Here is a 57,671-nt window from a genome sequence, read left to right as displayed (position 1 = left end):
GAGAGCAACATGGCAAACATTTGGAAATGATTTATGGGACAAGCTGATCAATCACCGGCCAGAACTGTATAAAGATATGACGAAAACACAGTTGACTGCTTTTGATGCAACGTTGAAAACGTTCACAAGATGGATTGATGAGAAATATGAGACTGGACATCATCAAGTTGTTAAGGAAATGATTGATGAGAATGGAGAACGTCTGAAGGAACTTGTAGGGATAAGATAAAATATAGTGAAAAGAATACAAATGATAGACATCGTACCACTGTAACAGAATGATCTGTGGTATGATGTCTATTTGTTTTGTTAACAATTAGCGATTATTCATTTTTCTAATGTTATATAGAGTAGCATTGATCTCGCCGCCAACTATGAGGATAAGTCCACTTAAGAAAAACCATAGCATTAAGATGATAACTCCCCCTAAACTTCCATATGTGGCTGTATAGTTATTGAAATTAGCAATATAGACCGAGAAACCGAAAGAAATGAATTGCCACCCGATCGTTGCGGTAAGAGCACCATAGAGAACATGTCGAAATCGTAATTTTTTATTTGGTGCGAGATTATAGAGTACCATTAATACAATGGTCATAATAACAACACCGACAATCCATCGAAGACGATTTAAAACAATAAAAGTCTCGTTTGGAAGAGGGAAAATTTGATTGATACCTTGTAATATAACATTCCCAAAAACGGGAAGAAGTAAGGTGACAAAAAATACAGTAACTAGCCCTAATGTCATGAAAATTGACATTAACCTCACTTTTATAAATGATCGAGTTTCATCAATGTTATGTGCTTTATTAAGTGCGCGTATTAGTGCATTCATTCCGTTAGAAGCTGTCCAAATTGTTGCGATAATACCAAACGAAAGTAATCCACCCTTAGGTTCTGCGATTACTTCAAGAACTGTAACAGTAAATAACTCAGCTAGCTCAGGTGGAGCATAATCGTGAACAAAGTGATAAATTTGTTCGATATCCAGAGGTAAATAAGGCAGTAAGGCTAACATAAAGATGAGCAGAGGAAAAATTGATAACATAAAGTAAAAGGCTAACGTTGCTGCAGAGTCTTGAATTGGATCTTTTTTGAGTTGCTCATAAAACTCTTTAATAAAAAGATACAGCATAAATACACCACCTTTATTCGACTAATTATTAGTAAATGCCCAGTTATTATGTAAATAAACTTAAATGTACCATAAAGTAGTGGGAATATATGGATCACTAACTCCACGGTTATCTGCTTTGTAGTAGTAATCATCGTTTGGTATACTATTGTCGTTAAAGGACAGGTGGTCATGTGTTTGAATTAATAAAAAGAAGTATACGTGATTATAAATTTTCCTATATGAAATATCTTTTCTTTGCCCTTTTGTATATGCTTGTTACAAGTTTTCTTTTCGTACCGCTCATTTCGTTTATTTTTAATCGAATGTTAAAGATCATTGGGACAGGTTCACTTTTAAATGCAGATGTATACAAACTTGGATTAAGCATACCTGGTTTAATTGGGATACTTGGAATCGGTTTTATTGCAGTGGTTATTTTATTAGTAAAGTTAGGTGTTATTTTAATTATTGCCCAGCAAAGGTATTTTTCCAGAAATATCCTTTTATCAGATGCGCTAGTAACAACAGTGATACAGTTACCTAAATTACTTGGCTTTGGTTTTTTTCAATATATTTTTCTAACATTATTTATTATCCCTTTTATTGATTTCTCTGTTTTTCCAGCTTTATTAGATTTTAATTTCACTATTTTTTTAACGAATCAAGTTTATGAATCGTCATATACTTTCATGTTTGCCCTTTTAGTATTACTTATCCTGGTGACGATCCTTTTCATAAGGTGGATATTTACTATTCACTATATTTTTATTGAGGAGAAATCAATTTTTGAGGCAATGAAATGGAGTTGGAAATTAACCAAAGGCAATAAACTACTGATTATTATTAACTTATGCTTCTTAAATGTTGTAATCAGTGTTGCCTGGTTTGTAACTGTTACTCTTTTTTCAATGCTGTCAACAATGAGTGATACGATTGTTAGTACAATGATTGAGGAATATCTTATAACGTTTTCTAGTTATTTTGCATTTCTCCTTTCTTTATTTTTAATACCAATTAACATCATTATCATTACGAGGCTTTTTTATACATTTCAGATCCAACAAGGGATCGTCATCGAAGATCAGTTAGTGATACATAGAAGTGATCAATTAACCAAACTTGAGAACAAATTGAGTGCATTTGTAACAAACCGAAAAACACTTTTTAATTTTGTAATTTTAATCATTGTCTTTCTATTGTTAATTGGAAACAGTTCATTAAATCAAAATATTGTTTATTTAAAATGGAATGTACAAGTAGCTGCTCATCGTGGTGATTTACATAGCGCGCCTGAAAACTCGATAAGCAGTATAAAAGCTGCACTCGAAAAAGGGGTTGATGCGGTTGAAATTGATGTGATGTTAACAAGTGACGGGGTAGTTGTTCTAAATCATGATCACACTCTGCAAAGAGTTGCCGGTGTTCCTGCTCGAGTGAGAGACATGACGTATAAGGAAGTGGCAAAACTTGATATTAGTTCTCCTTTTTCTGATGAATTTATTGGGGAATATATCCCGACATTGGAAGAGGTTCTAAATATCATTAAAGAAGAGAATGTCTTATTGATTGTAGACTTGAAACCCGTTGATGATCCAAATGGTGAACTTGCAATAAAAGTAGTCGATTTAATCGAGAAATATGAAATGGAAGAACATATATATATTCAAGCTTTTGAATATGATTTGCTGCAGGAGGTTCGAAAAAGAAATAATACGATTAAAATTGGGCAAATCTTATATCTATCAGCTGGGAATTTATCAGAGTTGGATGTAGACTTTTATACGATAAGGCAAACAATGCTTTCTGAACGTTTTATTAATAATGCACGAAAGCAAAATCGTGAGGTCTGGGTATGGACTGTTAATCTTGAACGAAATATTAAAGAAGTATTAAAGTATGATATTCACGGTATTATTTATTATTACTGACTATCCTGAAAAAGTTCAAAGTGTGATTGGTATCGATTTCACCCAACAATAAGTTGAAATAGAATATTTGTGAGTTTGGAAAGTTGGCCACCTCATATGAACAGATGAGGTGGTCTTGTCTTTTTCTGGTGTCAGTCACCAAAAAAAATGCATATAGGACGGCAATTGTTAATAGACTACTTATAGTAGGGTCTAAAATTTTCAGTGATCAATCCGACATCCTATAGTCAAAATCCAACACTCCTGTCAATTTTTTTGTTGGGACTTGCGATCCACTTTAAACAGGGGAGGGTGTATATGAGATTTACTGTACAGTATATACCTATAAGTGAAATCAAAGCCGATTCATCATTAAAGATAACGGATCATATTAAGAAACTTCAAGGTTTGATGTGGGACTGCATGAACATTTTGGTTGTTAAAAAAAACAGGAAAGATGGTAGCTATAGCATACTAAGCGGCCTCGAGCGATTTGAGTATCTTCGGAAATATACGAAACATGTTTATGCTCCGTGTATTGTTGATGATAGCTTTTCTACAGGGCTTAAATCGTGGCTAAACCGAATTCGCAATAAGCAGCCCCTTGATGATTTTCCGATGGCGCCAAAAAGCTGGTCAATCTTCCGTTCTTTTTTAAAAAAAGAACCTCGTTTTAAAAACTTATCTCGAGTACAACAATTAAAAGTTCTCATTCTTGCAATTCGATACAAGCGGACAGTGATATCATCAATGCAAACGATGGTAAATCAAATGATAAGAAATAAAAAGTAATAAAATTGGTGATTTTAATAAAAAAGTGCCTGTAAAAGGTACTTTTTTTATAATTTGGCACACCTTATAATTTAAAAGGTACACAAAAGATAAGTACCATTGGGAGGATATAGCAGCAATGACAAAGCATAAAGCATTATTTTTAGATTTAGATGGAACAATTATCTTGCCTGATGATACAATTCAGGAATCAACGAAAGAAGCGATTAAGCAAGTGCAACAGCAAGGGATAGAAGTATTTCTGGCAACAGGTCGCCCTATTCATGAAATAAAAGATATCGGTGAAGAATTACACGTTTATTCTTTTATAGGCTACAATGGTGCTTATGCAGTACATAAAGGGAATGATATTTTTATTGAACCGATGAAGCCTGAAATGATCCAATTCTTTTTAGATCTGGCAAATGAACAAGAAAACGAAATTGTCTTATATACAAACGACAAAAATGTATTTACTGCATTAAACTCTCAAATTACAGAAGGATTTATTAAAAAATTTCATCTGAAACAAAACGTGCATTTTAATTCGGTTTATATAAATCGTATTTTAGGTGTTACTCTTCTTAACCTTCGTAAGAATGAACCTGCTCTGTATGAAGAGTATGGGAATATTCACTTATCTCCAGTCAATGTAGATGGATTTCGTGATCATGCATTCGATGTTATTCGAGATAATATTAATAAAGGTTTTGCGGTTCAACAAGTATTAGATAAACTTGACATTTCTAAGGAGCAAGCGATAGCCTTTGGTGATGGAATTAATGACAAAGAGATGCTTGCTTCGGTTGGTGATGGATTTGCAATGGGGAATGCCAATCATTCTTTATTTGAATATGCAAAGCATAAAACAACCGACGTAACGAACTCTGGAGTTTTTGAAGGGTTAAAATCATTAGGACTGGTTAGGTAAGAAATACGACCAAGTTTATTTGTGAAAACCACCGCACATGGACAAATGCGGTGGTTTTGTCTTTTAACGGTGACAGACACCGAATTCCTTTGTTGCCTTGATCATTGTTTCAATAACGTTCAGTGGAACATCATAAGGAATCTCTGGGGCTTGTGAAGATAAGATATAGCCCGATTTTGCCGCTGCTTTTTCGATAGATTTACGTACTTCCAGTCTCATTTTTGTAGGATTCCAATAGAGCATTTCAATATTGTTCAAGTTACCCATTATCGCAATCTTTCCTTGTACTTTTTTCATGCAATTAGCTAAATCATCCTTATAATCTAATGTGACACAAACAGCACCTGTTGTTGCTACTAAATCGATAATCCCTTCAACACTACCAACAGCCTCATAAACAACGGGTACCGAGATTTCTTTAATTGTTTCTTTAATAATTGGCAAAGCATACTTTGCAAATAGTTCCCTTGAGATGACGGACTGTGAGGCCATTCCATCGGCAATAACGATAATATGTGCTCCTGCTTCAACTTGATGCTTAGCCCATGAAACAGCAAAATTTTTACATTTATGTAACAGCAAATCTAAGTATTTTTCCCTTGATTGCTCATCATCGAGCAGTAATTTCATCCACTCTCCTGTACCCATTAACATACTTGGTAAACTAAAAGGAGCAATAAGTGCTCCGATAACAGGTGTGTGGCTACCAACTTCTTTACTAAGGATCGATATCGCCTTTAAAGTCTCACGAGTTTCCAAAGAATTTGTTGGGTCTGGAACTTTTAAATCTTTAATTTCTGAAAATGTTCTAATTGCAATTTTCCCCATTGTTGGTGACCCATTTGGATAATAATTTAATGGAATCCCCCAGGGAACTAAATCTTCGACAACATGTGGAACCCCAATTACAGCATCATGCTCCCACATGTCTAGCAGTTTCATTTGCCCCTGTGCTAATAACTGTCCGCTTTTTTGATAGTCGGGTAATTGTTTCCCTAATACGATGGATCCGTGTGATAACGATAAGGGAATAACTGGTATACGGTCGATTTGTTGAAATGTTACAGCCCCTACAACTCGTTCGATAGAATTCATTGAAAATTACCCCTCTCTTTTTAGCAATCCAAGCATTTCTTTTGCAACACGCGTTGCTTCGATAGCATTATGTGCCATTTGGTCCGCACCAACTTCATCAGCCAATCGAGGTTCAAAATTAAAAGGGGCGCCACCGACAAGAATTTTTACATGGGATAATCCCTTTTTATTTAGAAGCTGCCGTAATTCTTTTACTTCTTTTGCAGTATGAATAATTAAGGCTGATACACAAACTAATCGTGCTCCCGACTTCTTTACCGTATCAACAAACTGTTCATTACTTACTGATAAGCCAAGATCAATTACATCAAAGCCGCCAAGCTTTAAAAATGTAACGACAATTTTCCGGCCTAACGCATGGTAATCACCAAATGCATTTCCGATTACAATCGTTTCTGTTTTTGTTACATTATTTGATGTGAGTAATGGTAATAAGAGATCTAAACTCTCCTCGATAATTCTTCCATTTAAATAAATTTCCGACAGGGGTACATCTCTTTCAATCTGCTCTTTCCCAATTTTCTCTACGGCAAATTCAACAATTTGGGTTAGAATAAGCTCAGGAGAAAAACCTAATTCATGTGCTTGGTGAATAATATTTATACATGTTGCGCGCTTTTCATTGCGAAAGTTTTTGTAGTACTCAAATTGTAAATCCCGGAAATCTCTTGCATCAATCGAATCTTGTTTTAGATTTAGAGATTGACTGATGGTTTGAATTAATGCTTCTGTTTGAGTGGCTTGCTTAGCCAAAGTCTTCTTTATATTTGAAATTGAAACTTTGTTATATTCCAGCATGCTTAACGCCTTACTTAATAAATCATAGGTCGTTTGTAAAAGTTCATCTAAAACAATTGATTCCGTTACAATGGTTTCAATTTCTGCTTTCATCATGTCGAATCCTGATTTACCATTATTTAAATCGTTAACAGATTCATTTAATGTTTCGTGTGTTTGAGAAAGCAGCTGGCTCATTTCGTTGGATTGTTGTGTAATTTGTTTGGTAGACCCCGACATTTCAGCCGCAGCATCTGCAGTTGTATCTGAGAGCTTTTGTACTTCTTTGGAAATGACTTTAAAAGTTAGTCCTTTATCTCCAATTCTGGATGCTTCAATATTCGAGTTAATCGATAGTACTCGGGTATGTCTAGCAATGTTTGTTAGAATGTCTAGTGCCTTTTGAAAGCCGCCAACTATTTCTTCGTTACTTTGTTTTATTTCTGTCATTCGTGTTGTAGCATGTTCAGATAAATCTTTTACTCGTAAGAGATTTTCAATATTGCGAAAAATTAAGTCTATTTGTTTCTCAATTTCTTGTTTTGTATCTTCAGCTAACAACGTAATTGACGTATCTTTTTTCATGTAGGACTGAACGATTTTTTTCCCTCTTTGTATATAATCAATTAGTGTATAGGATGTTGTTTCTAGATCCTCACAATAATTGATTTGGGATAGATGCACAGTTAGTTGGTCATTTAATTCTTTTAATACGAAATCTAATAATTGTGTATTCTCAACTGTGTTCAATGAAAAAACACCACCTTTACCATAATAATAGTACAAAAGTAGTGTCCTTTTTTTTAGTGAATATGGCACAAATCGTACAATTTATAAAAATAGTTAGATAGAAAAATAGGAATATCCTTTCTATCTGGTAAGTATCCTTCATTGACAGATTGCTAGTTTTTAATTTAAGATAAAGATTATAATACGATTAATCTCCTAAAGGGGAGTAGCTTTTACAGCAAAGTCGTCATTTCGGAGATTATACTCCCGGCTTTGTTGGCAACCACACGTTGTTAGCAAGACCTTTACCGGATATGGTAAAGGTCTTATTTGATTAACCTTTACCAAATATTGGTAAAGGTTTTTTTTGTTAGTAACTACATTCTATTAAAACCACTTATTGTCTTTCTTTCAATGAGTATCGTTATTCGAGAAGGAGGTTACTTATGAAATATTACAATTCATTAGCTCAGAGTGTTAAATATAGTACAGTAGGTTCAACTATACGACTGAATGAGAAAGGTGAAAAATTAGACCTCATTGGCAAGGGGAGGAGTGCTTTTGTGTTTCGGATTCGAGGAACGACTAAAGTGTTAAAAGTATTTTTTCCTTCTTATATTAATATCGCAAAAGAAGAGGCCGAAGTATATATAAGTTTAATTGATAACCCATATTTTCCGGTATTATACGAATACGGTCCAAATTATTTGGTGATAGATTATATTGAAGGAAACACTTTGTTTCATTGCCTTTTAAAGGGAGTTACCATTAAAAGTTACCACATAAGGGAGATAGATCATGCCCTGCAACTGGCAAGGGACAACGGTTTAAACCCTTCAGATATCCATTTGCGTAATATTATATTAACACCTGCCGGAAGTATTAAGATAATTGATGTTGCGCGTTTTAGGCAAAAGAAAATTTGTTCGCAATGGAATGATTTAAAGACGGTTTTTTATCGGTATTATAAGCATCAGTGGTTTCCTAAAAAGGTACCTGCTTTTTTGTTGAATCTAGCAGCCTTTCTATATAAGAAGAACGTTCTTCATCGCTTCCTATTTTATTGAAAACCAATATAGATATAGACTAAAAATGCAATGCAGAGGAGAGAATAAGTTGTTTAAATGGCGCAATGTTTATAATGGAATTTTAATGGGGATTAGTGATTTGATTCCGGGAGTTAGTGGAGGAACCATTGCTCTTATATTAGGAATTTATCAGTCATTTATTGCATCGATTAACGGGATTTTTACAAAAGAATGGAAAAAACATATCCCATTTCTCTTACCGCTAGGGATTGGAATTGTGATCACTTTAGTTTCCCTAAGTCGTGTAATTGAATGGATGCTAATCGAATATCATCAGCCTACCTATTTCTTTTTTCTTGGTCTAATTCTTGGAATTATTCCAATGCTTCTTAAAGATATTAATTATTCACAAAGCTTTGCGAAGTTTCATTACTTTCTTCTTGTTTTGGCGGCAATAGTCGTAGCTGCAACCGTATTTATAAAAGGGGATGATGTTACCGGAGTTATGAATGAACTGACATGGAACGAGTATATTTTATTATTTTTTGGAGGTTGGTTAGCTAGTTCAGCAATGATTTTACCTGGAATAAGCGGCTCATTTATGTTGCTATTGTTAGGAATATATCCGACTGTAATTAACGCCCTATCTACGATTAACATTCAAGTGCTTCTCATAGTAGGATCGGGAATTGTAATTGGATTAGTATTAACAAGTAGATTCATAACTTTTTTATTAAACCATTTTCGAGTGGGAACTTATGCTGTAATGATTGGTTTTATTGCTGGGTCGATGGTTGTTATTTTTCCTGGAATTGATTCAGACATCTCGTTATTGTTGGCAAGTGTACTTGCTGGTTTAGTAGGTTTTTGTAGTGCATATCTACTTAGTGCGATAGAAAAAAAATAAGGGGGATGTCATTATGAGACATCCCCTATTCCTACTAGTTATGATAGACTCCACTTGGAAGCTTTTTTGATTGAGTCGAATAGATTCGAAACAAAAGGAGGGCAATGATCGATAAGATAATTCCTGAAATATAGGGTAAGCCTACAGCAATGGTAAAGAGTACTCCGCCTAATGGCGGACCAATAATTCTTCCAAGTGAATCAAAGGAAGAAAGTAGCCCAGTCACACTGCCATGACCAGTAGTTGCTTTTTTTGTAATGAGTGAAGAAACACTCGGACGGATAAGGCCGTTACCAATCCCGAAAATGGTTAGATAAATAGCGGCAGTAGTAAAGTCTTCAGTAAGTAAAATCAGCCCGAATCCTATTGCTGATATGACAATTCCGATTTGAATGACTGTACCTTCGCCATATTTTTTTGTTAGTCTTCCAACTAACCCGCCTTGTACTAATGCTCCTGCAAATCCCATTATCATAAAGATATATCCTAACTCTACGGTGCCAAGGCCAGCTTTTTCGGCAGCGAAGTAAGCAAAAGTTGCTTCCAGTCCTGCCAATGATAGTGAGACAAATAATTGTAAAACATACAATATAGAAAGCGGGCGTTGCAACGCTTGGTGTAAGGAACTTTTTTTCTGTGCAGGTTCGATTCTTTTTTCGGGAGTTAAAGATTCTTTTAATAGAAACAGTACGAGAAAAAAGGTTAACAGAGATGTAAATCCAGCCATATAAAATGGCATATTTAAACTTATTTCTGAAAAAATACCACCAATAGCTGGTCCAAAAATAAATCCTAACCCAATTGAAGCACCAATGATCCCCATTCCTTTACCGCGGTTTTCCTCAGATGTTATATCAGCTACATAGGCCATAACCGTTGGCATATTCGCAGAAGATAAGAATCCTCCGATAATCCTTGCAGCAAAAAGCATCCAAAGCTGCGTAGATAAGGCAAATAAGAAAAAAGATAGCGAAAGACCAAAAATCCCAATCATCATTACTGGTTTTCTTCCGACTCGATCAGAAATTCTTCCCCACATAGGAGCAAAAAGAAACTGCATTAATGAATAGACAGCCATTAATAATCCTAATTGTGTCGGTGAAGCTCCTAATTCTTCGGCATAAAAGGGCAGTACCGGAATGATAATTCCAAAACCGACCATGACGAGAAACATAATTGCGAATAAAATAGGCAAAGCTTTTTTTGTTTCCAAGACGATATTCACTCCTGTTACGTACTAACTTTATTCATAAGGGAATTATACCACTAGCACACCTTCAGATAAAAATTTGGAGCATAGTGTGTATTAATTTGTAGTGACATAAATGAAGGATACATATATATTAATCCATATAGCCTATTTTTTACCTAAATGTGGAATTGTAAGGAGGAGAAACATTGAAGCGTGCATTAGTACTAGGGGCTTCGGGATCAATGGGAACGGCACTTACATTTGAACTGGCTAGTAGAGGAATAGAAGTTGTAGCATTTGCAAGAAATGAGCAGAAATTAGAGAATTTGTTTAGTGGAAACGAGCAAATACGAGTGTTTTCTGGTGATGTATTTCATGATGAAGATGTTCTAAATGCATCGAAGGAAACTGAAGTGATTTTTCACGCCGTAAATATTCCTTATCAGGAATGGGAGAAAAAACAGACAAAATTGTTAGCAAATATTTTAAAGGCAGCAAAAAGAAATCAAACAAAGCTAGCTTATGTTGATAATATTTATGCGTATGGAAGAAGTGATGGGAATAGAATATCGGAAGAGTTTCCAAAGAGCCCTCATACGAAAAAGGGAAAAATCCGATTACAACTTGAAAGAACTGCAAAAGAATCGAATGTACCTGTATTCATAGCACATTGTCCTGATTTCTATGGGCCACATATGGGTAATACGCTTTTAAATTTTACATTTCAAACAATCATCCAAAATAAAAGGTCGATGTTTGTTGGAGATCAAAGTATTCCTAGAGAGTACATATATACTCCCGATGGTGCAAAAGCAATCGTTGATTTAGCACTTTCAGAAAAATCGTATGGAGAAAATTGGAATATACCAGGTAGTGGGACAATTACAGGTGAGGAAATTATCCATATTGCAAGAGAATTTACTGGATATCGTAAAAAGGTGTCTTCAGTTAATAAAACAATGGTCCGTTTTATCGGTTTATTTGATGGAATGATGAGAGAATATGTTGAAATGTTTTATTTAAATGAGCAACCAGTGATCTTAAATGGAGAGAAGTATGAACGAGAAATAGGACCGTTACCACGGACTTCTTATAAAGAGGGGATAGAGCAAACGTTAGTTTTTTTGCAAAATGATAAAAGGTAACGTATTGAGACTTTATTTTCATCAACCGAGCGGCAAAAAACAAAGTGAAATATCGATCATTGTACAAAAAGAGGGCAGTTCATTATGAACTGCCTCTTTCAATCATTTATTGTGTTAATTCATGATTCGTTCAATGTCCTTACCGATACGCTCTAAATCTTTATTGGCATGATTACTTAATAGAATCAAGACATCTTTACTTCTTTCGTTACTTCTAATATAACTGGTAAAGCCAGTGGTTGAACCGGATAATTGAACTAGCTTTCCGTTATTTGAAGGAAATACGAGCCAACCATAGCCCCAAGAGCCATAATGTGGTGATAACATTTTATCTTTAGATCCTTTTTTCAGAATTTTGTCTGAATATAAGGCGTTTTGAAGTTTATATAAGTCTTCTACGGTGGAGTATAAACTTCCTGAACCAGCCCTTATTGAAAAATCACGATTTACGATTGTTAGTTGATCTTTTTCATAAGAGTAGCCAATAGCACGTTCCTGAATTGGAAGCGTATTAATATCAAATCCGGAATGATTCATTTCTGACGGAGAAAAAATATGATTGTTAACGTATGACGCATAATGTTCACCAGAAGTCCGTTCAATGATTTGACTTAGCAGGATATAACCAACATTGCTATATCTTTGATTACTGCCTGGCTCATGGATTAACTTTGTTTCAGCTAAGCTTGTCGTTAATTCCCATGGAAGTCCGGCAGTATGAGTTAATAATTGATGAATTGTCATTTGTTTTGCATAAGGTAATTCTGGTAAGTAATTATCAACCGTATCGGATAACTGTAGCAGCCCCTTTTCTTCAAGTTGTAAAATAGCTATTCCAGTGATTCCTTTCGTAATTGAAGCAATAGCAAAGGATGTTTCAGGACGGTTCTGTCGTTTTGTCTGTTCGTCTGCATACCCATATCCTTGGTTTAGTATAACTGTTCCTTCTTTGGCAAGGAAAGCCGTTCCGTTAAAACGCTTTGCCTGTTGTAATCTTATTAAGTAGTCGGTTGCTAATTGCTGCTTTTTAATGTCACCATCTTCAGCTTCTTCATTAGAACTATAGGCTACTTGCGTATTAAGTAATAATATTTCATTTGGAACGGCCAGCCAAATAACTTTATATCCAAGTCGTTCAGTAATTTCACGCAATGGCACCATTGTCCTGCCGTTAATTAAGATTGGTTTAGCATTAAACTGAACAATGTTATCGTTATACTTATAAGATACTTTGTTAAGTGTAATCGCTAGTTTATCACTGTCTTTTGAACAGGAAGCGGTTTGGTTTTTTTGATCCCATTGAAGTTTAAAATTTAAAGAAGTACAAAAACTTCGTAACTCTAAATATGTAGTACCGGATCTTATGATCGGGTGAACATCAAAAGAGAGTTGTTTCTCTTCCAAAAAAACAGCGGGAGTGGTATTTGCTAAAGTTAAATTTCCATTACATAAGAAAACGATTAAAATCACACAAAGTGACATGACTTTTTTCAATTAATTCACCTCTTCGTTCAGAACATCAACTAAACTGATCATATGTTAACAGGAAGGTACTGTCAATGCATATTTTGGTTAAATATAGCAGAATAAGTCGATGTATTTAGGGCGAATAAATTAATTGTGAGAGAAGCGCATATACCTTATTCTCTTCTAAAATTACCCATCACTTCCAACGTTTCGCTCACACTGACAAATGCATTTGGATCAATTTGTTTTATTAAAGGTCTTACAACCGCTAATTCATAACGGGAGATAACTGTATAGAGGATTTCAAGTTTTGACTTTGAATATGCCCCTTCACCATTAATAACCGTTATTCCGCGATATAATTTAGAAAGCATTTCATGTTTGAGCTCTTCACCGCATCTTGTTACAACCATAAGTGTAAGCTTAATATGGCGAGTATGAATTCGATCGATAACAATGCCAGTAACATAAATTGAAGCCATTGTATATAATGCCAAGTCCCATGCAAAGACAAATCCTGAAACAAATACAACGATACTGTTTAATGCGAAAATGAGCCCGCCTAAAGGAATGTCTCGTTTTTTTGTTAATAAAAGACCAATGATATCAAAACCACCGGTAGAACCATAAAATCGAATAATCACTCCTATTGCAATTCCGGCAATCACTCCACCAAAGATTGATGATAAGAGGGCATCATTCGTGATTTGAACAACTGGAATATACAGCATAGAAATCGATGTAACTAACACCGAGAAGAAGCTGTTTGCAATAAATGTCTTCCCCAGTTTTAACCATCCAAGGATAAGAATAGGGATATTTAAAATAATGATCCAAATTCCTGTATTAATAGGTGAGAGCAGACCTAATATCATTGCTACTCCAGTTACCCCACCAGTAAGAACTTCATGCGGAAGAAGAAACATATTAAATGCAAATCCCAGCACAATGGAAGAGAAAAAGATTACTACTATTCGATAAAAATTATTCATCATCTGACACTCCATTCTATAAATGACAATCCTTTAGCATAATGAAGAGGTAATAAATTTGAAAGATGAGCAAGTAGTCACTTTTATTTTTTACAAAACGGATCAAAATAACAAAAAAACGTTATAACTGAAGTCATAACGTTCCTCTTTGATAAAATCCTTTATTAATTAAAAACGATGTTGTGGATAAGTTGTTTGTTTAGTGATGGATTGCAGTTCTTCATATTGTTCATCTGTTAGTTGATTTGTTGAAACTGCACCTATATTTTCTCTTACTTGTTCAATTGAACTTGCTCCAGGAATAACAGTAGCAACAGTAGAGTGATATAGTGGATAACGCAAAGCGATACTATTCATTGTTTGCGATGATGTTAAGAGTTCCTTTATTTTTGTGTTGATTTTTATAAGCTCACTAAAGGTATAATCAAGATATCCATGTTCTCTTACTTTTTCAGTTATTTTATCTTTACTATTTTGTGTAAGTAGCCCTTTTGCTAATGGTCCACGTGCAATAACACTGATATTGTTTTCCATTAAAAGTGGAAAAAGTTCTTCGGGTCGGCGGTCAAGTAAACTATATTGCATCATGACGCTAACAATGTTTGATTTTTTACAATACTCATTAATAACATTTGGACGAATGGATGAAATCCCATAATAACGAATAAGTCCCTCTTTTTTCAACTCTTCGAATGCCAAAATCGTTTCATCAATCGGGTCTTCGATCGTCCCTCCATGCAATTGATATAAGTCAATATAGTCAGTGCGCAATCGACGAAGACTTTCTTTTACCTGTTCTTTTATGTAGTGACGGGAAGGATCCCACACCCAGCCTTCTTTTGAATCATTCCAACGGTTTCCGACCTTTGTTGCAAGGATAACATCGTCACGACGGTGGTTGATTGCTTTGCCAACAATTTCTTCATTAAATCCGTATTCATAAAGATCCGCCGTATCTAAGAAATTAATACCTAAATGTAATGCTTCATCAATGATATCAGCTGCTTTTTTTTCACTGGTTCCAAGCGACATACAGCCAAGGCCGATTTCACTAACATACAAGTCGGAATTTCCTAATTGATTTTTTTTCAAACAGAATCCCCCCAAAAGTGGTATAGCTACGATAATAAATCCAACAGTTAGAATTTTAACATGTTTTGCTTTCTGCAAACAATTGAAAGGAATGGTACATTTTCTAAAAATCATCGATGATATTTATGATAAAATGACTCTGATTTTATATTGAGGAGTAGTAGAATGATATTTGCTAAAGAAAACAATCCAAAATTTCGAACGAAAAAACCGATGTTTAAGCAGCTTACATTTCTGATGAGAATGATATTCTTAATATGTGCTCTTATCATGATGATTGTCATTTTCCTGGGAGTGTATTTTATTAAAGAATATTCGAGTACAGTTGAAGAACAAATCGGTATACGTGCTTTAGCTGTTGCTCAAACTGTTTCAGAAATTCCTAGTATTAGAGATGCGTTTTATTCTGAAGATCCTATTAGTATCATTCAGCCTATTGTTGAAGAAATACGTGTGAAAACTAATTCTGAATTTATTGTTGTAGGAAATAAAGAAGGGATACGTTATTCTCATCCTCTTTCTGAACGACTCGGGCAACAGATGGTAGGGAATGATAATGAACCAGCATTAATGTATGGAGAGTCCTATGTCTCAAAAGCCGTCGGCTCACTTGGGCCTTCAGTTCGAGGTAAAGTACCTATTTATTCAGATGATGGGGAAATTATCGGTATTGTTTCTGTTGGATTATTAATTGATGATATTGATTTTGTCATTTTGCATTATGTGAAAGAAGTTTGGTTTTTAGTTGTTACTTTTATTGTTATTGGCATCGTCGGTGCAATATTAATTTCATTTCATGTGAAAAAATCAATTCTAGGATTAGAGCCTGAAGAAATTGGACAACTTTTCCAGGAAAGAGAAGCGATATTCCAATCGATTCATGAAGGAATTATTGCTATAAATAGGATGGGTGAAGTAACGATGTACAATCATGCTGCAAAAAATATCTTATATTTAGAGGATAAGGATATTGCTGGAAAACATGTAAAGGAGTTTTTACCTAATACAACACTACCTGATGTTCTGGAAACAGGGAGAAGTCAATATAACCAGGAAGTGTGGCATGGGAATGCTCGTTTTGTCGTTAATCGTGTACCTATTTATTACGACAATCAAGTAGTCGGTGCTGTTTCTACTTTTCGCAGTACTGCTGAGATTGAACGATTGGCAGAAGAACTTTCTAAAGTAAAGCAATATTCTGAAGCGTTGAGAGTTCAAACGCATGAGTTTTCAAATAAATTAAATACAATTTCCGGCCTCCTTCAGTTGCAGAAAACGTCAGAAGCGATTGAATTCATTATGAAAGAAAGCAGGGCTCAACAAGGGTGGATTCACTTTCTGATTGAGAGAGTCTCAAATCCTTTTATTAGTGCAGTATTATTGGGGAAATTAAATAGAGGCCATGAATTAGGTGTAACCATGTCAATTGACGAAGATAGTCAATTAACGGATCCTCTATCAGAGAAACAAAGAGAAGGGTTAATTACTATATTAGGTAATTTATTAGAAAATGCGTATGATGCTGTTATAGAGAATACAGGAAAGTCGAAGAAGGAAATAAAGATCTTTTTTACTGATATAGGTGATGAGTTTATTTTTGAAATAGAAGATAGTGGGAAAGGGATACCAAATGAGCATCTTGAGTCAATCTTTGAGGAAGGTTTCTCAACAAAGAAAGGTAAACATCGTGGAATTGGTCTTTCACTCATACAGCAAATAATTAAAGATTTGGATGGGTGTTTAACTTTAGAGGAAAGTGATCTTGGAGGGACTTGTTTTATTGTAAGTATTCCTAAGCTGGTTGAAGGGGGAGAGAAGAATGGTTCAACAGATGGTTAATGTTCTTATTGTTGAAGATGATTTTCGAGTAGCAAACATTAATAAACAATTTATAAATAAAGTTGACGGGTTTAATGTTATTGGTATAACAAGCACGGGGGAAGAAACGTTAGAATTTTTAAAGAGTAATGCCGAGTTACCAGATTTGCTTTTATTAGATGTTTATATCCCTGATGTAACAGGCCTTGATTTATTATGGAATATTCGCCGATTATATCGATCAATGGACATCATTATGGTAACAGCTGCTAAAGAAGTTGAGACAATTGAGGAGGCTCTTCGCGGAGGAATTACTGATTATATTATCAAACCGGTTGATTTTGAGAGACTAAGACTGACGCTTGAGCGATATAGAGAAAGCAGGATGTTATTACGAACGAAGCAGGAAATAAGTCAGTCTGAAGTCGATAGAATAAGAGGGGGCGTTTCAACTACTCATTCTACATTAGAATATGGAGAGCTTCCAAAGGGGATTGACCGTCTCACTTTGGACAAGGTGATCACAATTCTAAAAAAAAATAACGAGCAGGGTTTTACTGCCGTAGAGATGAGTAAGCATATTGGTGCAAGTCGTTCAACTGCACGGCGATATCTTGAATATTTAGTGTCAACCGGCCAGGTAAAAGCAGAGCTAATTTATGGTGATGTTGGGAGACCTGAAAGACGTTATGTATTTGCGTGAACAAAATGAACAAAATGTGCGTTAATAAATAAAAGTAGATTTATTCTCATAATGTTTTCTCATTCCATATTTGGTGTTATCTTTTGAATGAATAAGGACCATACTGATAAAAGTAAATGTTGTATCGTACTAAGAAATCAGAATTACACTGTTTCCCATTTTAATAATTTACTTAAAAAGGAATGATGAATCATGTTATCTGAGAGTGTAGAAAAGCCAGTGAATGAGAGAGCAAAAGGGTATATTGTAAATGAATTGTTAGAAACGAGAGAACTTGAAGGGAATCATAATTTTCATATCGTTTATGAAAAAATAGAAAAGAGAGAAATGCTCGTTGAAGACGCACTCCATACTGCTACGAATTTAGAGAAAAAAACAGATGAATTTATTAAGTTGGTCCAATATGAGGATGATTTGTGCTCAATTAAATGTATCAAAACATATCAGTTAGGAACATCCAAACAATCGATCAATGACATTGTATCAGAATTAAAACGCGATTATAATTTTTAGCTACCAAGGGGCTGTCACTTATTAGACAGTCCTTTTTATTTAGTGGACGTAGTTAACGAATGAGCAAAATGGACAAAATCCGTTTTTTGGACAATATTCGATTTATTTTCATAACCTTTATTCTTTTCTCCCTGGTATGTTAAATTTCTAAATATATTAGAAAACTTCGAAAAAGAGAAACAATTCATTGATTGAAAGCGCTTTACAATATTATCCGATTTTTCTTGAAAATCATTTTTTTCGAAGTTTGACGTGTGATAAGGAAGGGGAGAAAATTATGCTTAGCATCATAGGATTTGCTACAATTTTAACGATTGTTATTTTACTTCTGAAGGGGAAAATCTCTCCAATTATTGGTTTAGTTCTTGTGCCAATTATTGGTGCATTAATTGCCGGTTTTGGAATAACAGACATTGGTGGTTTCTTTAGTGAAGGAATTGATAAAGTAATTAACGTAGTCATTATGTTCATTTTTGCGATTCTCTTTTTTGGTATTATGCAAGATGCTGGATTATTTGATCCAATTATTAACAAAATGATTGCGATTTCAAGAGGGAATATTATCGCTGTAGCGGTTGGAACTGTATTAATCGCAGCGATTGCTCATTTAGATGGATCAGGAGCATCAACGTTTTTGATTACTATACCAGCATTATTACCTCTATATCAGCGTTTAAAGATGAGTCCGTATTTACTTCTTTTATTAGTAGGGACGAGTGCTAGTATATTAAATATGCTCCCTTGGGCAGGACCACTTGGGCGTACGGCGGCAGTATTAGGGCTTGATCCAACTGAGTTATGGAGACCATTAATTCCATTACAAGTAATTGGTCTCGTCCTACTCGTTGGCATGGCCATCATCCTAGGATTACGTGAAAAACGCCGGATTGCCCAACGTTCTGAAATTGAATCAGGATATTTAGAAGCAGCAGCTGCACAGGCAATAACAACAGATGAAAATATTGACACAAAGAAACAAGAAAAGGAAAATTCTTTAGCTCGTCCAAAACTATTGTGGATCAATCTGTTGTTAACGTTAGCCTTAATTGGAATGTTAGTTTGGGGAATTGTCCCTGCTGGATTTGTATTTATGATTGCTTTAAGTATTGCCCTGCCATTAAATTATCCAAAAGTAGAAGATCAAATGGCTCGTATTAAAACACACGCTCCAAATGCATTATTGATGGCAAGTATTATTCTTGCTGCAGGATCTTTTTTAGGTATATTAGGCGGAACAGGAATGCTAGATTCATTGGCTACAGATCTAGTGAAGATATTACCTGCTTTTATCGTTCCTTACTTACACCTTATTATTGGCGTATTTGGTGTGCCATTTGAACTAATCTTAAATACAGATGCTTATTATTTTGCTTTATTACCGATTGTTGAACAAGTAGTTACTGGTTTTGGAGTTGAATCCACTTCGGCAGCTTATGCGATGATTATTGGTAATATTATTGGTACATTTGTAAGTCCGTTCTCACCAGCCCTTTGGTTGGCGCTAGGCTTGGCAGGTCTTGAAATGGGGAAACATATTCGTTACTCGCTTTTCTGGGTATGGGGATTCAGCCTTGTGCTTATGGCTGTAGCTATTTTGATAGGTATTATTTCACTTTAAAGAGAATATATCTAGTTTCTCCTTTGTTATAGGCAGAGGAGAAACTTTTTCGTTTTATTACACTTTCTTATAGAATATATAGGTAAATTTAAAAGGTCTCTTACCGTAGAACCATCTTTTAAATATGATAGAATAGTGGATAAATAATGAAGAGGTGCGTAAAATGAGAAAATTTGAAATGGGCAATGGGATACGATGTTGAACTTTATTGTCTTTCTTGCAGTTGGCTTTACAGGGGGATATATTGGTCATAAGTTGAAGCTTCCTGTTGGAGCAATGTTAGGAGCAATGTTTGCTGTAGCCATTGTAAAATCATTAGGTTTTATAACATTTCAAAGTGGAACGGGTTTGATTTTTTTCCTTCAAGTTTGTTTGGGAGCAATGTTGGGGGTTACTTTCCTCAATTTTAAAAAGGAGTATGTAAAAAAAGTATCACTCGCTCTTTTTTTTATACTATTTGGTCTGGTAGTTATGATTTTTTTCATTGTTCTCCTATTAGCTCTAGTGACAGATTTGAGTTTGCCAATAACGATTTTATCTTCATCACCTGGTGCTATTTATGAAATGGCCATGTTGGCAAAAATGCTTGAAGAAGATGCACCCGCAGTTGTGTTTTTACATTTGGCAAGGGTAGTCATCATCATGACTCTTTTCCCGCTTGTGCTTCATTTTATAATTAGATTTCTAGCAAAACGAAAAAGGAATGAAAAAGCATCATGAAACAATGGCTCATGCTAAGTTGTTTAGCTATTACCGGGGGTATTTTTGGATTTTGGGCAGGGGTCCCCGTAGGTGCATTATTAGGTGCGCTGGTATTTGTGGCAGGCTATCAAGTGTGGACAAAAAAGCTGCCGATAATTCCAGCGAATATGAAAAGAGTGGTTCAAGTAGTGTTAGGGGCCAATATTGGTCTTTCTTTTTCTACTGATACGATTGAAATCATGAAAAGTATATGGATTCCTGCATTAATCATACCACTTCTTCAATTAACATTTGCTATCGGGATAGGTTTTTTTCTAATACGTTTTTTAAAGTTTGACCCTGCTACGGCATTTTGTGCTTCAGTACCAGCAGGAATGAGTGAAATCGCATTTTTGGCTGAAACATACCAAGCTAAATTACCATTAGTAGTAACGATTCATATTTGTCGGGTTTTCTTTCTCGTTATTACAATTCCTTTTGTTGTTTTTCTTCTATGGTAAGTTATCTAGTAATTTGAATGATAATAATCAGGGAATTGCCCTGATCCTTGACTGAAAGGGTATCCGTGATGCATGTAAAGTTCATTATGCTTTTTTTGTTGAGATTTTGTCTTATTAGAGACGTGTTGTTGCGCATTATTCTTAGTAGGATGTAAGCTTTGACTAAAATGCCCTTTGTGTCCAGGATGGCTAATCGGATGTGGATAATATGAATGACCATAAAAAGAAGTATGGTTGTACCATAACGGTTGATGACTGTAGTAAGGCCCATAATGATAATGAATGAATTGGTTTATTCCGTGAAATGGTTGAAAAAACATTGTATCATCCTTTCTTGGAAAGATAAGATATTGTATTTGCTTATTAGAAATAATGAGCCTTTCCATTTTAAAAAATAGGCAGCAGATATATGACAATTTATTCTCGAATATTGGAAACCATCGCATAACAGAAAATGCGTTGGTTTCTTTTTATTTTAAAGTTTAATTTTCTATTGCCCAAGTTTTCTATGGATATCACTTAGAGTGCATTCTTTGAATACTGTAATAGCAATAGATGAGTTTAATGGGGGGGAAGTCATGATTAGAAAAGCAAGCATGGGGGAAATTTCAGTTATCAAAAGTTATGAAACATATGTTCAAAATGAAGCGACTGTTGGTTATGTTAATGAAACAAACCGGTTAGAGGGGATGACTACGCATACGCCCGAAAGTGACTATTATGTTTATATTATTAATGGGTTTATAGTTGGCTGGATACTCCTTGATAAGATCGTTGGTCCCTATACGAATGAACGGTCTGGAATCATATTGGAGCTTTTTGTAGTTCCTCAATATCGGCAAGATGGGATTGGGAAAAAGTTGATGAATTTTTCTGTTGATCATTTTAAGTCATTAGGTCTAAGAAAAGTTCAATTAAATGTTTTTGCGGGAAATGAAGCAAAAGGTTTATATGAGAAACTGGGGTTTACTGATGTTGCTACGTTAATGGAAAAGATAATATAGGGGTGCATGTCACTGAATGTACACTCAAAATTAATGATATTGCTCTATTATAGATACACTAAGATTGATCTTGATCTAATTGTAACGACAAACAAAATGTACAAAAGGAGCAATTATGATGTCAGAAAAACTACAGTATATATTTAAAGAGGTACAGGAGGATATTTATCAAATTGAAACACATGCTCCTGGTCCCTCGGGTTCTCTTCCATTAACAGAGGACATGCTCCTAGGTTCACCGAGTGGAGATTTATTTGGAATGACGCAAAATGTTGGTATGGGATGGAAACCAACAGAACTGAATGGGAAGCAGTTTTTAATATTGAGTACACAAGGGGGAATTCGTGCCGAAGATGGTACACCCATTGCTTTAGGATATCATACGGGACATTGGGAAGTTGGTCTTTTGATGCGGGCGGCAGCGGAGGAAATTAAAGAAAAAGGTGGAGTTCCATTTGCTGGATTTGTGAGTGATCCATGTGACGGGAGATCACAAGGAACGACTGGAATGTTTGATTCCTTTCCATACCGCAACGATGCAGCAATTGTGTTTCGACGACTTATACGCTCCCTTCCAACAAGGAAGGGGGTAATTGGTGTGGCAACATGTGATAAAGGATTACCAGCTACAATGATTGCTCTAGCGGCAATTCATGATCTCCCAACCATCATTGTACCAGGTGGGGTAACACTTCCACCAACAGAAGGGGAAGATGCAGGGAAAATTCAAACCATTGGTGCCCGTTTTGCCCATGGAGAGTTATCGCTTCAGGATGCAGCTGATCTAGGGTGCCGTGCATGTGGGACACCTGGTGGAGGATGTCAATTCCTAGGTACAGCAGCCACCTCGCAAGTTGTAGCTGAAGCACTGGGATTGTCAATTCCGCATTCAGCACTTACTCCTTCTGGTTCATCGATTTGGGAGGAGATGGCTCGGCAATCAGCACGGGCAACAATTAAAATGGAAGAATCGGGGATTAAAACGAAGGACATTATTACAGACGATGCCATTCATAATGCAATGGTCTTACACGCTGCTTTTGGTGGTTCAACAAATCTGTTACTCCATATTCCAGCCATTGCTCACGCCGCGCAATGTACAATTCCAACAGTAGATGACTGGACTCAAGTTAATCGTGAAGTACCTCGAATTGTGAGTGTTCTGCCAAATGGACCAACACATCATCCTACTGTTCGTGCTTTTTTAGCTGGAGGGGTTCCAGAAGCGATGCTCTATTTACGTAAACTTGGTGTATTAAACGAACATGTCCTTACAGTTACTGGTGAAACATTAGGGTCAATCTTGGACTGGTGGGAAGGTTCTGAAAGAAGATATAGAATAAAAAAACGACTCAAAGAGGCAGATGGTATTGATCCGGAGGATGTGATTATGAGTCCTGAATTGGCAAAAAGCCGTGGTATGACTTCAACAGTAACATTCCCAATAGGCAATATTGCCCCAGAAGGATCTGTCATTAAATCCACTGCAATTGACCCGTCAGTTGTTGATGATGACGGTGTGTATCGTCACACTGGGACGGTTAAAGTTTTTACGTCCGAGAAGGATGCGATAAAAGCAATAAAAGGTGGCGAAATTGAAAAAGGAGATATTATGGCCGTTATTGGCAGGGGACCATCCGGAACAGGAATGGAGGAAACGTATCAGTTAACTTCTGCATTAAAACACATTTCATATGGAAAATATGTATCGCTAATTACCGATGCACGTTTTTCCGGTGTGTCAACAGGCGCGTGTATTGGCCATATTGGTCCTGAAGCACTTGCAGGCGGCCCACTGGGGAAACTTCGTACTGGAGATATTGTAGAGATAATTATTGACCGTAATGAGCTTAACGGAACAATTAATTTTATAGGAGAAGGCAATGACAAATTTAGCCCGGAAGCAGGAGCAAAAATACTTTCTGAGCGAAAAACACATCCAGAATTAAGGCCCGATCCGGACTTGCCGGAGGATACGAGATTATGGGCTGCTTTGCAAGCTGTGAGTGGGGGGACCTGGCGAGGAAGTGTGTATGATGTCGATAAGATTATTGAGGTATTAGAAGCGGGAGTTGAGGTGTTGAAGCAAAAGAGAAATCAATAAATGTTTTGTCAAAATTAGCAAGGGGGATGACTAATCCTCTTGCTAATTGCAGAATTTGTGTAGATCAAAAAATCATTTAACTTCACTTGGTTTCCATTCTTCTTTCTTATGTACACTACGTGCATCACCAGAAGGTTGAGCTTGTTTTTTGATGAAAAAAGATAAGAAAACACCAATACCTGATAAAATTGTTGCGACAATAAAAGCGTGATTGACACCATCTATCATTCCCTGAGTAGTTGGCCCAGTTGCTGTTGCGGTCATGATTGTAACTAATAGTGCAGTTCCAATTGCTCCTGCTATTTGCCGCATCGTATTGTTCATGGCCGTTCCATGAGCGATTAACTGCCGAGGTAACACATTTAATCCAGCTGTAGTTACCGGCATCATAACCATTGCAACACCTAGCATTCTTAGCGCATATACGACTGTTAAAAAGGTAAATGATGTTGAAGCTGTAAGGTCGGTAAACAAAAAGGTTGAGACTGTAATTATGCTTAAACCGATAATTGAAAGCCATCTCGCTCCAACTTTATCAAAAATCTTTCCGGTAACGGGTGACATGAGCCCCATAATCATTGCACCAGGAAGAAGCATTAAGCCAGATTCAAAAGCTGTAAAATCATGCATCATTTGTGTGTAGATAGGTAATAGAGTTGCCGCACCGATGAGAGATGCAAAAACAACCATCCCAATCACAGTCGTTAGTGTAAAGACCGGGTTTTTAAACACTCTAAATTCAAGGATGGGCTGTTCAAGTTTTAATTGTCTTGTGATAAACCAAACGAGAGAAACTAAGCCAACAAGTGATGTAAGAACAACTTCATAGCTGCTCCAGCCAACATTCCCTGCAATACTAAATCCATACAATAGCCCACCAAAGCCTAACGTCGAAAAAATAATAGAGGGAATATCTAGTTTAGGAAATGTTTGGTCAGTGACGTTTTTTAACACGTAATAGGCTAATACCAAATCCAATACGACAATCGGGAGAACAACATAAAATAAACTCCGCCATGGCAAATGATCGACAAGCCATCCTGATAAAGCAGGTCCGATTGCAGGTGCAAATGCAATAACGAGTCCAAACATTCCCATTGCCGCACCGCGCTTTTCAATTGGATAGATAACAAATAAAATGGTTTGCATTAGTGGCATTATTATTCCTGCCCCAGAGCCTTGAATCACTCTTCCAAGCATTAAGGTAGCAAAATTTGGAGCAATTGCACAGAGCAAAGTTCCAAATGAAAAGAGACCGACGGCAGTTAAAAATAACGATCTTGTTGTGAATCTGCCTATTAAAAAAGCAGTTATAGGTATCATCACACCATTCACGAGCATAAATACACTTGTTAACCATTGTGCAGTATTTGCATTAATTTCCAGATCAACCATAATATGAGGTAACGCTGTAGCTAAAAGCGTTTGATTTAATATAGCTGCAAAGGCTCCAATCATTAAAACAGTAACGAGAATTTTTCCGTTTTTACTTTCTGCAGGCTCAACATGGTGGTCCACATTATCATTCCTTCAATATATACTTTATTATTTTTTGCAAGGTAATAAATTTAAGTTTACCATAAATAAGGAAAAAATTCAGACCATATGCTTAGGTGAAAACAATTGTGAAGAAGTTCGTCTTGAACAAAGATGGGAGATTAGAAAGAGCTGGATCTAAAAATAAAGGCAACGTACCGTTTTACAAAAACTGATGAATGCTTATAAATAAGCAAAGTGACAGACACCGCCCATTAAGATGCGGTGTATTGTCATTAACAATCTATAAATTACAGCAAACTTTCTGGATCAATCGCTTTCTTATTTTCTTCTGTAAGTAACCCTTTGTCTTGGAGAATTTGTTGGATTGTCTTATTTTGTTCATCAGCTTCTTTTCCAATTTGTGAAGCAAGATCATACCCTAGGCTTGGACTTAATCCTGTTACTAGAGAGAGGCTGGAATTCATCCAGTTTTTACAGATGTTTTCATTAGCCTGAATTCCGCTAATACATTTAATGACTAGTGTTGGTATCGCATTTGAGAGTAAATCAATCGAATCAAGTAATAGATGAGCAATGATTGGCATCATGACATTGATTTCTAGCTGGCCAGCCATACCTGCAGTAGCCATTGCTGTTTCATTACCGATAACTTGACAGCAAACCATATGAGTCATTTCTAATATTGCAGGATTTACTTTCCCAGGCATAATTGTTGAACCAGGTTGGACAGAAGGGAGAGTGATTTCTGCTAATCCTGTTCTTGGTCCGGAACTTAGTAACCGTAGATCACTCGTAATTTTAATTAAATGTACTGCAAGCTCTTTAAGTGCAAGCATCATACGTATTGAAGCATTTCTGTTTTGCATAAATGTAAACATGCTTGCGGGTAGCCGAAAAGGTAACTTCGTACGCTGAGATATTTCAGCAATGACCTTTTGCGGGTAATCAGGATGTGTATTGATCAATGTACCGATTGCATTTCCTCCCAAACCAATTTCATAAAATGAATCCAGGGATTTCTCTATCTCAAAATATAATTCTTGAATTGTACCTGCAAATCCGGAGAACTCCTGGCCTAACCGGATTGGAACAGCATCGTGTAAATGGGTTCGTCCTGTTTTAAGTATGGTCATAAATTCGTCCGATTTTTTTTGAAGTTCTTGCTGCAGTTGTAATAACGCTGGAAGTAGTTTTTCGACGAGATTTTCAGCTGCAGCAATATGTAGTGCAGATGGGAAGGTGTCATTTGTTGATTGTCCCATATTCACGTGATCATGAGGATGAACCCGATAGGATTGCAGGGAGCCAGTTAATATTTCTGACGCACGATTAGCAATTACTTCATTGATATTCATATTTTGTGACGTTCCTGCGCCTGCTTGATATACATCGACGACAAAATGAACATCCCATTTTCCGTTGATCACTTCCTCGGAAGCCTCAACGATTGCTTTGCCAATATCGTTAGGTAGCACCCCTAAGTTCATGTTTGTAATGGCTGCTGCGGATTTAATAATTCCTTGTGCTTTAATAAAGGACCTCGGTAAGCGTCTTCCACTAATTTGAAAGTTATTAACTGCCCGCTGCGTTTCAGGTCCATAATATGCTGTTGCTGGTACCATGACTATTCCTAAAGTATCTTTTTCTTTTCGAAATTGTTCTGAGGATAACATATATTTCTCCTTAGTTTGTATAAATAGGGGAGTCGCTTCAACTTCCTTTGATGTTATTGTTTTCTGTTGTTTTTAAACGTATACACTCACTGGTAAACAGCTTGCGTTGAGATCAAACATAGGAAAAGACACTGCTCTAAGGAGTCAGTGTCTTTTGTAGATAGATTTATTGAAAGCTAGATAACGATTTCGAACTAGGCAACACCTTGTCCTTGTTGTTGCTGTTGTTTCTTTACTCGTTGGATATCTAAACGAAGTAAGATAGAAATAACAAGCGCAACTCCAATTAATGTTGCAAAAACATAGAATACTGGAATGTAGCTTCCTGTTCTTTCTAATATTTGTGTTACAATTATTGGACCGAATACGCCGCCAAGAGACCAAGTTGTTAGTAAGTAACCATGAATGGCGCCAAGCTGTTTTGTTCCAAATAAGTCCCCTACAAAAGCAGGTAGATTTGAGAATCCTCCACCATAACAACTAACTACAAGTAAAATAAGGAACTGGAAGATAATAATGTTTGTAATTAACGGTAATGTTAAAAATGCTACGATTTGAATGACAAAGAAAATCATGAAAACAGTAGGGCGTCCTAAATAATCTGAAGCTGCAGCCCAACCAAGTCTGCCTCCACCATTAAAGATACCCATAATCCCTACCATCGTAGCAGCAGCTACTGCAGATAGACCAACGACTTCTTGGGCCATAGGAGAGGCAACAGAAATCATCATAATCCCTGCAGTTGTATTAATGAGCATCATTGACCATAACATCCAGAAACGTCTTGTTTTTACAGCTTCTTTTGCACTCATTTGAGCCAAATCTTGCTTCACTTCTTTTTTACCAGATGCAATATCTTTGATCATAGCTGCTGGCATCCAGCCTTGTGGTGGTGGTGCAATATAAGAAGCACCGATAATCATCAGGATAAAGTAACATGCACCTAATACATAAAATGTACTCATTATACCGATCGAACTCATTAGTGCATTTGCAACAGGTGCTGTTAGAAGAGCACCGGAACCAAAGCCAAGCACGGCCATTCCTGTAGCTAAACCTCGACGATCCGGAAACCATTTGACAAGTGTTGATACTGGTGAGATGTAACCGATACCTAAACCTAGTCCGCTCAGTAATCCATATGTAAGTAAGAAAAGTGGCAGTGAATCAATCATAACAGCTACCCCGGAACCAGCTTGTCCTAAACCAAACAATACAGCTGCAATCATTGCTGATTTTCGTGGACCACTTCTTTCAACAAAAGTACCGAACAATGCCGCAGAGGAACCTGCAAGACCCATCATAATTGTAAACGCTATCGTAATTTCTGTTGCCGACCATCCCATCGCGTCTCGTAAAGGGTTCGTGTAAACACTATAAGCATAAGCACCACCAATTGATAGGTGAATAAAGATAGCTGATAATGCAATTAACCATCTGTTTTTATTTGTTTTCATAAAAAATCCTCCTTCATGGATTAGTCGAAATATTTATACAAATAAGAATAAATTTTTTTAACTTAAAAATCAAACTAATGCAAAAAGTAAAATAATTCCAAAAATTCTGCTAATTCTTGATTGTGTTTGTATAGGAAACAATTTCATGCTGTTTGTACGTCTGAGAAAGAATTGAAGGTAAAACCTATAAATGCGACAATTTGTTTGTACATTTAAACCACTAATACGTGCAGTTAATGTTAGGAAAATGACAATTCATCTCTATCGAAGACAGGGTTCGCAAATAGTGAGCTATTTTTGTCTAATTATGGTGAAAAATGGGTGTATTTGATATAATTTAAGATAGAAAAAATGGGGGAATGAGAGGTTTTGTTTTATGGCAAAAGCAATGTTGTTCGATTTAGACGGTACATTACTACCTATGGATACCGATTCTTTTGTAAAACATTATTTAAAAGAGTTAGCTCCAAGAGTTTCACATATCATGGATTCAAATGAATTTCTACATGCATTATTAGCTGGAACAAAAGCAATGATCGAAAATATAGACCGTTCTAAAACAAATGAACAAGTATTTGAAGAGACATTTTTCTCAATCGCAAAGGTAAATAAGGATCAACTGTGGCCTACATTGGATCATTTTTATGAACATATATTTCCGGAATTTTCATCATTATGTAACCCTACACCAATTGCGAGACAAGTTGTAGAAGAATCGCTAAGACAGGGGTATCAAGTAGCAATTGCTACAAATCCTGTTTTTCCAAAATCGGCAATATATCACCGCTTAGCATGGGCAGGTGTTGCTGATTTGCCTTTTGATATGGTTACTGTATATGAGGACTGTATGTTTACTAAACCACATCAAGAATATTATAGTGACATATGTCAACGTATAGGAGTAAAACCAAAAGAGTGTATTATGATCGGCAACGATAATCAAGAGGATATGGTTGCTGGAGAAATTGGGATGAAGACATTCTTAGTCGAAGGCAATGTCATTGATCGGGGAACGACTGCATACCGAATTGATGACCACGGAACGTTAGACCAATTATATGAAAAGATGAAAAATAAGATGGGAATTTTTGCGTAACCAGGACAGAGAAACCACATGTATACGGAAACATTGGGCAAAATACAACAAGAATGTTTCATTTAACTATTTATCTAGGAAGGAGAGTATAATGGGAGAATTAATGATAGGGAATCCTGCACCAGATTTTTCATTAACAGCTACAACAAAAGAAAAAATTGCTCTATCTGATTTTTATGGAAAAAAGAATGTGCTTGTAGCATTTTATCCACTTGATTTCACACCTGGATGAATCAAAGAAATCACCTCTTGGAAAGAGGATTATAAGAAATTTGAGCAATTAAACGCGGAAGTATTAGCGATAAGTGTTGATCATATTTATTCTCATCATGTGTTTGCTGCTAGTCTCGGGACATTACCTTATCCGTTATTATCAGATTGGCATCAGCAAACTGTACGGGTTTATGACGTAAGAAACGAAGAAAAAGAAACGGCAATTCGGTCAGTTTTTATAGTAAATAAAGATGGAATTCTAACATTTAAGAATGAAGCGTTTGATGCCAATAAAAAAGAACATTATGCAGAGGTATTTACAGAACTTGAAAAGCTGAATTAGTAGAAAAAAATCCACTGCTACTAAAAAAAGTGCAGTGGATTTCTTTTAGGTTAGCATTATTTAAGCTGCTTTTTTATTTTTTTTAAACGTTGAAAGGAGTTTGTGTTCTGCATTGATGTTAACAAGTCCAATTCCAGAAAGAATTAGAAGAATACCAAAGATCGAACTAAAGTGAAGTGTTTCACCTAAGAAAATCCACCCTGAAAGAACCCCTACCACAGGAACAAGCAGCAATGAAATTGATGCTTTACCACCTTCACCGCGACCTAAAAGATAAAACCAAATGATAAAGGCCAAGGCTGAGGCGATACCACCTGAAAAAACGATGAAGATCATTGCATTAACGCTCCACGAAATTGTTTGTCCTTGCTCGAAGAGTAAGGAATAGAAAAGTAGCCCACATGCACCGATGACCATCTGATATGTTGTAAATTGCCATTTGTTGTGGCTATGAAGTACTTTTTTAACAATAATATTTGAAATAGCCCAAGCTACAGCACCTGATAATACGAATAATTGGGCTACGAGCGCAATACCCTGCAGTTCTAATTGTAATGGATTAATTTCCAGTACAAAAAAGAGCCCAATAATACTAATGAAAAGTGCAACAATCTTAATAGCTGTTAACCGTTCATTAATAAAAAAATGCGCAAATACTGCAAACCATATTGGCATCGTAAATGATAGTAAACTAGTAATTCCCGCGTCAATATATTGGAGTGCTTGTTGATTTAGTGTAAATACATAGGTTGTTTGCAGCAAGCCACAAATGGCATACCACTTCCAGTCCTCTTTTTTGGGGAGGGGGATTTTTTTATAGAAGCAAATAATAAATAAAATGAATGCCCCAAAGAAAAATCGAATGGCAGAAAACATAACAGGAGGAAAATAATCGAGTGCAGATTTCATTATAACCCAATTAAATCCCCAAATTAAACAAAGCAAAATCGTTAACCAAATCATCTCTTTCCCCCTTTCTTATATAATGTCTACATTTTCGGGAAAGGTATTTTAATTACCGTAGACAATTATAAAAATCTATCGTTTTATTTTAAAGATAAATGAGTTCTGGATTCAAGCAATAGTTTAGTTGTATTTATTGGAAATTGATAAAGGCCTCTGACTATTGAATAGTACAGAAGCCTTTATGAGTGGCTTGATTCATTTCTTTCAGTGTACTTATTTCAGATAAATCTAACAATAGTGTATGAAATATAACTTTTATCAATAATTGTTTAGTAGGTTTAGTAGCCGCGAATATATTGTTTAGGTAGCTCTATTTTTTTTCCTAAAACAACAGATGCGTTCAGTGCCCACTGAGGGTCACGAAGCATGCCACGTCCAACAGCAACCATGTCAGCATCCCCATTGCCAATCACTGAATTTGCAAGATAAGGGTTATCTAATTTTCCAACTGCAATGATAGGGATATCAAAAGTCTCTTTAAACTTTCTGGCAAATGGTACTTGGTACCCTGCATGTGTACTAGGGCGACCATGTGGCCCCATATTACCAGCAGCTGAAAGGGGGGCTTCCCCACCGGAACTTACGTGAAAAACGTCCACGCCTGCTTTTTTGTATTCTTTACAAATAGTAATCATATGGTCAACATCATAGCCGTCTCTTACATATTCTTTTGCCGAAACTCGCATTATTAATGGCATCTCAGCTGGCATTTCACTTTTGATTGCTTGAATGACTTCGACTCCAAATTTTGATAGGTCTTTTCCGTACTCATCAGAACGTTGATTAATGAAAGGAGAATGAAATTGATGAATGAGATAGCCGTGTGCACCATGGAGTTCAATCGTATCAAAACCAGCTTTCATTGCTCTTTTTGCTGCTTTTCTAAATTTTTCAACCATGTTTTTTATTTCATCAGTTGTTAATGCTTTTGGTTGATTAAAAGTATCATCAAATGGTGTAGTCGTTGATGATACAGGAACTTTAGCGTCCTGAGCTTTGCGACCGGCATGAGCAATTTGGATCCCTGTTTTGGCTCCATAGTTATGACATGAATCTACAATGCGAGCAAAGGCAGGTATATGATCATCAGACCATAAACCAAGATCAAAGTCAGAGATTCTTCCGTCTGGTTCTACATCAGTCATTTCCACAATGATTAATCCGGCTCCGCCAACCGCTCTTGAAGTATAGTGAACAAAGTGCCAATCATTAGGGATACCATCTTTTTTTTGAACAGAGTATTGACACATCGGAGGCAGAACAATTCTATTTTTTAATTCTAAATTTTTAATCGTAATCGGTGAAAATAAATTAGCCATTAATATGTACTCCTTCCTAATTTTTCCTTACTTAATCATAATCAATTACTTGAATTTGCGCAATGGAATCGTCTTGCTTATAACATCGAACAAAAAAAGGTACTGAATAATTCAGCACCTTTGCGCTTTTTATTTTAAGAGATCATGATCGACGTATCGCTCACCGTTTAGTTCACTAATGATGTTGATGGCTACATGGGCTCCATGCCCAGCAGTAATAATTGTATGAACACTGACACCAGCAACTGTTCCAGCTGCCCAAATACCTTCAATATTTGTTTTCCCATCTGCATCTGCATCTAGGACTGTTTTAATACGTGGCTCAGTACCAGGTTTTGTAGTCAGACCAATTTTTTCAGCAAGGTCTACAGCTAATCCTGTTGCAAGTATAACGTGCAATCCTTCAAAAGAATTATTTTCAGTTTGAACAGTAAAGGTTTTGCCTTCTTTGACAACCCTTGTTACTTCAGCTTGAACAATTTCTGTACCAAACTTTGCTGCTTGTTCTTTTCCTAATTCAAAAAGGTCTGGACCTGTTATTTCTTTAACACCGTAGTGGTTTTCAACCCAGGCTTTTTTTGTAATGCTCTTGTCGCTATCAATAAGAAGTGTTTTTTTACCGGCTTTTGCAGCGAATAGTGCTGCACTGGCGCCAGCAGGACCTGCACCAATAATGATAATGTCGTACATGTAAATACCTCCTAATTATATTTAAAGAAAAGTTTTAACGGAAATGGTTGCTATGCATACCTCTTCATATGCTAGTTTAATGAATGAAGTTTAAATAGTCAAATAATACAACACAGTCAAGATATTTGTAAAAAAAATTAACAAAACTTTCACAAAATCATTTAAAAATTTGTTGATTTCGTTTAGAATAAATCTTATCTAATATTTGCATAAAATTAAAAATATTTATTTTAAGGGGAAGTCAAAATGAATATTGAAAAAGAAATAACAAAGGAAGAGGAACATCAATTACATATATCATTAAAATCTTACTTTACTAAATTTAAAGGTGATACGAAGCCTGATTCTACGATCGAATTATCGGACAATATTATTGCAGCAGTAGGTGGGCTGATAGCGATAAGTATAATAAGTGCCTTAGCGGTTCCATTTGGGTTTCCAATGGTTCTAGGACCATTAGGTGCGAGCTGTTTATTAGTATTTGCTGCTCATGAGAGTCCATTTTCCCAACCTCGTCATCTTGTAGGGGGACATCTTCTTTCAACAACTGCAGCTTTAGTAATCCTTGATATTTTTGGAAGAAGTCATCTTACTATAGGTGTTACACTAGCTTTTGTTCTCTTGTTAATGGCTATTTCTAAGATGATGCATCCCCCAGCGGCAGCAAGTGCGATTGTTGCAATTAATACGGAAGCAGGGTGGGGGTTCTTACTAATTATTGTCCTTTGTGCATTATTATTAGTAGCAATTTCATTGTTCTATAATAATTTATTTAAGGAGCGGCAGTATCCGAAACAATGGTTATAGGTGTGAACATAAGATGAAGATGAATAGAGCAGTTGGATCATAAAGATTATGAACAGAAAAAAGGTAATTTGCTTCGAAAGCAAATTACCTTTTTGGTATTGCGGGGGCAGGATTTGAACCTACGACCTTCGGGTTATGAGCCCGACGAGCTACCGAACTGCTCCACCCCGCGCCGATATGAAAGTATTGGATGATGTCATGCTTCGAAGTCAGTTACACTGTTTCTTCCTTTACAGGTACTTCGAGAGGTTTTGTTAGCTTCTTCCTCTTCTAGTATCACTCTGTTGCATGTTGCGTCGAAGCGCTGAAGAATATACATAGGTGATAATCAGCGTGCTCCACCCCGCGCCGATATGTTGTTATCTGCTTACAAAAGATAGTATAACCAGTTTTCTTTTTTTTAAACACCGTGCACCTAACATTGTTACGAACACATAAACGTTACTTGTGTAGTTAGTTCGATCAGGTTCCCCTGCGGCACATAGAATGATCTACTTATGGCTGCTTCTTTCCAGATCTGACCAAGTTCATAGGTTTCTATTGCGCAGGCCCCAATTGTCAACACTACTTGCACAAGGCAGGCCTTACATGAATCGCACCGCTGCCAGGAATTCGATCCCGCTAAGGCGGATTGCGGGTAACAGGGCACCGCCAGCTCCCCATCTAGCACGGTATGTATTTGTAAATTGTTTCCCACTAATGCCGTTGCTCAAGCTGTTTTGAGAACCCGCTCACTCGCAGGTGGGTTTCCGCATGTTAATGTTCCTGCGATCCTAAGCTTAAAAAGGTTAGGCATGGCATCAATCAACAAATATAAGAATCCCTATAAAACAGTACGGTTCAAAACAAAATGAGCTTACGAACATCGTAGGATATGTTGTTGTCTTGTTTGTTAATGACAAGATTTATCTTACCGCAAAGTAGAACAGAATTCAAGTTCTGCGATGTGGTAATTGTTGGTGGAGGTTCATTTACATGAGGAAAGAGAGTTACGGCAAACTCTCTTTTCTTTTTAGTTTAGGCCGACTTTTTCTTTATTAATCACAGGCGACCAATATTTTGTTTTTTGTAATCGCATATCCAATATGATATTTCCAAAAGGTATAAACGCTGCTACGGTCGATGCAGCTAACCATTTGAATGACCATCTGATTTTGTATGTAGTATAGGCAACAACAAGCATATAAAGAACAAAGAATAGACCGTGAAGTGAGCCAACAATTGTAACAGCGAATGAAAATCCGGCAAGGTACTTTAGTGGCATCGCAATAAATAGAAGAATTAGCAAGGAAAGTCCTTCAATGAAACCGGTAATTCTAAATAGCCCTATTGGTGATTGAAACATAAAACATCCTCCTTTGTGATGGGTTGTTTAGCGTATTATACCATAATGAAACAGGTTAACACTATTGATATGGTGTTAAATAACCTATTATTTTAAAGTGTGGGAGGATATTGCAGGAACACTTCATAAACATATAGAAACTTGAGTAATGAAGGATAAAGTGTCAGTCATTATCATTGAACAAGCCTAAGAAAGGGTGAGCATAATGGACCAAACAGCAGCTAGTAAATTACTAAAGCATTTGAAATTACCAATTATTTGTGCTCCAATGTTTCTCGTTTCAAGCCCGCAATTAGTTATTGAAGCATGTAAAGCCGGTGTTATAGGTTCATTTCCGTTACTAAATGCTCGTTCGTCAACTGTGTTGGAAGAATGGATGAAACAAATTTCTCGTGAAGTTGCTTTAGCTAAAAATGAGAATCAATCAAAAAAAATTGCACCATGGGCTGTAAATCTTATCGTCCATCATACGAACAAAAGATTTGATTCTGATATGAAGATGATTAGAAATTATAGACCACCTATAGTAATTACTTCACTTGGTAATCCAAGTTCGGTGGTTAGTATTGTTCATGAGTATGGTGGCTTAGTGCTTGCAGATGTCAGTACATTAAAACATGCAAAAAAAGCTGCTCAATCTGGGGTAGATGGACTCATTCTAGTATGTAGTGGAGCAGGAGGGCATGCAGGAACGTATAATCCAATGGCTTTCATTCATGCAGTGAGAGAATTTTGGGATGGATTACTTATTCTGGCCGGAAGTATTTCGACTGGCAGGGATATTCTAGCTGCTGAGGTATTAGGTGCAGACCTAGCATACATGGGGACTCGTTTTATACCGACTACAGAGGCGTTTGCAAATAAGGCATACCAACAAATGATTGTTGATTCAACAATTGAAGATATTGTTTATACAGATGCTTTTAGTGGAATAAAGGCAAATTATTTAATTCCCAGTATTGAGAAAAATGGACTTAACCCAAATCATTTACAAAAAAAAGAATTGATTGATTTTTCTTCTATGACAAATCCAAAGATAAAAGCTTGGAAAGATATTTGGTCTGCTGGACAAGGGATTAGTTCAATTAAAACAATTGCTCCAATAGCACAAGTGATCAACGAATTAACAGAACAATATGAGCAGGAATTATTGAAGATGAAAAAAAGACATCCTTTTTAATTTTATATTAGGAAGAAATGATGAAGAAGTTATAAACATGATTTTCAGACAACATAACCCATGGACAATTGTGGTATATTTGTCTTTAGAAGGTGACACCAAGGAGTGGATTCTATGGACATTTTGATTAGTAATGCTAATATAAACTATCAGGATATTTATTTAAAATTAATTATAGCTTTTGTATTTGGAGCAATAATTGGATTAGAACGATCTCTAAAGCGAAAAAATGCATCGCTAAAAACAACGATTGTCCTTTGTATTACGAGCTGTATTGTTACCATTGTAAGTATATATTCAGCCCAAATCTATTCAGAAATGACAGATAGTACAATGATGGATCCATTACGGCTTGCTGCACAATTGATATCAGGGATTGGCTTTATAGGTGCAGGTGTTATTTTAGTTCGTAATAACGATGTCGTTTCAGGAATTACAACAGCTGCCATTTTGTGGGCTTCTGTTGGTTTTGGTATTGCGATTGGTGCAGGATTCTTTGTTGAGGCAGCAGTTGCTTTAATCTTAATGATGGTTGGGGTTGAGCTGTTACCGATTTTATTAAAATTAATTGGGGTAAAGCCGTTAAAAGAAAAGGAGTTAAAAGCTAGAATAATTGTTGATAATGAGGAGAAACTTACAGAGATTTTAAAAGAGATGAAAAAGAATAAAATGATTGCAAGAAAAGTGAGAGTCAGGGATTTAAAAGATCAAGAATATAAGCAATTAGACTTGATCATCTTAGTGCATGAAAAAAGCTATACAACCGATATCTATTTTCAATTAAAGCAAATAGAACATATAGTCAGTGTGGATATTGAATCTTTATAAATACACTAAAACACAAATAGAGAGTGAGGGCAGCCAGTGGGTACCCTCACTCTGTTTATTAGGATGGTTACAGGTACATGTAATCCATGTACTTTAGCTATTTATTTGTTTTTAATATCGATTTTTTTTAAATATTCCTACTTTTATCTACAAATTTTGTTAAAATAAAATTATATTTAGATATATTGGAGGGATACATATGGAAAATAATCATGTACTTTTGGAAGTAAAAAATTATGTCGGAATCATTACACTCAACCGTCCTGAAGCTGGGAATGCTCTTGATTTACAAATGGCAAAAGAGTTAATGGATGTAGCCATTCATTGTTCAGAGAATGATAACATTCGTGCAGTTATGATAACTGGAGCAAGCAATAAATTTTCGGTTGGCGGTGACTTAAAAAGCTTTGCAAGTGAAGGAGAAGAAATAGGCTCTCATTTGAAAGCGGTTACTTCATATTTGCATCAGGCGATTTCATATTTTGCTAGAATGAATAAGCCGGTTATTGGGGTCGTCAATGGAGTAGCTGCCGGTGCTGGAATGAGTCTTGCTTGTGCTTGTGATCTTGTCTATGCTTCAGATCAAGCAAAGTTTGTGATGGCATATAATAAAATTGGTTTAACACCAGATGGTTCAGGAAGTTACTTTTTACCACGATTGGTCGGGATAAGACGTGCGTTGGAATTAATGTATACAAATAAGCTATTAGACGCAAATGAGGCTAAAGAATGGGGAATCGTTAACCAAGTGATTGAGGATGAGCAATTAGCAGCTGTAGCTACTGAAGTATGTGAATCACTAGCTCAAGGGCCTATGAACGCTTTTGGTGCGACGAAAAAACTTTTCTCACATTCTTTACAGGAATCTCTTGAATCCCAAATGGCAATGGAAACAGACTATCTAGCTGAGAGAGCGACCAGCCCTGAAGGAAAAGAAGGAATATCGGCATTTCTAGAGAAGCGTCAAGCAAATTTTCTAAAATAAGAGTCAAAAAAGCCAAATCCTATTCTCAAACTTATTTGGATTTGGCTTTTGTTGTTTACAAACTGGATATTTCATTTTCTAACTGTTTAATTTCTCTGTGAATCAAAGTTAGCTCATCATTAATTTGTTGTTTTTTGGCGGGGTCATGCAGGTTTTCAGAAAGCTCTTTTAACTTTTCATCCATTCTGACTCTTAATTTAGAAATTTTTCCTTCTAATAAATTTCGTTGTTTTTCACTGTTATTTGTTCTCATGCTTTGTAATCGTTTAATTTCTTCTTGATGGTATTTAATCTTTTCATCAATTGTCTCACTTGTTAACAGTTTTGGATGATGGAAATGTAAGGGCTGTTTGTGATTTAAAAACGGATTCATTTGTTCAAAGAATGAATTCATTTCTTCATGGATTCTTTGAAACTCTTTATCCAAGTTTGAAACTCCACTGTTGGCTTTTAACTGTTGCCATATTTGATCGAATGCTTCTTGATCATTGTTTTTCGTCGCATTTTCTAGCTGTTTGGCATAATTATTAAAGGTTTCTTGATCGATTGAATTAGAAGAAAAACGATAAACAGAACCATTTGGTGCCTTCATCTCAAATGTTTGATAATTGTTCATCATTGAATTAAGAAAATTTTTGTTAAAAAAGAACGGAAACATCGTTGAATCCCTCCTGTTATAAAACAAGTTTGATCAATTTTGACCTTTTAGTTATTTTATACAAAATAATAGGTTTGTTGTCAATGAAAATGTAAAATATAACCTGCCTATTTTTCGTTATAACCTATGTAGTTTTTGTGAATTTTTTTGTTTTTAAGTGATTTGGGCAAACCTCTTAATTTCTCTAATTCATCGAGTTACGACTTTTGCTGTAAAAGATCAATCGATTTTCTTTTTACTGCATAAAATACTTTCCCGCACAATCGTTTAAGCTTTGAAATATCAATACGTTCCTTCACAGGTTCGTATGTTTCTAAAAAAGTAATTGCAGGGCAGGGGTATTGTTCACCGTTTTGATCGGTGATTAAATAATCACCAGGTTGCCCTTTTTTTGTACCGTCAGCCGTTTCAATAGTGATAGGGCGTGTAATTTTGACCGCCTCAATAACGACGGGTTTCCGCTTATATTTGGCCATAGGAATCAACTCCTTTCATTTTTACAATTATCAAACGAGTATTCGGCATCCAAAAATTATCGGTGTACTTCATTCTATTCATAGTTTGTTCAAACGTGATTGGTGCCACAGTGATTGGTGACAGACACCGCTTGTGGACAAAAAGGAAGTTTGTCTTTCTTGTGTGAAAGACACCGATTGAAAAAATAGTAGTTTTATAATATAGTGAAAATTAAGATATTTCCTGGCGGTAACCTGATCGACCGCTCGGTCAATTGTTTTGCATAATGTTACTACTTTTATATTAAGAGGAGGAGTTCGATGAAAGCGATCGTATTAAGAGAAATAGGTGGGCCAAATCAACTGAAATATGAGGAAGTAGCAATTCCATCTCCAAAGCAAGGCGAAGTACTAGTTCGTCTTAAGTATGCGTCATTAAATAGAAGAGACTTATGGATAACATATGGGATGTATCCGGGAATGAAACTTCCTTCAATTCTTGGTGCAGATGGTGCTGGTGAGATCGTGGCAGTTGGAGAACAAGTGACAGAGCATGAAGTTGGAAATGCAGTAGTTATTAATCCAGGATTAAACTGGGGAGACCATCCAGCTTACAATGGTCCGAATTTTCATATTTTAGGAATGCCAACCGATGGTACATATGCAGAATATGTAACAGTTCCTGCGGAAAACGTATTTCCAAAGCCAGAATATTTATCATGGGAGCAAGCAGCAGCCCTTCCTTTAGCAGGTGTAACAGCTTACCGTGCCTTAATGACAAGAGGAAATTTACAAGAAGGTGAAACCGTTCTCATTCCTGGAATCGGTAGTGGTGTAGCACTATTTGCTTTACAAATGGCTGTAGCGAAAGGTGCGAAGGTGTACGTTACTTCCAGCAGTGACGAAAAAATAGCTAAAGCAAAAGAACTCGGTGCAGCTGGTGGGGTGAATTACCGGTCTGAAAATTGGGTAAAAGAAATGAAAAAGTTAATAGGTGGTGCCGATGTGATTATTGATGGTGTTGGCGGTGAGAGCTTTAATCATATGCTAAATCTAGCCAACCCTGCAGGAAGAATCGTAAACTTTGGTGCGACAAGTGGACCGATTAAAGAGCTCGTTCTGCCTCGTATTTTCTTTAAGCATTTAGATATTAAAGGGTCGACAATGGGAAGTCCGCAAGATTTCCAAGAGATGCTTCAGTTTTTTAACGAACATCAAATTGCCCCGTATATTGATAAATGTTACCCACTAGAAGCTGCAGCAGAAGCACAGCTTTACATTGAAAAAGGGCAAAACTTCGGTAAAGTTACTTTGAAAATAGATAAATGATAGAGAAATAGTTAACCTTAGAAAAGAGAGTAGTTTGTATATGAAGCTACTCTCCTTTTTCATTGATAAATTGTATTTCAGATTGGTGAACTAATTCAACAGTGTACAAGTCTCTTTTTATTTCACAATAACCACTGTTATAAAGGTAATACAGCTCATAAATTTTCTGTTTGTATAATACCTTTCTTCCTGCTTCCAAAATAAATCCTCCTTCATTTTTCCTGCATAAAAATATTAACCTCTCATTATTAATTATAGAGTCTCAATATAAATTTTCTGTTGTTATTGTTTTAATGTTTTGTAAAGAGTAATCGGAAGTGATAGCAGGTTTTATAGAAAGAGGTTAACTTAGGAAAATGAGATTACACGCTGCAAGGAAAATAATGACCATGGCGTATTTTTGAATTTGTTCCCTCGAGATTTTTTCGAAAAAATGCAAGCCTATTTTCGTCCCAATGAGTACACTCAGAACCCCGATAATAAAGTAGAGGAGAAAGTTAGAATTGAGATCACCATGAGCTAAGTGCAAGACAATTGTTAAGAGATTACTTATAAAAAATGTTGTTTGCAAATTTGCGTTGTAGCTATGTTTTTCTTTATATAGCATCATAAAATAAAACACAAAAAAAGGACCGCCAACAGCAAATACACCACCTATAAAACCACCGATAAAGCCCAAAATAATCGGGACAATCGGATATATGATCGAGTAAGTGGCTTGTCTTTTCTTATTAAATAGTAGATAGAAGACCATCGAGATTAATAAGAATCCTAACCATTTTTTGAGAACGTCAATCTCATCAAAACTAGTTAGAAAAAGGAAAGAGAGGACTCTTCCACTTAATGCGGCAATTAAGATTACGATAAACCCTTTTAGTTCAATATATTTATACAAACGAATGACAACGCTTAATGATACAAGTGTAATCATTGAGATAACAAGTAATGAACTATCTTTCAGCGGTAAAATAAGCGGCAATAACCCCATAGCAAAAAGCCCCATTCCAAAGCCGCTAGAACTTTGGATGAAGCTCCCAATTAAAATAATAAGAAAAATAAAGATTAATTCCCAAAACATAGTTGTAACCCCTTCGTAGATGTATGATTTACTATTCTATCATATTCTGGTGACAGACACCTCCCGTGGACAAAAGGAAGGGAAGTGTCTTTCTATGGTGACAGACACCTAACCATTGTTCCTTGAATCATAACTACACTTTCTAATTCTAGTATGGACAATTGTTCTATCAAATCTTTTTCGGAGAGTTTTAGTTTATGAGAGAGAAGTTGAATCGAGATTGGCTCATCAGGTATGTTTAATAAGATTTTCTTTTGAATGGTTGTCAAGGTTGAAAGATGTGCGTTCGAAGGGGAACGATGCGAGGATTTGTTGGGGAGCTCTTTTGTCAGCCCTAGAGAGGAAGTGTTAAGTATGGGAGTTGCACCTTCTGTTAGGAGGGCGTTGGATCCTCTGGCTTCAGGGATATAGATTGAATGCGGCACGATAAAAACATCACGTCCTTGTTCTTTGGCGAAAGAAGCAGTAGTTAATGCTCCGCTATTTTCACTAGCTTGAATGATAATTATCTTTGTTGAAAAAGCACTAATTAAAGCGTTACGTTCAACAAAGTATTTCGGGTGCGGTCGTGTTCCTGGTGGATATCGGGAAATGACCGTTCCTTGCTCGATAATCATTTCAAACAACGATTGATGCTCTCTAGGATAGCAAAGGTCAAGACCATGAGCGAGGATGGCTATTGTATATCCTTTTGCATTTAAACAGGAACGATGGGCATAGCTATCGATCCCCTTGGCCAATCCACTAATAATTGGAAATCCGCCCTTAGCGAGAGCAGTACTTATTTCTACTGTAGCGCGCTTTGCCTCACTCGTACATCTTCTTGAACCGATGATTGAAACACCTCTTTCTACTAGTTCTGCCCCTCGATAATAGAGTAAAATTGGTGAACACTTGCATTCCTTTACCTTGGCAGGGTAGTTTTTGTTTTCGAATGTTAGAGTACCGATCTTGGTACGTTCTAAATTTTCAATAATTTGATAAGCGCGATCGAGCGGTTGTTTTTTTATTTTATTTGCTGTAGTTGCAGCAATTCCATCGATAGCCATTAGGTCACTTTTTTCAGCTTCGTATATCCTTTTTGGTGTTAGGAACGTTTGTAGCAGTCTTTTTTGTAAAACAGGTCCGACACCAGGGATTTCACTTAACCATATCCAGTATTTGAGCAAATTACTCTTCCTTTCATAGAAAATTGGTGATTTTGAGTTGTTTTAAATGTACGAGATATATAAGAATCTTTTATAGAAATCGTAGTTTGAACATTAAAATATAGCCATATTTTTTCGTTCGCGATCAAGATCACGAGACATGAGCGATGCCAAAATATCTTTTTTTCGAATCTCTTCTGATTGATCTAAATCTGCAAAGGTTCTTGAAACTTTTAAAAATTTATGTAAGGTTCGTCCGCTGTAATTGTAATAGTTATATGCCTTCTTCATTAAAGTCTCGCACTCCTCATTCAATTGGCAAAATTGCTGGAGTAATGAAGCATTTAATTCTGCATTACATCGAATTGGTAATCCTTTATAGCGAAATTGCTGAAACTCTCTTGCTAGTAAAACCTTTTCGCGAATTTGCTTTGATGATGAACTAGATTCATTGCATTCAAAAATGTTAATCGAGTTAACATATTTTTGAATGTCAATTCGATCCAAAATAGGTCCGGATAGTCGATTACGATATTTAAGGACCTCGTAATCACTGCAACGACATTTTTCTAATCCGAAGTAGCCACATGGGCACGGGTTCATGGCGGCTATAAGCATGAAATTTGCGGGGTAAGTATTTGAACTTTGTACTCGACTGATTGTTACTTGCCGGTCCTCCATCGGTTGACGAAGTGCATCAAGCGTTTTCTTAGGAAACTCTGCAATTTCATCAAGAAAAAGGACACCATTATGAGCAAGAGAAATTTCTCCTGGCATTGACAATGTACCACCACCAATTAAAGAATTTGTTGACGCATTGTGGTGAGGGGCACGAAAAGGGCGCTGCCGGATTAGTTTCCGATGATTCAGTTTTTTGGCAACACTATAGATTTTTGTAACTTCAAGAGATTCTTCTTCGTGCAATGGCGGAAGAATTGAGGGAACTCGTTGAGCAATCATCGATTTCCCACAACCAGGTGGACCGATCATGAGGAAATTGTGTCCCCCTGCAGCCGCAACAGTCATATATTCAATTAATGTTTGTTGTCCTCTTACGTCGGAAAAATCTATATTTTTGTCAATGGGTTCAAAGGGAGGGGTAGATTTCAATGGATAAGGGTGAGAGGGAGGATTTCCAGCTAATGTTTGGATGACATCATGAAGATTATGGCAGCCGATAACCTGTATTTCTTTCACTAATGAGGCTTCCTGTACATTTTCAAGAGGCACTATCATGTGTTTAAACTGTTGTTTTTTTGCTTCGATTGTCATCGGCAGCACTCCGGAACAAGGTCGTAAAACACTGTTAAGAGAAAGTTCGCCAATTACTGCAAATGAATCTAGGCTGATATTGATTTGTTTCGTTTGTTTTAGGAGTGCAATTGCCATTGGGACGTCAAAATGTGACCCGCTTTTTTTCATATGAGAGGGGGCTAAATTGATAATCATCTTCTGCTCTGGATATTGAAAACCACTAGAAATGATCGCTGATTCTAACCGTTCTTTTGCTTCTTTAACTGCTGTATCTCCTAAGCCAACGATTGATATTGATTTTATTCCACGTACTGTATCAGCTTCAACTTCTATCGGATAACCGTCAACACCTTTAATAGCAAAGCTAAAAATAGTAGCAGCCAATAAATCTACCTCCTTAAGTAATATTTATTATATAGAATAGCTAACGTTCGATTTGAATTTGACTAAAGGAATAGTATACTTCTGACTCAACAAAAAATTTATAGTAGTAAAGATGCGGTTCTGGAAAATAGGAAAGAATTCTTTTGGTGTGAACGTGGGGGTTTTGTTCGTGGAAAATGTATGCTTTGTAGCTGCTCCAACGGTAGTCTTCAGGTTTTATTACCATTTTTGCTACACAGGGGTTAAGGTGTATATACTTACTTACGTCGATTTCATATAGCTTTGAGTCAATCAGTTCGGCGTTATAACGACCTTGAAAGACATGCCCAACATAGTCGTACTTTTTATTAAAGTATTTGGCATAGGTAGTGTTGACTTTTTTCATTATGATGCTAATTTCATCATCAATGGTTTCGAGTTGGAGGTGAATATGATTGGTCATTAAGCAGTAGGAGTGAAGGAGGAATGGATAAAGGGTTCGTGTTTCTTCAAGGATTTCAAAATATTTGTTCCGGTCACCATCGTCAAAGAAGAGGGGACTTTTTCTATTTCCGCGTTTTGTAATATGGTACATCGCTCCTGGAAACCAGTATCGGTTTTTTCTCGGCATAACATCACTCCTTTTTGCAATTTTCACAATATTACTACAAATACTGATTTAAGTAAAGCTTTTTTTTGATTGGTGACAGACACCATTAGTGGACATTATGACAAAATGTCTTTTTGCGGTGACTGGCACTACGAAAAGGTTGTCATAAATGGAATGTCTCGGATCTATTTATATAGTAGTTTACTATTTTTGAAATGTTTTCATAGTGGTAAGGAGTTAAAGATAGTAGCCCCAGAGTGATAAACAAGTTGGAAATCGTGTGATTCTTCACATGTTTTCGTCCTAACCCTTATATACATATAGAAATGGCTTTATAGCCGGTCATCACGTAAAAAACAAAGAAAGATTGATTTTATAGAGGAGGAATGACCATGCTTCATATTGTTGCTTGTATTAAACAGGTACCTGATACGAAGGTCATCAAGATGAATCCAAAGACAAACACGATGGATCGGGCAAGTGCACCAGCCATTTTAAACCCGTATGATGCACATGCTGTAGAAGAAGCTGTTCGATTGAAAAAAAAATATGGTGGTAAGGTTTCGGTATTAACGATGGGTCCTCCGCCAGCAGTAAAAGCAATTAAAAAATGTATTGAAATTGGTGCAGATGAGGGCTATATGATCTCAGACCGTGCTTTTGCAGGGGCAGATACGCTTGCGACAAGTTATGCCCTTTATAAAGCATTGGAAAAAATCGGAAATATTGATCCGGTCGATCTGGTCATTTGCGGGAAGATGACGATCGACGGTGATACTGGTCAAGTGGGTCCCGGCATTGCTCGTCGACTTGATATTCCGCCGCTTACCTCAGTCAAAAAAGTGGTTGAGGTGAATAAGGAACAAGGGAAGATGATTGTCCATCGTAAGGTTGAGGATGGTCATGAAGTGATTCAATCAACGTTACCATGTCTCCTTTCTGTTGAAAAAGAAATCAATGAGATTCCGTATTCTCCGATGCCAAATATGTTAAAAGCAGCCAGGTATCAACCAACCATTTGGGCGGTAGACGATCTTGATGGAGTGGATCGTAAACAGCTTGGCTTAAAAGGATCTCCAACAATCGTTTCGAAAGTATGGGCACCAGAGAAACCAAAAGGTGGAAAAATGCTTACTGGATCATCAAAAGAGCAAGTTGAACACCTGTTAGGCATTTTGATGGAAAAGAAAGAACTGTTTCGACGTGAGGAGGGAGCACTGTGAACTTTGAAGAGTATCGTGATATTTGGGTTTTTATCGAAGAAAAAGAAGGTAAAATAGCCCCGGTTTCACTAGAGCTGCTTGGAGCGGGCAGAGCGCTTGCAGATAAACGTAGAGTTGGGCTTGCTGGTGTCTTAATTGGTGAAAATGTGACCGAATTAGCAAGTAAAGTGTTTGAATATGGAGCAGACAAATTGTATGTCTATGATCAATCGATTTTCAAACATTATCGTACTGAGACATATATGAAAGCACTGCTTCATTGCAGTGAGAAATATAAGCCCGAAGTAATCTTGTATGGTGCAACGGCAATGGGAAAAGATTTAGCCAGTGCGGTAGCAACAGATTTACCAACGGGATTAACGGCGGATACGACGATTTTGGATATCGAAGAAGATACTGGTCTCCTATTAGCAAGTCGGCCTGCCTTTGGCGGGAATATTATGGCAACAATTTTATGTAAAAAATATCGGCCTCAAATGGCAACGGTGCGACCAAAAGTCATGAAGGCACTTGAACCTGATCCGAGCCGAAGTGGTGAATTGATCAATGAGACTATTTCGTTAAGAGAGGAAGACATTCGCACAAAAGTGTTAGAAATTGTCAAAGCAACGACGAAAAAAGCATCTATCGATGAGGCGGATATTATCGTTGCCGGTGGTAAGGGCATGGGAAGTGAGCAAGGATTTGACCTTATTCGCAGGCTTGCGGATGTCCTAGGTGCTGCTGTAGGAGCGAGCCGCGATGTCGTCGAAGCGGGGTGGATTGACCATCACCACCAGGTTGGTCAAACAGGGGTTACTGTTACCCCTAAGATCTATTTTGCGATTGGTATCTCAGGTGCGATTCAACATATTGTAGGAATGCAAAATTCAGGTTTAATTATTGCAATTAATAAAGACCCAGATGCACCGATCTTTCAATCAAGTCATTACGGAATTGTTGGTGATGCCCATGAAATCGTCCCTTTATTAATCGAGCAATTTCAAAACCGGTGACAGACACCGCAAGTGGACAATAATAGACAATCTGTCCATGAATGGTGACACATGAATGGTGACAGGCACTTAAAAAAGACATCAAAAAAAGAGGGGGGAAACAAATGTCGGAAAAATTTGATTGTATCGTTGTAGGTGCTGGTCCTGCGGGAACAGCTTGTGCTTATGAGCTAGCAAAAGCAGGGGCAAATGTTTTACTAATTGAACGTGGTGAATACCCAGGTTCGAAAAACGTCATGGGTGGTGTACTTTATCGGCAAATGATGGAGGACATTATCCCCGAATTTTATAAAGAAGCACCGCTTGAGCGCCCAATTGTTGAGCAGCGATTTATGATGTTAGATGAACAATCTGCAATTACATTCGGCTATAAAGGATTGGAATGGGCTGAAGAACCGTATAACAATTTTACCGTTTTGCGAGCGAAATTTGACCAGTGGTTTGCCCAAAAAGCTGTTGAGCAAGGGGCATTACTTGTTTGTGAAACCGTTGTTCTGGAGTGCATCGTTGAAGATGGTCGCGTCATTGGTGTACGCACAGACCGTCCTGATGGCGATTTGTATGCTGATGTTGTTGTTCTTGCGGATGGTGTTAACTCTCTTCTAGCAAAATCACTAGGGTTTCATAAAGAATTTAAGCCAGATGAAGTAGCGCTTGCCACAATGGAGGTACTAAAGCTCGATCGCAAAATTATTGAAGATCGTTTTAATTTAGAGAAAGACCAAGGATGTACGATTGAATTATTTGGGGATGCAACAAAAGGGATACTTGGGACAGGTTTTCTATATACGAACAAAGACAGTTTGAATCTAGGAGTTGGTACGCTGCTATCAGGATTAATAAAGCACAAAATAAAACCTTATGAATTGCTTGAATATGTAAAGAACCACCCGATGATTCGCCCTTATATTCAGGGGAGCGAACCACAAGAATACCTTGCTCATTTAATACCGGAGGGCGGATATTATTCAATGCCAAAAGTTTGTGGGCATGGGGTTATTGTCATTGGTGATGCTGCTCAACTCGTTAATGCGATTCATCGGGAAGGGTCAAATATGGCAATGACGTCAGGGAGGTTTGCTGCTGAAACAGTACTGCTTGCCAAAGAGGCCAATGATTTCTCGGAAAATATGTTAGATACGTACCGTGTGAAATTAATGAACAGCTTTGTCGGCCAAGATTTAAAGAAATACAAAGATGCAACCCATCACTTTGACAAGTTCCCGCAGTATTTTGAAAAATATATTCCGATGATGAATAAGGCAGCAAGTCAAATGTTTACGGTTGACGGTACACCGAAACGAGATAAACAAAAGAAGATAATAAAAGAGATGGGCTCTGCTGGAGACAAACTGAAAATTGCCCGCGATGTACTCCGAGCATGGAAAGTAATGAAGTAATTGGTGACAAGTAATTGGTGACAGACACCACTCGTGGACAAAGGAGGTTTTTGTCCATGAACAGTGACAGACACCGCTATGGACACCGCTATGAGGAGGTTATGTAATGAGTGAGCAGAAGAAGGGTCAGACGATTGAAGAAAAGCAGTACCTTGTCCGATTTAATGCCGATACTAAGTCGCATCTTCATGTGCTTGACAACGAAATCTGTTTAACGAGTTGTCCTGATAAAATCTGTACAGTATTTTGTCCTGCAGAAGTATATAAATGGGAAGATATCCGGATGCACGTTGGCTATGAAGGATGCCATGAGTGCGGGAGCTGCCGTATTGGCTGTCCTCATCAAAATATTAAATGGGAGTATCCAAAGGGTGGTCACGGCATCGTGTTTCGTTTAGGATAACGTTTCAAATAGCAAGTCATTTACAATATAGGGGGCATCATTTCTTTTTAAGTTCTACTTCAATACTCAACCATGAATAGGAATAGGACCCGTCCTCGAAATAGAGGATGGATCCTGTTCTTGTTTAAGACTGCTCATTTAATTCTTTTAACTTTTGATCAGAAGGTAAAAACATCGTCAAGATACCAATTAACGGGAGCGAGACCGCGAATAACATCGTATTCGTAAGACCAAATAAATCAGCAAACCATCCGAGGGCAACAGAACCAATGGCACCCATACCAAAAGCAAGACCAACAATTAATCCAGAGACCATTCCGATTTTTCCTGGTACAAGTTCTTGTGCATAAACAACTGATACTGAAAAGCTAGATAAAATAATAAATCCAATAATCGCGAGCAATGGATAAGTAAGCAGTGGTCCAACATGTGGCAAAATAAGAGCGAGTGGTGCAGATCCCAGCATGGAAAGCATAATCATGTTACGTTTTCCAAATCGGTCAGCGAGTGGACCACCAGCAAAGGTACCTAATGCCCCGGCAGCCAGAAAAATAAAAATATATACTTGTGCTTGTGAAATACTTAATCCAAATTGCTCTATTAAATAGAAAGCATAGAAATTGGTGATTCCAGCATGAAACCAAGATCTAGCAAACACGAGAAAGATTAATAGACTAATTGCAAACAAAATGACATTTCGATGTTTAAGCTTGTTATTTGTTGAAGCTGCTATTTTTTTCTTTGGTTGTAATGGCTTCAGCTTAACCTGTTCAGAATACCATCTTGCAATGTAGACGAGCAAACCAACAGCAAGTGCAGCAACGATTGTAAACCAAATTGCACCAAACTGTCCAAAAGGTACTAAAATAAGGGCGGTAATTAATGGTGCCAGTGCTTGCCCTGCATTTCCTCCCACTTGGTAGATTGATTGTGCGAAACCCCGACGCTTGCCAGCGGCCATGTAAGCAACACGGGAACCTTCAGGATGAAAGGTTGCCGATCCCAATCCAATAAAGGTAACCGAAAGGATGACAAACCAAAATGAAGGTGCAAAGGCTAATCCGAGTACTCCAAAAAAAGTAAAGCATAAACCTATAGGCAATGCATATGGAGATGGTTTTTTATCGGTATATAATCCAATAACGGGTTGAATTAATGAGGATGTTGCATTTAAAGCAAAAGCAATGAGACCCAATTGTGTAAAGGTTAATCCCATTGATTGTTCAAGAACTGGAAACATGGCTGGTACAACTGCTTGGATTGAGTCATTGAGCAGGTGGACAAAGCCAATAATCAGTAGTATACGGTACATTGTCTTTTCTTGCGGTATTTCAACAATTCGTTCTTTTTGTTGGGCTTGCATTGGCGTTCGTCTCCTTTTTCTAATTGTTACAATTTTACAACAAAAGGGAGGAACTGTTAAGTCATGTGTTTCATGATGGTTATATATAATCAAAAAATCAGGAGAGTGCAATGCAGTAAGAAATAGTTTTTTGTCTTTCTATGTTGGCGGGCTTTGAGAAACATGTCATTATTCGGTAACTTTTCGTGAAAATCTCTTTTTACTTTTTTTCCCTGTTATAATGTGGACAAGTCAGGAGTAAATATTTTTTTTCAATTTTTAAAGGAGGACAGGGAATGGATATAAGGCAACCTCGTAAACTTATTAAAACGGCTATGGTCACAACGGTTTTCTTGTTTTTTTCATTGTTTTTGTGTCAGGCTTCTTTGGCGGAATCAAATGATTTGAATCAAAATGCAGATGGCGTGTCGTACCAAATTGATGATAGGGAAATTGCCCTATTTTGGGGTGAAAAGTCAACTGCTGGTTATTCTATTATGATTACAAATGTTTTCTATGAAAATAACAGTTTATTAGTGACCTATTCGTTACAAACTCCTGATCCAGATAAAATGTACCCAACTGTGATTACATACCCAGAGGCACGTTCGTTATTACCTGAAGATACTAGAACAATTGATAGAGTAATCATTGTCAATGAAGAATCCATTGATCGTAATTCAATCCACGATGAAGTGTTAGTATCAGTCAATGATCAAAAAATTGAATTATCATGGGGTGAAAAGCCATCTGGGGGATATGAAATTTCTATAATTGAAACGAATTTCATTCAAGGACATATGATTATTTCTTATTCATTAAAGTCTCCCGCACCTTATACACCTGTTCCGATGGTCCTTACTTATCCAAAAGTGGAAACTTCTATTCCTGAAGCTATAACAAATGCTGCTGATATGAAGCATGTTGTTTTATTGAATCAATCAAATCCTAATCAAGAGTGGAACGACTACCTCCAACAAACCTACACGGACATCCCAAATGATTATTGGGCTGGTGAAGAAATTTTTTACTTGAGTCTTAATGAATTTCTATCTGGTTATCCTGATGGAAAGTTTATGCCTAAACAATATGTTACACGTGCAGAAGCTGCAGCGATTTTAGCAAGAGTCTTTTACCTTTACCCAACTGAGCCTGGTCGATTGGCTTTTTCGGATGTGAATCAGGATTTTTGGGCATATGAAGCAATTCAGGCAAGTGTAGAAGCAGGTTTATTTATTGGATTTAACGATCAAACGTTTAAGCCTAATCAAACATTAACTCGTGCAGAAATGGCAGCCCTTCTGACACGGTCATTTCGACTCAAAGGTGAAACAACGAACGAATTTACCGACGTTTCCACCGAGCACTGGGCTTTTGAGGCAATCCAAGCGCTTCGGGCTAACGGAATTACAAATGGATATCGTTCCATTGAACTTTTCGCCCCCAGCCAACCGACCCAACGGGATGAATTGGCTGTATTTTTAAGTCGAGCGCTTTTACCAGAGCATTTTGGTATCAAATAAACACGAATTAACATTAAAAAAAGGGCTCTCTCTTAAGCGACACCTCTCCTTGAACGTTTACAAAATACAGATCTATTTCTCTATTTTTGGTTCGAGGTGGATGTTAATTTTGAGATAGCCCATTTTAAATGGATTACTGTTGAGCTTTGTCAGTATAAGCAATTAATGCAACATGCTTTCCAGTTTCTTTTTCGATTTTTTGTTCTAAAGCAGTAATATCTCTCATAACTTCCTCATAATTTTTTAAATCTTCAATTGAATATGTTTCGTTCATGTTTTCAAACCTCCTATTAATATGTTCTTCATTAGCTTTACACGATTGAAAATGGATTAGACCAACCGATTTTTGGAAAAAATGCTATCACTTTTTTTCATGTTATGAATAATGTTGTCATGAGCTTGTTTTTATAGAATAAGGTAAAGTTATGGATGGTTTTTATTAAAATCAAAACAAGGATTGATACAATGAGAAGGAAATTCTTTTTATTGCTTGGCTGGGTTTTTTGTACTTATTTATCCACTGTTCTTTTTCCCACTGTTGATTCATTTAGTTTATCGAATTATTTATCCGCACTTATATTCAATCCGTTTAATTTGTTGGGAGCAGTTGTATGCTTCATTTGTGGATTTCTAGCGTTTGCCTCCTTGATTAAAGAGTTCCTAGAAAAGGTCATTATAACTACTGGGAAGCATATACGACTTCGACAGATTTACTTGCATCGGTCAGAGAAAATAGTCATGCTTAGTATCATTCTGTGTCTGTGCTTATTATTATTTATTCATGTTTGGGTTACGCTTGCTTCATTAATTATGGCAATGTACTATAGTATAATGGATATAAAAGATAAACAAGAAGAACAATCGTACTTTGATGAACTATAGGGGGACAGTGTAGTGCTATATTTATTACTACTTTTTGTAGTATTCGCTTCAGGTGGATTATTACTATATATGTGGAAGGAAGCCAACAAAAATCTACTCGTAGAAACAGAACTTTATTTGGATGGCTTACCTAGTCAATTTGACGGGACAAAGCTTTTTTTTATTTCTGACATTCATAAGCGAGTGGTTAGCACAGAGATTATCGAGAAGGCCAAAGGTAAGGCTGATATTGCCATTATAGGTGGAGATTTAACAGAAAAAAAAGTTCCGTTCGAAAGAGTAGAAGAGAATATAAAGAGAATAAAACAAATTGGCCCCACTTATTTTGTATGGGGGAACAATGATTATGAAGCTGATTTTCGTAAGCTTGATGCATTGTTTCTAGAGCAAAGGGTTAAAATTCTTGATAATACAGCCGTATATTTTGAACAGGATGGAGCAAGACTTGTATTGCTCGGTGTTGATGATGTTAGTCATCATCGTGATCGGCTTGATTTGGCCTTAAAGGATAGTGAAGAAGGATTTCGAGTTCTTGTTAGTCATGATCCCAAAATTACCGAGAAGCTATCAGAGGATGATGGGATTTCATTAATCTTGAGTGGTCATACCCACGGTGGTCAAATTCGCTTCTTTGGATATGGAATACGAGAAAAAGGCGGCATAAAAAAAATCGGTGACCGAATTCTCGTTGTCAGTAATGGCTATGGTACAACGAGCGTCCCGTTGCGCTTAAGTGCAAGAGCAGAAACTCATCTATTTACATTAAAGACAAATGGACCTAGGTGAAGCAGATGTCATCTGAAGGTAAATATAATGTGAAAGCAGTGACAAAAAAACTCGGAATTAATCCTGAAACTCTAAGGGCATGGGAACGACGTTATCAAATTATTAAACCTAGTCGTAATGAAGCTGGTCATCGTTTATACTCAGATCAACATTTGGCGATATTAACGTGGTTAATAGATAAAGTGAAAGAAGGATTTACAATTAGTCAGGCTATTGAATTGTATGAAAAAGGGGAAGTCTTTCAAGGCATAGTGGGTGATTCAACTTCTTTTCTAACAAAAACTGTGAGTGATTTATTTGAGGCCCTTTCTACATTTCAGGAAAGTAAAGCACGAAAAATTATAGAGCAGGCTTTTTCGATGTACCAATTTGAAAGGGTAGTGTTTGATATCTTCGGTGGTGTTGTACGCAAAGTACAAGATTTGCATGGTACGGATAAATTAGTGCAAGCACAAGTAAACTTTATTTGTTCATTTCTAACTAGTAGACTTTCATTAATCAACCATTCACTTCCGTCAAGCACAAGGATGCCAATGGTAATTATTTACGGAGCGAATCGAAAAAATGAAGTCGAATGCCAGCTATTTACATTCTATTTACGCTACAGTGGTTTCCAAACAACATACATTCAGTCTTCAATTGAAGAGATTGATTTTGTTACCTCTAAAATAAATGCCAGCTACGTATTTATATGTTGTAACAATATAGATGTACTAGAAGAGGCAATTGCTTTCACTAAAAGCCAACATGTAAAGACAACTACGATATATTGTTGTTTACTTGGACAAACCGCAACTCGATTATCAGAAAATGAAAGAAATACATATAAGGAGTATATCTTTGGCCTATCAAAACAAGAATGGGAAAAAGAAATGTTGAAGAAGGGTCTTTACAGGAGAGGTGAGAAAAACAAACATAATGATTGAAAAAATACAGAAGCTTGATGATTGGGAGAATTACTCGATTTTTGGATATAAAAAAACGACTATTGCGACAAATAATGCTTGTCTTTTGAATGAAATCAATTGTAAACTAATCTTTAAAAAGAACCATATTTTTATAATAATCATATTCTATAGTACACTGTTGGATTTTTGGAGGTAAGGAGGGTCAGGGATGCGTTTAGAACGTTTGAACTATAATAAGATAAAAATCTTTTTAACGTTTGATGACTTGAGTGAAAGAGGGATTTCTAAAGATGAGATCTGGCAAGACATTCCAAAAGTTCATGAGCTTTTTCACGATATGATGATTGAGGCTAATGATGAATTAGGGTTTAAAGCAGATGGACCAATTGCAGTAGAAGTGTTTGCACTGCCAGCGCAAGGAATGGTTGTGATTGTTACAAAAGGAAGTCAAGCTAATGATCTAGATGAGGATTATGATGAAGGGTTTATTGAGATGCAAGTCACTTTAGATGAAAGTGATGATGTATTTTATGAATTCAATACATTTGAAGATGTAATCTCCTTATCATCACGTATCTACTCATTTGGTGTTATTGGTGGAAAGCTTTATTCCTTTAACAATAAATTCTATATGCAGTTCGATGAAACGGACCTCGAAGGATTCGATATAAATGCGTTTATTGCGCTGTTAGCAGAATTTGGTGATCCGTCTACAACAACTTCTCATCGTGTGGTAGAGTATGGGAAATTATTAATGGAACATGATGCTATTTACCATTTGTATACGATTTTCGTAAAAGATAAGTAATTGTTGCGTTGATTAGTTTAGCCCAATTTCCCGTGTTTTCGGGTTCGAATGCTTCCCTACAGGACTTGCTTGTAGGGATTCTTCTATTCAGGGCTAATTGTTTTATAGAAAGATGTGCCCCCTAATCCTCTTTTTTATCTTGTGCGAATGACGAAGTACTGTCATGATAAAAAATAAATGGTATGATATTGTATGAGTTTTTATACATAGGTTTTGTTAAAGTTAGCATATGTAAGATACAAGGTACGCAGGAAAATCAGGCGAATATAATGATAGTAGAGATTCTATAGGAGTGAGGGGAAATAATGAAAATAGCTGTATTGTACGGTGGAACATCTGCAGAACGAGAAGTGTCCTTGTCTTCTGGAAAAGGAATAATCGAAGCATTAAAAAATAAAGGACATGAAGTGGTTGGGGTTGATTTTCACCCGGACCGATTATCAGATATTATTGGCTTAAACGCAGATATGATTTATATCGGTTTACATGGACGTTTTGGAGAAGATGGAAGAATTCAAGGTCTGCTTGATATGTTAGGAATTCCTTATGTTGGTTCAGGTGTTTTAGGCTCTGCATTAGCAATGGATAAAGCGAAATCAAAGACATTCTTTGCAAAGGCCGGAATTCGAGTGGCAAAGGAAAAGGTGTTATATCGTTATAATTATGATCGTACTCAGTTTGCTCATGATTTAGGATATCCAGTTGTTGTTAAGCCAAATCAAGAAGGGTCTACAATTGGATTAACGATTGCAAATGATGAGGACGAACTTTTGGGTGGAATTGATGAAGCTTTCAAGTTTGATGAAACCGTATTGTTAGAAGAATTCATTTCCGGGAAAGAAGTAACAGTTGCTGTTATGGGGAACAAAGGCGATGTAAAGGCACTGCCGGTCGTCGAAATAGTTCCTAAAAATGCTTTTTATGATTATGAATCAAAATATGCACCTGGGATGAGTGAGCACATTGTGCCTGCAAGGCTGGCTGATCAGATGACTGAACGTTTGCAAAGAGATGCTCAATTAGCTCATGAAGTGCTAGGCTGCGATATATATTCACGAGTGGATTTTATCGTCCCTCATGATGGGTCTGAACCAGTAATACTAGAAGTCAACACACTGCCCGGGATGACACCAACAAGTCTATATCCTGATGCTGCAAGAGAAATTGGCTTATCATACGATGATATGATTGAAAAACTCATTCAACTTTCATTAAAGAAGTAATATATTGGAGTTAATAAAAGGGAATGTCTCATAAGTGACAGCTCTCCTCGTCGAGGTGAATGTTGCTTATTAGACATCCCTTTTTCTGTTACTTCAGTAATGCAAAGTTTTGTAATGTGACTTTGCCTGAGTAGTTTATTTATTATTGTTTAAAATAAGGTTAGACATAAAAAGACTATGGAAAAAATGTACAACTTTCATTATAGTAAGAGATGAATGTTTATAATGTGTAAAGATAGAGATATTAACTTTTGAGGTGAATGTGATGGGAGAAAAAGAAAAGGTAACCAGTCCTAATAGTGAAAATATGGATGTGTTAAGCTCCACACAAACAGTCATTGGTAACGCGCTTGAGAAGCTGGGCTACCCTAATGAAGTATATGAGTTAATGAAAGAACCATTGAGAATGATGACAGTTCGAATACCGATAAAGATGGATGATGGCTCTACAAAAATTTTTACAGGGTACAGGGCTCAGCATAATGATTCAGTTGGACCTACCAAAGGAGGAGTGCGATTTCATCCAAATGTCACCGAAAAAGAAGTAAAAGCACTTTCGATTTGGATGAGCTTAAAAGCTGGAATTGTTGATTTGCCATATGGTGGAGGAAAAGGGGGAATTGTTTGTGATCCCCGTGAAATGTCTTTTGCAGAGCTGGAAAGGTTAAGCCGTGGTTATGTAAGGGCAATAAGTCAAATTGTTGGACCAACCAAAGATATCCCCGCCCCTGACGTATTTACGAATTCACAAATTATGGCTTGGATG

The 57,671-nt window shown here is 36.7% G+C and carries 57 protein-coding genes, 1 tRNA gene and 2 other RNA genes (2 of these 60 cut by a window edge); 33 read left to right on the top strand and 27 right to left on the bottom strand.

The window, feature by feature from the left end; translation table 11 throughout:
• Positions 1–229, top strand: the end of a protein-coding gene (locus tag ACJ2A9_RS10680; RefSeq protein ID WP_441421636.1) for an SEC-C domain-containing protein. It extends 1,586 nt beyond the left edge of the window; the window shows 229 of its 1,815 coding nt (coding positions 1,587–1,815); the start codon falls outside the window, past its left edge; its stop codon occupies positions 227–229.
• Positions 230–316: 87 nt separating this feature from the next.
• Here the strand turns inward: ACJ2A9_RS10680 and ACJ2A9_RS10675 are convergent, their stop codons facing one another.
• A complete protein-coding gene (locus ACJ2A9_RS10675; protein ID WP_441421635.1) occupies positions 317–1,138 on the bottom strand; it encodes a YihY/virulence factor BrkB family protein in 822 nt (273 codons plus the stop codon).
• 173 nt (positions 1,139–1,311) lie between these two features.
• Between ACJ2A9_RS10675 and ACJ2A9_RS10670 the strand changes: the two genes are divergently transcribed.
• From ACJ2A9_RS10670 to ACJ2A9_RS10660, 3 genes are all read left to right on the top strand, one after another.
• On the top strand, positions 1,312–3,048 hold the full coding sequence (locus ACJ2A9_RS10670) for a glycerophosphodiester phosphodiesterase family protein (RefSeq protein ID WP_441421634.1): 1,737 nt from the start codon (positions 1,312–1,314) through the stop codon (positions 3,046–3,048).
• A 297-nt stretch (positions 3,049–3,345) separates the two neighbouring features.
• Positions 3,346–3,819 carry a hypothetical protein gene (locus tag ACJ2A9_RS10665; RefSeq protein ID WP_441421633.1) on the top strand — a complete coding sequence of 158 codons (474 nt, stop codon included), beginning with the start codon at positions 3,346–3,348 and terminating at the stop codon, positions 3,817–3,819.
• 118 nt (positions 3,820–3,937) lie between these two features.
• A complete protein-coding gene (locus ACJ2A9_RS10660; RefSeq protein WP_441421632.1) occupies positions 3,938–4,729 on the top strand; it encodes an HAD family hydrolase in 792 nt (263 codons plus the stop codon).
• 63 nt (positions 4,730–4,792) lie between these two features.
• On the opposite strand, the gene ACJ2A9_RS10655 is transcribed toward ACJ2A9_RS10660, so the two are convergent.
• Together ACJ2A9_RS10655 and ACJ2A9_RS10650 are read right to left on the bottom strand one after the other, a co-directional pair.
• On the bottom strand, positions 4,793–5,824 hold the full coding sequence (locus ACJ2A9_RS10655) for a uroporphyrinogen decarboxylase family protein (protein ID WP_441421631.1): 1,032 nt from the start codon (positions 5,822–5,824) through the stop codon (positions 4,793–4,795).
• A gap of 6 nt (positions 5,825–5,830) precedes the next feature.
• A complete protein-coding gene (locus ACJ2A9_RS10650) occupies positions 5,831–7,351 on the bottom strand; it encodes a cobalamin-dependent protein (protein WP_441421630.1) in 1,521 nt (506 codons plus the stop codon).
• Positions 7,352–7,776: 425 nt separating this feature from the next.
• Here ACJ2A9_RS10650 and ACJ2A9_RS10645 point away from each other — a divergent pair, with 425 nt between their 5' ends.
• Together ACJ2A9_RS10645 and ACJ2A9_RS10640 are read left to right on the top strand one after the other, a co-directional pair.
• Positions 7,777–8,397, top strand: a complete 621-nt coding sequence (locus tag ACJ2A9_RS10645) for a protein kinase family protein (protein ID WP_441421629.1) — start codon at positions 7,777–7,779, stop codon at positions 8,395–8,397.
• A gap of 49 nt (positions 8,398–8,446) precedes the next feature.
• Positions 8,447–9,265 (top strand): DUF368 domain-containing protein, encoded by an 819-nt coding sequence (locus ACJ2A9_RS10640; RefSeq protein ID WP_441421628.1) that lies wholly within the window; start codon positions 8,447–8,449, stop codon positions 9,263–9,265.
• Between the two features lie 34 nt (positions 9,266–9,299).
• Here ACJ2A9_RS10640 and ACJ2A9_RS10635 read toward each other — a convergent pair whose 3' ends face one another.
• Entirely contained in the window at positions 9,300–10,478 is a 1,179-nt protein-coding gene (locus ACJ2A9_RS10635) for an MFS transporter (protein WP_441421627.1), read from the bottom strand.
• A gap of 185 nt (positions 10,479–10,663) precedes the next feature.
• On the opposite strand from ACJ2A9_RS10635, the gene ACJ2A9_RS10630 reads away from it, so the two are divergent.
• Entirely contained in the window at positions 10,664–11,602 is a 939-nt protein-coding gene (locus ACJ2A9_RS10630) for an SDR family NAD(P)-dependent oxidoreductase (protein WP_441421626.1), read from the top strand.
• Between the two features lie 114 nt (positions 11,603–11,716).
• Here ACJ2A9_RS10630 and ACJ2A9_RS10625 read toward each other — a convergent pair whose 3' ends face one another.
• The 3 genes from ACJ2A9_RS10625 to ACJ2A9_RS10615 all read right to left on the bottom strand — a co-directional run bounded on the left by ACJ2A9_RS10625 (position 11,717) and on the right by ACJ2A9_RS10615 (position 15,153).
• Positions 11,717–13,096: a serine hydrolase gene (locus tag ACJ2A9_RS10625; RefSeq protein ID WP_441421625.1), complete on the bottom strand. Its 1,380-nt coding sequence runs from the start codon at positions 13,094–13,096 to the stop codon at positions 11,717–11,719.
• A 146-nt stretch (positions 13,097–13,242) separates the two neighbouring features.
• Positions 13,243–14,061, bottom strand: coding sequence for a YitT family protein (locus tag ACJ2A9_RS10620; RefSeq protein WP_441421624.1), 819 nt, complete (start codon positions 14,059–14,061; stop codon positions 13,243–13,245).
• A 168-nt stretch (positions 14,062–14,229) separates the two neighbouring features.
• On the bottom strand, positions 14,230–15,153 hold the full coding sequence (locus ACJ2A9_RS10615) for an aldo/keto reductase (protein WP_441421623.1): 924 nt from the start codon (positions 15,151–15,153) through the stop codon (positions 14,230–14,232).
• Positions 15,154–15,318: 165 nt separating this feature from the next.
• On the opposite strand from ACJ2A9_RS10615, the gene ACJ2A9_RS10610 reads away from it, so the two are divergent.
• The 6 genes from ACJ2A9_RS10610 to ACJ2A9_RS10585 all read left to right on the top strand — a co-directional run bounded on the left by ACJ2A9_RS10610 (position 15,319) and on the right by ACJ2A9_RS10585 (position 21,007).
• On the top strand, positions 15,319–16,992 hold the full coding sequence (locus tag ACJ2A9_RS10610) for an ATP-binding protein (protein ID WP_441421622.1): 1,674 nt from the start codon (positions 15,319–15,321) through the stop codon (positions 16,990–16,992).
• Positions 16,973–17,674 (top strand): response regulator, encoded by a 702-nt coding sequence (locus ACJ2A9_RS10605; protein WP_441421621.1) that lies wholly within the window; start codon positions 16,973–16,975, stop codon positions 17,672–17,674. The genes ACJ2A9_RS10610 and ACJ2A9_RS10605 overlap by 20 nt, the downstream gene beginning before the upstream one ends.
• Positions 17,675–17,866: 192 nt before the next feature.
• Positions 17,867–18,187: a hypothetical protein gene (locus ACJ2A9_RS10600; protein WP_441421620.1), complete on the top strand. Its 321-nt coding sequence runs from the start codon at positions 17,867–17,869 to the stop codon at positions 18,185–18,187.
• Between the two features lie 277 nt (positions 18,188–18,464).
• Entirely contained in the window at positions 18,465–19,805 is a 1,341-nt protein-coding gene (locus ACJ2A9_RS10595) for a CitMHS family transporter (RefSeq protein WP_441421619.1), read from the top strand.
• Positions 19,806–20,003: 198 nt separating this feature from the next.
• A complete protein-coding gene (locus tag ACJ2A9_RS10590; RefSeq protein ID WP_441421618.1) occupies positions 20,004–20,525 on the top strand; it encodes an AbrB family transcriptional regulator in 522 nt (173 codons plus the stop codon).
• On the top strand, positions 20,522–21,007 hold the full coding sequence (locus ACJ2A9_RS10585; protein ID WP_441421617.1) for an AbrB family transcriptional regulator: 486 nt from the start codon (positions 20,522–20,524) through the stop codon (positions 21,005–21,007). Before ACJ2A9_RS10590 ends, ACJ2A9_RS10585 begins: the two co-directional genes overlap by 4 nt.
• 5 nt (positions 21,008–21,012) lie before the next feature.
• Here ACJ2A9_RS10585 and ACJ2A9_RS10580 read toward each other — a convergent pair whose 3' ends face one another.
• Positions 21,013–21,327 (bottom strand): hypothetical protein, encoded by a 315-nt coding sequence (locus ACJ2A9_RS10580; RefSeq protein ID WP_441421616.1) that lies wholly within the window; start codon positions 21,325–21,327, stop codon positions 21,013–21,015.
• Between the two features lie 258 nt (positions 21,328–21,585).
• Between ACJ2A9_RS10580 and ACJ2A9_RS10575 the strand changes: the two genes are divergently transcribed.
• Together ACJ2A9_RS10575 and ACJ2A9_RS10570 are read left to right on the top strand one after the other, a co-directional pair.
• Positions 21,586–22,011 carry a GNAT family N-acetyltransferase gene (locus tag ACJ2A9_RS10575; protein ID WP_441421615.1) on the top strand — a complete coding sequence of 142 codons (426 nt, stop codon included), beginning with the start codon at positions 21,586–21,588 and terminating at the stop codon, positions 22,009–22,011.
• Between the two features lie 118 nt (positions 22,012–22,129).
• Positions 22,130–24,115: a YjhG/YagF family D-xylonate dehydratase gene (locus ACJ2A9_RS10570; RefSeq protein WP_441421614.1), complete on the top strand. Its 1,986-nt coding sequence runs from the start codon at positions 22,130–22,132 to the stop codon at positions 24,113–24,115.
• 72 nt (positions 24,116–24,187) lie between these two features.
• Here ACJ2A9_RS10570 and ACJ2A9_RS10565 read toward each other — a convergent pair whose 3' ends face one another.
• From ACJ2A9_RS10565 to ACJ2A9_RS10555, 3 genes are all read right to left on the bottom strand, one after another.
• Positions 24,188–25,633 (bottom strand): MDR family MFS transporter, encoded by a 1,446-nt coding sequence (locus ACJ2A9_RS10565; RefSeq protein WP_441421613.1) that lies wholly within the window; start codon positions 25,631–25,633, stop codon positions 24,188–24,190.
• A 269-nt stretch (positions 25,634–25,902) separates the two neighbouring features.
• The gene (locus tag ACJ2A9_RS10560) at positions 25,903–27,288 is read right to left on the bottom strand and encodes a class II fumarate hydratase (RefSeq protein ID WP_441421612.1); all 1,386 of its coding nucleotides are present in this window, start codon (positions 27,286–27,288) and stop codon (positions 25,903–25,905) included.
• Positions 27,289–27,482: 194 nt separating this feature from the next.
• The gene (locus ACJ2A9_RS10555; RefSeq protein WP_441421611.1) at positions 27,483–28,745 is read right to left on the bottom strand and encodes an L-lactate MFS transporter; all 1,263 of its coding nucleotides are present in this window, start codon (positions 28,743–28,745) and stop codon (positions 27,483–27,485) included.
• Between the two features lie 376 nt (positions 28,746–29,121).
• Here ACJ2A9_RS10555 and ACJ2A9_RS10550 point away from each other — a divergent pair, with 376 nt between their 5' ends.
• Together ACJ2A9_RS10550 and ACJ2A9_RS10545 are read left to right on the top strand one after the other, a co-directional pair.
• Positions 29,122–29,841: an HAD family hydrolase gene (locus ACJ2A9_RS10550; protein WP_441421610.1), complete on the top strand. Its 720-nt coding sequence runs from the start codon at positions 29,122–29,124 to the stop codon at positions 29,839–29,841.
• Positions 29,842–29,932: 91 nt separating this feature from the next.
• Entirely contained in the window at positions 29,933–30,397 is a 465-nt protein-coding gene (locus ACJ2A9_RS10545) for a redoxin domain-containing protein (protein WP_441421609.1), read from the top strand.
• A gap of 60 nt (positions 30,398–30,457) precedes the next feature.
• Here ACJ2A9_RS10545 and ACJ2A9_RS10540 read toward each other — a convergent pair whose 3' ends face one another.
• The 3 genes from ACJ2A9_RS10540 to ACJ2A9_RS10530 form a co-directional block, all read right to left on the bottom strand.
• On the bottom strand, positions 30,458–31,360 hold the full coding sequence (locus ACJ2A9_RS10540; RefSeq protein ID WP_441421608.1) for a DMT family transporter: 903 nt from the start codon (positions 31,358–31,360) through the stop codon (positions 30,458–30,460).
• A gap of 281 nt (positions 31,361–31,641) precedes the next feature.
• Entirely contained in the window at positions 31,642–32,682 is a 1,041-nt protein-coding gene (locus ACJ2A9_RS10535) for an NADH:flavin oxidoreductase/NADH oxidase (protein WP_441421607.1), read from the bottom strand.
• A 129-nt stretch (positions 32,683–32,811) separates the two neighbouring features.
• The gene (locus tag ACJ2A9_RS10530) at positions 32,812–33,372 is read right to left on the bottom strand and encodes an FAD-dependent oxidoreductase (protein ID WP_441421606.1); all 561 of its coding nucleotides are present in this window, start codon (positions 33,370–33,372) and stop codon (positions 32,812–32,814) included.
• A 246-nt stretch (positions 33,373–33,618) separates the two neighbouring features.
• Between ACJ2A9_RS10530 and ACJ2A9_RS10525 the strand changes: the two genes are divergently transcribed.
• Entirely contained in the window at positions 33,619–34,179 is a 561-nt protein-coding gene (locus tag ACJ2A9_RS10525; protein WP_441421605.1) for an HPP family protein, read from the top strand.
• A 98-nt stretch (positions 34,180–34,277) separates the two neighbouring features.
• Here the strand turns inward: ACJ2A9_RS10525 and ACJ2A9_RS10520 are convergent.
• The 4 genes from ACJ2A9_RS10520 to ACJ2A9_RS10505 all read right to left on the bottom strand — a co-directional run bounded on the left by ACJ2A9_RS10520 (position 34,278) and on the right by ACJ2A9_RS10505 (position 35,524).
• Positions 34,278–34,351 (bottom strand) — tRNA-Met (locus ACJ2A9_RS10520).
• A gap of 235 nt (positions 34,352–34,586) precedes the next feature.
• Positions 34,587–34,851, bottom strand: an RNA gene (ffs, locus tag ACJ2A9_RS10515) — signal recognition particle sRNA large type.
• Between the two features lie 14 nt (positions 34,852–34,865).
• A non-coding RNA gene (gene ssrS / locus ACJ2A9_RS10510) (6S RNA) lies at positions 34,866–35,056 on the bottom strand.
• A 135-nt stretch (positions 35,057–35,191) separates the two neighbouring features.
• Positions 35,192–35,524 (bottom strand): DUF3817 domain-containing protein, encoded by a 333-nt coding sequence (locus ACJ2A9_RS10505; RefSeq protein ID WP_441421604.1) that lies wholly within the window; start codon positions 35,522–35,524, stop codon positions 35,192–35,194.
• 205 nt (positions 35,525–35,729) lie between these two features.
• Here ACJ2A9_RS10505 and ACJ2A9_RS10500 point away from each other — a divergent pair, with 205 nt between their 5' ends.
• The 3 genes from ACJ2A9_RS10500 to ACJ2A9_RS10490 all read left to right on the top strand — a co-directional run bounded on the left by ACJ2A9_RS10500 (position 35,730) and on the right by ACJ2A9_RS10490 (position 38,517).
• Positions 35,730–36,704, top strand: coding sequence for an NAD(P)H-dependent flavin oxidoreductase (locus ACJ2A9_RS10500; protein ID WP_441421603.1), 975 nt, complete (start codon positions 35,730–35,732; stop codon positions 36,702–36,704).
• A 114-nt stretch (positions 36,705–36,818) separates the two neighbouring features.
• Positions 36,819–37,532, top strand: coding sequence for an MgtC/SapB family protein (locus ACJ2A9_RS10495; protein WP_441421602.1), 714 nt, complete (start codon positions 36,819–36,821; stop codon positions 37,530–37,532).
• 199 nt (positions 37,533–37,731) lie between these two features.
• Positions 37,732–38,517, top strand: a complete 786-nt coding sequence (locus ACJ2A9_RS10490) for an enoyl-CoA hydratase/isomerase family protein (RefSeq protein ID WP_441421601.1) — start codon at positions 37,732–37,734, stop codon at positions 38,515–38,517.
• Positions 38,518–38,572: 55 nt separating this feature from the next.
• Here ACJ2A9_RS10490 and ACJ2A9_RS10485 read toward each other — a convergent pair whose 3' ends face one another.
• Together ACJ2A9_RS10485 and ACJ2A9_RS10480 are read right to left on the bottom strand one after the other, a co-directional pair.
• Complete coding sequence (locus tag ACJ2A9_RS10485) at positions 38,573–39,175, bottom strand: hypothetical protein (protein ID WP_441421600.1); 603 nt, start codon at positions 39,173–39,175, stop codon at positions 38,573–38,575.
• 197 nt (positions 39,176–39,372) lie between these two features.
• Positions 39,373–39,651, bottom strand: a complete 279-nt coding sequence (locus tag ACJ2A9_RS10480) for a hypothetical protein (protein ID WP_441421599.1) — start codon at positions 39,649–39,651, stop codon at positions 39,373–39,375.
• Between the two features lie 300 nt (positions 39,652–39,951).
• Between ACJ2A9_RS10480 and ACJ2A9_RS10475 the strand changes: the two genes are divergently transcribed.
• Positions 39,952–40,959 (top strand): quinone oxidoreductase family protein, encoded by a 1,008-nt coding sequence (locus ACJ2A9_RS10475; protein WP_441421598.1) that lies wholly within the window; start codon positions 39,952–39,954, stop codon positions 40,957–40,959.
• 46 nt (positions 40,960–41,005) lie between these two features.
• Here the strand turns inward: ACJ2A9_RS10475 and ACJ2A9_RS10470 are convergent, their stop codons facing one another.
• The 5 genes from ACJ2A9_RS10470 to ACJ2A9_RS10450 all read right to left on the bottom strand — a co-directional run bounded on the left by ACJ2A9_RS10470 (position 41,006) and on the right by ACJ2A9_RS10450 (position 45,433).
• Positions 41,006–41,158, bottom strand: a complete 153-nt coding sequence (locus tag ACJ2A9_RS10470) for a hypothetical protein (RefSeq protein WP_441421597.1) — start codon at positions 41,156–41,158, stop codon at positions 41,006–41,008.
• 144 nt (positions 41,159–41,302) lie between these two features.
• The gene (locus tag ACJ2A9_RS10465; protein WP_441421596.1) at positions 41,303–42,037 is read right to left on the bottom strand and encodes a sulfite exporter TauE/SafE family protein; all 735 of its coding nucleotides are present in this window, start codon (positions 42,035–42,037) and stop codon (positions 41,303–41,305) included.
• A 92-nt stretch (positions 42,038–42,129) separates the two neighbouring features.
• Positions 42,130–43,206 carry a DNA-processing protein DprA gene (gene dprA / locus ACJ2A9_RS10460; protein ID WP_441421595.1) on the bottom strand — a complete coding sequence of 359 codons (1,077 nt, stop codon included), beginning with the start codon at positions 43,204–43,206 and terminating at the stop codon, positions 42,130–42,132.
• A 93-nt stretch (positions 43,207–43,299) separates the two neighbouring features.
• Complete coding sequence (locus ACJ2A9_RS10455; protein ID WP_441421594.1) at positions 43,300–44,823, bottom strand: YifB family Mg chelatase-like AAA ATPase; 1,524 nt, start codon at positions 44,821–44,823, stop codon at positions 43,300–43,302.
• 40 nt (positions 44,824–44,863) lie between these two features.
• Complete coding sequence (locus ACJ2A9_RS10450) at positions 44,864–45,433, bottom strand: transposase (RefSeq protein WP_441421593.1); 570 nt, start codon at positions 45,431–45,433, stop codon at positions 44,864–44,866.
• Between the two features lie 371 nt (positions 45,434–45,804).
• On the opposite strand from ACJ2A9_RS10450, the gene ACJ2A9_RS10445 reads away from it, so the two are divergent.
• The 4 genes from ACJ2A9_RS10445 (at position 45,805) to ACJ2A9_RS10430 (ending at position 49,433) form a co-directional block, all read left to right on the top strand.
• Positions 45,805–46,635, top strand: coding sequence for an electron transfer flavoprotein subunit beta/FixA family protein (locus ACJ2A9_RS10445; RefSeq protein ID WP_441421592.1), 831 nt, complete (start codon positions 45,805–45,807; stop codon positions 46,633–46,635).
• The gene (locus ACJ2A9_RS10440; protein WP_441421591.1) at positions 46,632–47,630 is read left to right on the top strand and encodes an electron transfer flavoprotein subunit alpha/FixB family protein; all 999 of its coding nucleotides are present in this window, start codon (positions 46,632–46,634) and stop codon (positions 47,628–47,630) included. The genes ACJ2A9_RS10445 and ACJ2A9_RS10440 overlap by 4 nt, the downstream gene beginning before the upstream one ends.
• A 104-nt stretch (positions 47,631–47,734) precedes the next feature.
• Positions 47,735–49,030: an FAD-dependent oxidoreductase gene (locus ACJ2A9_RS10435; RefSeq protein WP_441421590.1), complete on the top strand. Its 1,296-nt coding sequence runs from the start codon at positions 47,735–47,737 to the stop codon at positions 49,028–49,030.
• A gap of 106 nt (positions 49,031–49,136) precedes the next feature.
• Positions 49,137–49,433, top strand: coding sequence for a ferredoxin family protein (locus ACJ2A9_RS10430; RefSeq protein WP_441421589.1), 297 nt, complete (start codon positions 49,137–49,139; stop codon positions 49,431–49,433).
• A 124-nt stretch (positions 49,434–49,557) separates the two neighbouring features.
• Here the strand turns inward: ACJ2A9_RS10430 and ACJ2A9_RS10425 are convergent, their stop codons facing one another.
• Complete coding sequence (locus ACJ2A9_RS10425; RefSeq protein ID WP_441421588.1) at positions 49,558–50,796, bottom strand: MFS transporter; 1,239 nt, start codon at positions 50,794–50,796, stop codon at positions 49,558–49,560.
• Positions 50,797–51,071: 275 nt separating this feature from the next.
• Here ACJ2A9_RS10425 and ACJ2A9_RS10420 point away from each other — a divergent pair, with 275 nt between their 5' ends.
• Positions 51,072–52,298 carry an S-layer homology domain-containing protein gene (locus tag ACJ2A9_RS10420; RefSeq protein ID WP_441421587.1) on the top strand — a complete coding sequence of 409 codons (1,227 nt, stop codon included), beginning with the start codon at positions 51,072–51,074 and terminating at the stop codon, positions 52,296–52,298.
• 133 nt (positions 52,299–52,431) lie between these two features.
• Here ACJ2A9_RS10420 and ACJ2A9_RS10415 read toward each other — a convergent pair whose 3' ends face one another.
• Complete coding sequence (locus ACJ2A9_RS10415) at positions 52,432–52,572, bottom strand: hypothetical protein (protein WP_441421586.1); 141 nt, start codon at positions 52,570–52,572, stop codon at positions 52,432–52,434.
• A gap of 191 nt (positions 52,573–52,763) precedes the next feature.
• On the opposite strand from ACJ2A9_RS10415, the gene ACJ2A9_RS10410 reads away from it, so the two are divergent.
• The 6 genes from ACJ2A9_RS10410 to ACJ2A9_RS10385 form a co-directional block, all read left to right on the top strand.
• On the top strand, positions 52,764–53,180 hold the full coding sequence (locus tag ACJ2A9_RS10410; protein WP_441421585.1) for a hypothetical protein: 417 nt from the start codon (positions 52,764–52,766) through the stop codon (positions 53,178–53,180).
• A 12-nt stretch (positions 53,181–53,192) separates the two neighbouring features.
• A complete protein-coding gene (locus ACJ2A9_RS10405) occupies positions 53,193–53,966 on the top strand; it encodes a metallophosphoesterase (RefSeq protein WP_441421584.1) in 774 nt (257 codons plus the stop codon).
• A gap of 5 nt (positions 53,967–53,971) precedes the next feature.
• Entirely contained in the window at positions 53,972–54,892 is a 921-nt protein-coding gene (locus ACJ2A9_RS10400; protein ID WP_441421583.1) for a MerR family transcriptional regulator, read from the top strand.
• Between the two features lie 190 nt (positions 54,893–55,082).
• Complete coding sequence (locus ACJ2A9_RS10395) at positions 55,083–55,682, top strand: genetic competence negative regulator (protein ID WP_441421582.1); 600 nt, start codon at positions 55,083–55,085, stop codon at positions 55,680–55,682.
• A gap of 305 nt (positions 55,683–55,987) precedes the next feature.
• On the top strand, positions 55,988–56,905 hold the full coding sequence (locus tag ACJ2A9_RS10390) for a D-alanine--D-alanine ligase family protein (RefSeq protein WP_441421581.1): 918 nt from the start codon (positions 55,988–55,990) through the stop codon (positions 56,903–56,905).
• Positions 56,906–57,170: 265 nt separating this feature from the next.
• On the top strand, positions 57,171–57,671 hold the 5' end (the start) of the coding sequence (locus ACJ2A9_RS10385; RefSeq protein WP_441421580.1) for a Glu/Leu/Phe/Val family dehydrogenase. It continues 774 nt past the right edge of the window; 501 of the gene's 1,275 nt are visible here — the first part of the coding sequence; it begins with the start codon at positions 57,171–57,173; its stop codon lies off the right edge, out of view.

The sequence above is a fragment of the Anaerobacillus sp. MEB173 genome (assembly GCF_052119505.1).
In the GTDB taxonomy this organism is placed as follows: Bacteria; Bacillota; Bacilli; order Bacillales; family JBJMAU01; genus JBJMAU01.
The sequence above is the reverse complement of the archived record's forward strand: the minus strand, read 5'-3'. Positions and strand labels throughout refer to the sequence as shown.

Coding starts and splice junctions, on each gene's coding strand:
- ACJ2A9_RS10675 (WP_441421635.1), bottom strand. CDS start 1,138: ATGCTGTATCTTTTTATTAAAGAGTTTTATGAGCAACTCAAAAAAGAT.
- ACJ2A9_RS10665 (WP_441421633.1), top strand. CDS start 3,346: ATGAGATTTACTGTACAGTATATACCTATAAGTGAAATCAAAGCCGAT.
- ACJ2A9_RS10660 (WP_441421632.1), top strand. CDS start 3,938: ATGACAAAGCATAAAGCATTATTTTTAGATTTAGATGGAACAATTATC.
- ACJ2A9_RS10655 (WP_441421631.1), bottom strand. CDS start 5,824: ATGAATTCTATCGAACGAGTTGTAGGGGCTGTAACATTTCAACAAATC.
- ACJ2A9_RS10645 (WP_441421629.1), top strand. CDS start 7,777: ATGAAATATTACAATTCATTAGCTCAGAGTGTTAAATATAGTACAGTA.
- ACJ2A9_RS10620 (WP_441421624.1), bottom strand. CDS start 14,061: ATGAATAATTTTTATCGAATAGTAGTAATCTTTTTCTCTTCCATTGTG.
- ACJ2A9_RS10610 (WP_441421622.1), top strand. CDS start 15,319: ATGATATTTGCTAAAGAAAACAATCCAAAATTTCGAACGAAAAAACCG.
- ACJ2A9_RS10605 (WP_441421621.1), top strand. CDS start 16,973: ATGGTTCAACAGATGGTTAATGTTCTTATTGTTGAAGATGATTTTCGA.
- ACJ2A9_RS10600 (WP_441421620.1), top strand. CDS start 17,867: ATGTTATCTGAGAGTGTAGAAAAGCCAGTGAATGAGAGAGCAAAAGGG.
- ACJ2A9_RS10595 (WP_441421619.1), top strand. CDS start 18,465: ATGCTTAGCATCATAGGATTTGCTACAATTTTAACGATTGTTATTTTA.
- ACJ2A9_RS10585 (WP_441421617.1), top strand. CDS start 20,522: ATGAAACAATGGCTCATGCTAAGTTGTTTAGCTATTACCGGGGGTATT.
- ACJ2A9_RS10580 (WP_441421616.1), bottom strand. CDS start 21,327: ATGTTTTTTCAACCATTTCACGGAATAAACCAATTCATTCATTATCAT.
- ACJ2A9_RS10575 (WP_441421615.1), top strand. CDS start 21,586: ATGATTAGAAAAGCAAGCATGGGGGAAATTTCAGTTATCAAAAGTTAT.
- ACJ2A9_RS10570 (WP_441421614.1), top strand. CDS start 22,130: ATGTCAGAAAAACTACAGTATATATTTAAAGAGGTACAGGAGGATATT.
- ACJ2A9_RS10560 (WP_441421612.1), bottom strand. CDS start 27,288: ATGTTATCCTCAGAACAATTTCGAAAAGAAAAAGATACTTTAGGAATA.
- ACJ2A9_RS10555 (WP_441421611.1), bottom strand. CDS start 28,745: ATGAAAACAAATAAAAACAGATGGTTAATTGCATTATCAGCTATCTTT.
- ACJ2A9_RS10550 (WP_441421610.1), top strand. CDS start 29,122: ATGGCAAAAGCAATGTTGTTCGATTTAGACGGTACATTACTACCTATG.
- ACJ2A9_RS10540 (WP_441421608.1), bottom strand. CDS start 31,360: ATGATTTGGTTAACGATTTTGCTTTGTTTAATTTGGGGATTTAATTGG.
- ACJ2A9_RS10535 (WP_441421607.1), bottom strand. CDS start 32,682: ATGGCTAATTTATTTTCACCGATTACGATTAAAAATTTAGAATTAAAA.
- ACJ2A9_RS10530 (WP_441421606.1), bottom strand. CDS start 33,372: ATGTACGACATTATCATTATTGGTGCAGGTCCTGCTGGCGCCAGTGCA.
- ACJ2A9_RS10525 (WP_441421605.1), top strand. CDS start 33,619: ATGAATATTGAAAAAGAAATAACAAAGGAAGAGGAACATCAATTACAT.
- ACJ2A9_RS10505 (WP_441421604.1), bottom strand. CDS start 35,524: ATGTTTCAATCACCAATAGGGCTATTTAGAATTACCGGTTTCATTGAA.
- ACJ2A9_RS10500 (WP_441421603.1), top strand. CDS start 35,730: ATGGACCAAACAGCAGCTAGTAAATTACTAAAGCATTTGAAATTACCA.
- ACJ2A9_RS10495 (WP_441421602.1), top strand. CDS start 36,819: ATGGACATTTTGATTAGTAATGCTAATATAAACTATCAGGATATTTAT.
- ACJ2A9_RS10490 (WP_441421601.1), top strand. CDS start 37,732: ATGGAAAATAATCATGTACTTTTGGAAGTAAAAAATTATGTCGGAATC.
- ACJ2A9_RS10485 (WP_441421600.1), bottom strand. CDS start 39,175: ATGTTTCCGTTCTTTTTTAACAAAAATTTTCTTAATTCAATGATGAAC.
- ACJ2A9_RS10480 (WP_441421599.1), bottom strand. CDS start 39,651: ATGGCCAAATATAAGCGGAAACCCGTCGTTATTGAGGCGGTCAAAATT.
- ACJ2A9_RS10475 (WP_441421598.1), top strand. CDS start 39,952: ATGAAAGCGATCGTATTAAGAGAAATAGGTGGGCCAAATCAACTGAAA.
- ACJ2A9_RS10465 (WP_441421596.1), bottom strand. CDS start 42,037: ATGTTTTGGGAATTAATCTTTATTTTTCTTATTATTTTAATTGGGAGC.
- ACJ2A9_RS10450 (WP_441421593.1), bottom strand. CDS start 45,433: ATGCCGAGAAAAAACCGATACTGGTTTCCAGGAGCGATGTACCATATT.
- ACJ2A9_RS10445 (WP_441421592.1), top strand. CDS start 45,805: ATGCTTCATATTGTTGCTTGTATTAAACAGGTACCTGATACGAAGGTC.
- ACJ2A9_RS10435 (WP_441421590.1), top strand. CDS start 47,735: ATGTCGGAAAAATTTGATTGTATCGTTGTAGGTGCTGGTCCTGCGGGA.
- ACJ2A9_RS10430 (WP_441421589.1), top strand. CDS start 49,137: ATGAGTGAGCAGAAGAAGGGTCAGACGATTGAAGAAAAGCAGTACCTT.
- ACJ2A9_RS10425 (WP_441421588.1), bottom strand. CDS start 50,796: ATGCAAGCCCAACAAAAAGAACGAATTGTTGAAATACCGCAAGAAAAG.
- ACJ2A9_RS10420 (WP_441421587.1), top strand. CDS start 51,072: ATGGATATAAGGCAACCTCGTAAACTTATTAAAACGGCTATGGTCACA.
- ACJ2A9_RS10415 (WP_441421586.1), bottom strand. CDS start 52,572: ATGAACGAAACATATTCAATTGAAGATTTAAAAAATTATGAGGAAGTT.
- ACJ2A9_RS10410 (WP_441421585.1), top strand. CDS start 52,764: ATGAGAAGGAAATTCTTTTTATTGCTTGGCTGGGTTTTTTGTACTTAT.
- ACJ2A9_RS10400 (WP_441421583.1), top strand. CDS start 53,972: ATGTCATCTGAAGGTAAATATAATGTGAAAGCAGTGACAAAAAAACTC.
- ACJ2A9_RS10395 (WP_441421582.1), top strand. CDS start 55,083: ATGCGTTTAGAACGTTTGAACTATAATAAGATAAAAATCTTTTTAACG.
- ACJ2A9_RS10390 (WP_441421581.1), top strand. CDS start 55,988: ATGAAAATAGCTGTATTGTACGGTGGAACATCTGCAGAACGAGAAGTG.